The following is a 57,671-nucleotide window of genomic DNA, read 5'->3' as shown; positions in this document are numbered from 1 at the left end:
ATACCTGGTCCATCGAGCAGGACGGGCAACGGATAGGGTTTTACGCGCTGATCCCGGATGGCGACGGCCTGCGCCTGGACCATCTGTACATCCGCCCCGCCGCACAGGGCGCGGGGCTGGGCGGACAGGTCATGCGCAAGATCCTGCGGGAGGCCGACAGCCTTGGACTGCCGGTAAGCCTGAGCGCGCTGCGCGGCAGCGACTCGAACCGCTACTACCGCCGGCACGGGTTCGTGCAGACCGGCGAAAGCGAGTGGGACATCGACTACCTGCGGCCGGCGCCGCAGCGCGCGGACTGAGACTTCAGGTGCGCGGCAGCGTCACGCCGCGCTGGCCCTGATATTTGCCGCCGCGGTCGCGATAGGAGGTCTCGCAGACTTCGTCGCTTTCCAGGAACAGCATCTGCGCGCAGCCTTCGCCGGCGTAGATCTTGGCCGGCAACGGCGTGGTGTTCGAGAACTCCAGCGTGACGTGGCCTTCCCATTCGGGTTCCAGCGGCGTGACGTTGACGATGATGCCGCAGCGCGCGTAGGTGCTCTTGCCCAGGCAGACCGTCAAGACGCTGCGCGGAATGCGGAAATACTCGACCGTGCGGGCCAGCGCGAAGGAATTGGGCGGGATGATGCAGACGTCGCCCTTGAAATCCACGAACGAACCTTCGTCGAAGTTCTTGGGATCGACGATGGTGGAATTGATGTTCGTGAAGATCTTGAACTCATCGGCGCAGCGCACGTCGTAGCCGTAGCTGCTGGTGCCGTAGCTGACGATACGCCCGCCATTGGCCGTGCGGACCTGCCCTGCTTCGAAGGGTTCGATCATGCCGGCTTCGGCCTGGCGGCGGATCCAGCGGTCGCTTTTGATGCTCATGGTGGGAATGGTGCTAGGGAATGGAATGGACGCCATTTTATCCCGAGCGCGGATGCGCCGCCGGCGAGGGGCCGGGCGGGCCGATGCCGCCCCGCCCGTTCGCCTCAGTTCCCCCAGAAGGTCCGGTAGACCAGCGCGATGCCGTTGACCGCCCCGCCCTTCAGGTCCACCGACAGGCCGCGCGCCAGACGGTAGCTGGCCCGGCCCACGGTATCGGTGCCCGAGAGCGCCTGCTCGACGCTCAGGGTGATGCCGTTGGCGAAGGTCTTGCTGGCCACCAGGAATTGCGTGGCCAGCTGGCTGTCGCTGTCCCGGTTGACGTCGCCGGCCACCGTGCGGTCCGGCAGGATGCTGCCCGAGCTGCCGATGTTGCCGGTCTTGATGCTGACGTCGTCCAGGCCGAACTGCTTGTAGAACGGCTGCCCGCCGCCCAGCAGCGCCGTGCCCACCGACATCAGCAGCGCGGCGTCGCCGCCGCTTTCGTCGGGGCCGCGGCCCAGCAGCAGCCAGGAGAGCTTTTCCACGTCGCTGACATCCGGGTAGGACACCAGATCGATGCGCGGCCGCTGCGCGGTGCCGACCACCTTGACGCCCGCCTCGACCTGTTCGCCCGTGCGCAGCGCCTCGATGTCCAGCAGCGGGTTGTCCAGGCGGCCCTGGAAGGTCAGCGTGCCGCGGCTCAGGCGCAGCTTCTGGCCATAGGCCTCGATGCCGCCGCCGCGGGTGCGCAAGGCGCCCACGCCGGTCAGGCGCCCGTCGTTCAACATGATCTGGATGGAGCCCAGCAGGCCCGCGTCCAGTCCCATGCCGGTGATGTAGAAGCGCGGCCCCATGTCGAACTTCAGGTTCATGCTGGTCTGCAGCGGCGTGGAGACCGTTCCGGGGTCATCACCCGGGCGGCGCACCTTGACGTCATCGTCCAGCGAGGGCACGCCCTGCAGGATCTCCAGGCTGAACCAGCCCGCGTCCGCCTTCAGGTCGCCAACGATGTCGATGCGCGGCATGGCCGCCTTCAGGTCGATGACGCCGGACACCATGGCGTAGCGGTCCGAGCGCTGCAGCGCCGGGAAGCGGTACAGGGTCAGCCGGATGTCGCCGCCGCCGTCGATGAAGTTCCACTGTCCCTTGGCCTCGGCGTAGCCGCCCTTGGCCTCGGGATTGGTGGTGATCCACTCCTTGGTGCGCCATTCGGCCGGCATCACGCGCAGCGAAGCCGGGAAGCGCAGGCTCTCCAGCACCACCCGGTCGCCGTCCAGCCGCGCGGACAAGGTTCCGTCGATCAGCCGCACGCCGTCGTCGATGCGCACCACGCGCAGCTTGTCGCCCCGGATGTTGCCGCTGGCCGACCATTTGCCCGCCAGGGTACCCTGCGCTTCCAGATTGGCCTTGACCGAGCCGCCGACTTCCATCGAATCGCCCACGAACAGGCTGACCCAGGCCAGGTCGGCAATGTCTGCGTCCAGCTTGGCGCGCAGCGGCTGGCGCGGATCCAAGGCCATGCCGCCCTTGGCGTCCACCACCAGCACGGCGGTACCGGTGCCGTTGATGACGCCCATCTTGTCGGTGGCCAGATTGACCTTGGCGTCCAGGCGGCTGGCATTGGCGGAGGTCGGCGTGGCGGTCAGGTCCAGCACCAGCGCCCTCAAGCCCAGCGGAATGGGAGGATCGCCCGGTATCAGCAGGTCGCCCTCGCGGCGCGCAATGCGCGCCTTGCCGCCCAGCCGGCCATCGAACTTCAGGTCCCACAGCACGTCCAGCGAGATGCGGCGCTGGCCCTCCGGCACCATCGCGTTCACGCGGCTGGGCCGCTTGCCCAGCTTGGCCGCGGCCTCGGGATCGACCGCGCCGACCACCTGGCGCGCCATCGCGGCGGTGATCACCAGGTTGTCGGCCTGGCCAGCGGTTTCCCAGCGCTTGCCGCCGCCCCGCGATCCCCGATGCGTCAGGACCACGCGCTCCTTGCCGGGCAGGGTCAGGCTCAGCGCCGTCTGCCCCACCTGCCACTGCCATTGCGGCTCCACGGCGGACGGCAGGAAGGCCAGCGTGACCGGCCGGTCCACGGCCACGGTGAAGCCGGCGGTCTCTGCCGTCAGCCGCGAAAACGTGCCGCGCCATCCCGGCAGGGCGGCGTCCGGCGTGCCGGCCGGCCCCTTGCCCCAGGAACCGGCAAAGACGATGTTGGCCTTGGCGGGCGCCTCGCCCAGCACGCCCGGACGCGGCTTGGGCGGCGTGTAGCCGGCCGCCAGCTCGCCGCGGTGCGCGGCCAGCGTGCCCGCCAGCTTGCCCTTCAATTCCGCCCCACCGGGGATGCCGGGCCAGAATGCGTCCAACTGGGGCGCCTGAGCGTCCAGCGATAGCGCGCCATCCTTGGCGTCCAGCTCGCCCTTGGCCTGGATCCGGTTGCGGCCCAGTTTCAGGTCCACGTCCAGGCCGTGGATGCGCAGCCCGGCGAGGGGATCGGCATCGGGAGCGACATCGGTCGGCACGGCGGCGGAGGCCGGCGTACTAGCCGGGGTGTTCGCTGGCGCAGCAATATCCACCTGGGCCTTGAGCGCGCCGGTCAGGGGCTGCTTGTTCCAACGCGTGCCCTCTTCGAAGCGCAGGTCCACCGCGGCATGACGCAGCTGGCTCAGGTTCTCGATGTCGGCTTGCACGTCGCCGCGCACGGTCAGCAGCGCGGGCGGTATGTCCTTGCCCAGCCAGGGCGAGAGATCCAGGCGCTGGGCGCTGATCGTGCCCGCGATGCGCTCGCGGCCCGCGCCCTGAGCAGTATCGGATTGCAGGTCGAGCTGTGCGGCCAGAGTCGATTTGTCGGGCAATTGCGCCTGCGCCCGGGCGCTGCGCAGCACCAGCGCCGTGCGCGGCGCCAAGTCGGCGGTCAGGTCCAGCAGCAGGCCCGAGCCCTCGCCGTCCAGCTTGGCCTGGATACCATCCAGCGAACCGGCGGCATCGGCGCGCAGCACTACCTGGCAGGCAGGCCGGGGCGGTTCGGGCGGCATGGCGGGCGCCGCGTCCGCAGCCTTGGCGTCGCGCTTGGGATCGGCCTTGGCATCGGGCTTGGCGCCAGGCTTGGGCTCGGGTTTCCTGGCCGCGCCCGCAGGGCGGTCGTACACGCCGCTCAGCTTGTCGGCCTCGCACAGCGGAGAGTCGGGGCCGGTTCCGCGCGCGGTCACGTCCAGCCGCGCCGTGAACGGCCAGGGGTCGGCCATGCCTTGCAGCTCGGCCTGGCCGGAGACGTCCGCCTGACCAAGCTCCTGGCCCACGCGCAGGCTGGCGATGCGCAATTGCGCGCCCTGCTTGCCCGCGGCGAACGTGGCGTCGAGATTGCCCAGGGTCACGGGCAAGGGTACGCCGTCCTGTTCCAGCTGAAAGTCGCCCAGCGCCACCCGGTCCACGGCAATGTCCACCGGCAGTTCAGGCAGCGAGAACGGCTCGTCGCCATCTTCCGCCGGCGCCGTCTCGGGCGACGAAACCAGGCCGATGTACACCGAGCCCGCCGATACGTCGCGCACGTGCAGCAGACGGTCGCCCAGGGCGCGCCAGTTCACGTCCAGATGCAGGTCCGTGATGTCGACGCGGGTGCCGCCTACGTCAAGGTCCAGCTTGCCCACGGACACGCCGCGCAGCAACGATCCGTTCACGTCCAGCGCCTGGCCGTTCAATTGCTGGGCGGCCGTGGTCAGGAGCAGCCGCGTGCCGTTCTGCGAGCCGACCAGCCAGAACAGGAAGCCGCCTGCCAGCACAGCCAGCATGGCCAGGCCCGGCAACCACCACACCAGCACATGGCGCAGGAATTTGCGCAAGGCCTTCAAAACGCGATCCCCAAGGAAAAGTGCAGGCGCAGGTCGCGGTCGCGCTGGCCGTAGGCCACGTCCAGGAACAAGGGCCCGGCCGGCGTGCGCACGCGGGCGCCTACGCCGTAGCCCACCGCCAACGACATGTCGCCGAACGATTCCGCGGCGTCGCCGGCGTCCACGAACACGCCCATGCCCCAGCGTTCATTGAAATAGTGGTCGTACTCGATGCTGCCGACCAGCAGCGTGGGCGCGCCCACCACGGCATCATCTTGCTTCACGCCGATGCTCTGGTACTTGTAGCCCCGGATCGAGCGCGCGCCGCCCGTGCGAAAGCCAAAGTCGTCCGGCACCCGCACCTTGCTGTTGGACCACACCCGGCCGACTTCGCCGCGCACGGTCAGCACGTCCAGCTTGCCGATGGGCCACCATTTCTGGGCCCGCAGCCGGGCGCGGGTATAGGGTTCGCCGGTGTCCAGCGTCACGCCGACGCCGCCGCCGACCGCGATCAGGTTGCCTTCGCGCGGGTCGTACTTGTTGTCCACGTCGCGGCGCAGCCATTCGGCCGTCGCGGTCAGGGTCGGCAGCTTGTACTGGTCGCCGCCGTCGATCTTCACGTGGTCCTCCGCCAGCAGCAGGCCCCAGCGGGTTTCGTATTCGACCCGGCTGTCGCCCGCGCCCTTGCGCTCTTGCAGGCGCGTCGCGCCCAAGGCGTAACGCGTCACGTCCAGCCCCTGGATGTCGGAGTGGTCGTACAGGACGCCGAAGGAATCCTTGTAGCCGCGCTGGTTCGGCGGCAACAGGAAGTCCGCATAGGCGCGCTGCTGCAGACGGTCGACGCTGAAGCCCGTCTCCAGGGTGAGCGGTTGGCCGAACACCACGTTCTGCCGGTACAGCGACTCGACGCGCACCCCGGCCTCGTCATCCACGCCGATCGACCCGGTGAACCGTTTGGGCGGCGCTTCCACCACCCGCACCTGCACCGGCAGGGTCACCTCGCCGTTCGAGTCGTAAGCGGGCGGCGGCGGCGGCATGGCGCCGGACACGGAGGGATCACCTGCCGGCGTGGAGGCCGCCAGGTCGGTCGAACCCGGCGCGCGCGCGCGATCGGCGTTGGGCGCGGGAGTCTGCTGCGCCTTGCCCGGCTGCTCCAGCGACACGAACGCGCCGCGGAAGAACGCGGTGGATTGCAGGTCCTGCTGCCAGGTGTCCAGCTTGTTCTGGTCATAGGCGGCCCCGGGCGAATAGCGCACATAGCGCTCGACCAGCTTCTCGGGCACCCGTTTCAGGCCCTCGGTGGTCAGCTCGCCCATGCGGACCTGCGGGCCGCTGTCTATCGTGACGCGCAAGGCGGCCGACGCCGTATCGGCCTCGATCTCGGCCTGCGATGCGGTCATGCGCGCCAGCATGAAATCGCGCGAGGAGACTTCATCCAGCAGGGTCGACTTGGCCTTGTTCCAGTCGCTGTTGATGAAGGGCTGGCCCGCCTTCAACTGCCAGTCGTCGCGCAGTTTCTGCACCCGCGAGGCGAACTCGGGCCGGGTGATGCGGCCGGTGAAACTGAGGTCCACGGACGTGACGGTGGTGCGCTTGCCGGAGACGATGCTGATGTCCCAGGTTTCTCCGCCGATATCGGTGCCGGCCTCGAGCTTCACCGTGGGCGAGAAATAGCCTTGGGTGGCCAGGGCCGCCAGCGTCGCGTCGCGCGCACGGCGGCGCAGGCGGTTGATTTCACCGCCGTCCTGGTCCTCCGCCAGCCGCGCAATGGCGTCGACGGCCTCGGTGATCGCCTGCAGGGCCGCCGGCGGCACGCCGCCGGGATCCACGATGATTTCCGGGCGCTTGGCCAATGCCTCGCCCGTCACCATGAAAAGTCCTGCCAAGAAGGCGCGGGCTGCCCACCGCATGCGTCAGGTCGGTTGCTGCACGACGATGGACGGGAATTTTCCGGCCATGTCGCGGGGTAGCGCTGCCACGCCAGCCGCCAGCTTGCGGGCGATGCCGCGGTAAAGGGACGCGGCCTCGCTGCCCGGGTCGGACACCACGGTCGGCGAACCGGCGTCGGTCTGCTCGCGGATCGCCAGGGTCAGCGGCAGGCTGCCCAGCCAGGGCGTGTGGTATTGCTCGGCCATGCGCTGGCCGCCACCCTCGCCGAAGATGTGTTCGGCGTGCCCGCATTGCGAGCAGATGTGGATGGCCATGTTCTCGACCACGCCCAGGATCGGCACGTCGACCTTCTGGAACATGCGCAAGCCCTTGCGCGCGTCCAGCAGCGCCACGTCTTGCGGCGTGGTGACGATGACCGCGCCCACCACCGGCACCTTCTGCGCCAGGGTCAGGGCCACGTCGCCCGTGCCCGGGGGCATGTCGACGATCAGGTAGTCGAGGTCGCGCCAGTTGGTCTGGCGCAGCAACTGTTCCAGCGCCTGCGTCACCATCGGGCCGCGCCAGATGGCGGGCGAGTCGGCGTCGATCAGGAAACCGATGGAGTTGGCCTGCAGGCCATGGCCCGTGAGCGGCTCCATGCTCTTGTTGTCCAGGCTTTCGGGACGGCCCGAGATGCCCAGCATGGTCGGCACGCTGGGGCCGTAGATGTCGGCGTCCAGCACGCCCACCTTGGCCCCTTCGGCCGCCAGGGCCAGGGCCAGGTTCACCGCCGTGGTGCTCTTGCCCACGCCGCCCTTGCCGGAGGCCACCGCAATAATGTTGCGCACATTGGGCAAAGGTTTCAGGCCTTTCTGCACCGCATGGGCGGCGACCTTCCAGCTCACCTCGACCTGGGCGTCGGCCACGCCGGCCGCGGCCAGCGCCGCCACGGCGATCTCGCGCACCTGGGCGCGCGCGGCGTCGGCGGGATAACCCAACTCCAGCGCCAGCGAAACGCGTCCGCCTTCCAGCTTGATGTCACGATCTTTTACAGAAACACCCAAATCCATACCGGTATTCGGGTCCTGCGCGGCGCGCAGCGCGGCGCGAATTTGTTCTATCGTTATACTCATGTCACTATGGTTCCGTAGGCAGCGCGGCTTCTGCGGCCCGCCATCCCCTAAAGGATAGCGGATACCCGGGAACCTTTCCCTGCGTTTTGCATCCGATCTTCATGACCAACACACTTATCCGCTTCTTTCGTGCCGTCCTATTCGCCGCCCTGGCCTTGATCGGCATGGCGATGGCGCTGGTGTTCATGCTTTCCACGGCGATCGCCGTGGCGATCCTGTACGTGGTCGCCAAGGTGCGCGGCAAACCTTTTGGCGTACGCGCCTATTGGAGCCAGCGCCAGGGCGCCCGTCCGGGACCGTTCCAGTCCGCCACCGCCCCCTTCGCCACGCAGCCGCGCGGCGACGTGATCGACGTCGAAGCCCGCGAAATCCGCTGACGGCGGCTTTCCAGCATGCTTGCGCCGCCCGCGGCGCAAGCATGCCGTGGATTCATGCGCCCACGCGCTGAATTGCCGGCCGGCCGGCCCCCGGACGGCCGGCCCCCGCATCCACGCCGGTTCTCCCATTCTTTCACAACCCGCCTGATTCGTTTGCCGCGAAGGGCGGGTTGAGCCATATCCAGGCCGCCGCCGGGCAAGTCCCCGCCGTTGCCCTAAAATGGCCGGCCTACCCTTTTTTCCCTCAACCTACCAAGACAACCATGTCTCGCACCCTTTTTGTCACCACTGCGCTGCCCTACGCCAACGGATCTTTCCACATCGGCCACATCATGGAGTACATCCAGGCCGATATCTGGGTTCGTTCGATGCGAATGGCGGGCCACACGGTGCACTTCGTGGGTGCGGACGACGCGCACGGCGCGCCCATCATGCTGAAGGCGGAAAAGGAAGGCATCACGCCGCAGGCCCTGGTGGCGCGCTACGCCGCCGAGCGCCCGCAGTACCTGAACGGCTTCCACATCCGCTTCGACCACTGGCATTCGACCGACTCGGCCGAGAACGTCGCCCTGTCGCAAGACATCTACCGCGCGCTCAAGGCCCAGGACCTGATCGAAACCCGCTCCATCGAGCAGTTCTACGATCCGGTCAAGGGCATGTTCCTGGCCGACCGCTACATCAAGGGCGAATGCCCCAAGTGCCACGCCAAGGACCAGTACGGCGATTCCTGCGAGGTCTGCGGCGCGGTCTACGCGCCCACCGAGCTGATCAATCCGTACTCGGCCCTGACCGGCGCCACGCCGGTGCTGAAGTCCTCGGACCATTTCTTCTTCAAACTGTCCGATCCACGCTGCGTGGAATTCCTGCAGCAATGGACCACCGGCTCCAATGCCGCCGGCGGCAAGCACCTGCAGCCTGAAATGCTGGCCAAGACGCGCGAGTGGCTGGGCTCGGACGACGGCGAGGCCAAGCTGGGCGACTGGGACATTTCCCGCGACGCGCCCTATTTCGGCATCGAGATTCCGGACGCGCCGGGCAAGTACTTCTACGTCTGGCTAGACGCGCCCGTGGGCTACCTGGCCTCGCTGAAGTCGTATTGCGCGGTCAAGGGCCTGGATTTCGACGCGCTGCTCGATCCTGCCGGCCCCACCGAACAGGTCCACTTCATCGGCAAGGACATCGTGTACTTCCACGCGCTGTTCTGGCCCGCGATGCTGAAGTTCGCCGGCCGCAAGACGCCTGACGCCGTGAACGTGCACGGCTTCATCACGGTCAGCGGCGAAAAGATGTCCAAGAGCCGCGGCACGGGCATTTCGCCGCTGCGCTACCTGGAACTCGGCATGAACGCCGAATGGATGCGCTACTACATCGCCGCCAAGCTGAACGCCCGGGTCGAAGACATGGACTTCAACCCCGAGGACTTCATCGCCCGCGTCAACAGCGACCTGATCGGCAAGTACGTCAACATCGCCAGCCGCGCCGCCAGCTTCATCACCAAGCATTTCGATGGAGTCCTCGGCTATTCGGACGACACCTCGGTGCTGGCCGCGGAGTACGCCGAACAGGCGGAGTCCATCCGCGCCGCGTTCGAGGCGCGCGAGTACAACCGCGCCATCCGCGAAATCATGGCCCACGCCGATCGCATCAACCAGGCGTTCGACACGGCCCAGCCCTGGGTGCTGGCCAAGGGCATCGCCACCGCCGATGACGCGCAGAAGGCCGCCCTGCAGGACATCTGCTCGCGCTCGCTGGCGGGCTTCAAGGCGCTGTCCGTGATGCTGGCGCCGGTGCTGCCCGAACTGACCGAACGCGTGGCCCTGGAACTGTTCGGCGCGCAGGCGCCCTTCACCTGGGCCGACGCCGCGGTACTGCCGCAACGCGTGGCGCCCTTCAAGCACCTGATGCAGCGGGTCGAACCGCAAATGCTGGAAGACCTGTTCGAGCCGCCCGCCGCACCCGTGGTGGTGCCCGGTGGCGAGCCCATCGCCGAGACCATCTCCATCGACGACTTCGCGCGCGTCGACCTGCGCATCGCGCAGATCGTCAACTGCGAACACGTGGAAGGCTCGACCAAGCTGCTGCGCCTGACGCTGGACGCGGGCGAAGGCCGCCACCGCAACGTGTTCTCGGGCATCAAGTCGGCCTATAAGCCGGAAGACCTGATCGGCAAGCTGACCGTGCTGGTGGCCAACCTGGCGCCGCGCAAGATGAAGTTCGGCGTGTCCGAAGGCATGGTGCTGGCCGCCAGCCATGCGGATGAGTCCGTGGACGCCGGCATTTATGTGCTGGAACCGTTCCCCGGCGCCAAGCCCGGCATGCGCGTGCGCTGATCCCGCGCTCCCGCTGAATGCAAAAAAGCCCGCCAGTTCAAATCGGCGGGCTTTTTGTTATTGAACGCGGGGCATCACGCCTTGCTGGGCTCCAGGGCCGGATCCAGCGAAATGCGCTCGTCGAAGACGAAGCACTTGCCGTCATAGCCCGGCCCGCCGGTTTCCTCGAAGTACTTGAGGATGCCGCCGTCGAGCTGGTAGACGTTCTGAAGGCCGACTTCGTTCATGTAGATGGCGGCCTTCTCGCAGCGGATGCCGCCAGTGCAGAAGCTGACCACGGTCTTGCCTTCGAGCTCGGCCCGATGCGCCTGCACCGCCGCGGGAAACTGCGTGAAGCGTTCGATGCGCCAGTCGATGGCGTTCCTGAAGGTGCCCTCGTCGACTTCGAAGGCGTTGCGCGTGTCCAGCATGACCACCGGCCGCCCGGCGTCGTCCAAGCCGGCTTCCAGCCAGCGTGCCAAGGTGCGCGCGTCCACGCCGGGCGCGCGGCCCGCCTCCGGGCGGATCGTCGGATGATCCATGCGGATGATCTCGCGCTTGATCTTCACCAGCAGCTTGCGGAACGGCACCGTCGCGCTATGGCTGAACTTCACTTCCAGGTCGGTGAAACGTGGATCGGCGCGCAACGTGCGCAAAAAAGCGTCGATGCCCTCCGCCGCCCCCGCCAGGAACAGGTTGATGCCTTCTTCGGCCAACAGGATGGTGCCCTTGAGCGCGGCCAGGGCGGCCTGATCCAGAAGGCGGGCGCGCAACGCCGGCAGGGCATCCAGCGAAACGAATTTGTAAGCGGCGATATTGACGACGGAAGTCATGGAAAAGCGGAAAAAAGCGGACGGCGAAAGGCGTAATAGTAATCGCTGGGCGGTTTTTCCCGCCCGCCGCCCCGCTTGATCCTGCTCAACGATTGACGATTTCCTGCTCGACCACCGCGTCCAGCACCCAGCTCAGCGTCGAAGCATCGGCCGGCGGATTCGGGTTGCGGACCTCGACCACGCGCAAGCGGTAACGCACGCCCGGCTGGAAGTTGAAGCCGGTGATTTCGCCGTACCAGAGCTGCCAGGGCTGCCCCGCGCTGTCGCGCACCTGATAGCACATGGCGCGGCCCGCGCCGGCGCTGCAAGGCACGCGCTCCGAGTTCACGTAGACCAGCTTGGTCGGTCCCTGCTGGCCGCCCGCGATGGGATCGGCGCGACGTCCGAAGTCCAGCCTGTCGCCCGAGCTGAGCACCCAGGTCATGCGCTGCGGATTGTTGGCGTTGTCCACCGACGTGGCGGTGATGCTGGTCAGCGCCGCCAGGAAATCCTGCTCAAGCGTCATGTTCTGCGGCGCGCAGGCCATCCTGGTCGACACCGGGCGTCCCTGCACGATCAGCAGGCCGTTGGCGACGGTATAGGAACCGTTGTACTGATTGCAGCCGGCGAAACCGAAAATGCGCGGCGAGCCTTGATCATGGACGAAGCTGGCCGTAAGCGGACGCGAATTGGAGGATGGATGCGGAATCTGCCGCAAGCCGCCGCCGGGCAAGGTCCAGCGCGCCAGATCCCAGCTGGTCTGCGCCAGCATGTCGGAGGCCGAAGCAGGCTGGAAGCGGGGATCCTGCCCATCCGCGGCGCGCTTGGGCGGCGCGGAGCAGGCGGCCAGGCCGATGGACAACAGGCAAGGCGCCAGCCAGCGCAGGGACGCGGAAAAGAACATGAGAGTCTCCCGGAAAAACGAGGAATGCCGCGCCCGCGCAAGGCGGCGGGCCGGGGCACGCCATTGTAGGCCGGGCCCGGCATCGCTTTTCACGGCTTAACACTCTTTGATACGCGCCCTGCGCGCCACATCAAGGCGTGGGCGGATCCTGACGCCGCGCGAACTCCAGCACGTCGCCGCCGCGCAGGTTGAAGGTCAGGTGTCGCGGCGCGCCGCCGTTGTCCAGTGTGAAGGTGTCGATGGACGCCAGGCCGCGCAGATAGTCCGCTTCAAGGCGGGCGCGTTCCGGCGCGGGGCAGGCCATGCGCGTGGCGGCCGGCGCGTCGATGTAGAGCTTGCCGCCTTCGAGCTTGTAGGTGCCCATATAGCGGTTGCAGCCGGAAAATCCATTGACGCGGTATTGCTTGCCCTGCGCCAGGAACGTCAGGCGCACGGGTTCGCCGTTATCGCCGTGGGGAATATCGCGCAGCGCGCCGCCCGCCTGCGTCCAGCGCACCAGTTCCCAACTGGTCTGGGCCAGAGAATCCGCGCTGCTGGCGGCGTTGGCCGCGGCTGCGCCTTGCGGGCGCGCGCCGCCGGTGGACCCGGCGCAACCGGCCAGGGCCGCGGCCAGCAGAGCCGGGGCAATCAGACGGCTGCGCGTTGACAAGAGCTTGGACATGTACGGGACTCCATGAATTTCACATACCCCGACTGTAACCGCCCTTGCGGCACCGCACGCATGTCCTCAGCCCATCAGCGGTATCCAAAAGCAGCACGGCAACGCTGCCTCCACGCTCCAATTGCATGGCCTTGCTGCATCGAACGCCCCATGGCGGCGGCGCACATCGGCGCGCAGAATCAGTACAGATCACCATCCGGGCCAGGCCGGCACGCAAGGCACGGAAGCCGATCGCAACGACCGCAGGCGCAGGTGTCCGGCTCCTCACGGGAGCCAAAAATAAGATCAATCCGGGGGAGACACGGCGATGGGCTTTTTGAGAACCTTGTTGGCATTGTCAGTGGTGCTGGACCATCTGGGCGCAGGCGCCACCGACAATCTGGTGGGCGGCCGCCTCGCGGTGCAGCTGTTCTACGTGATTTCCGGCTTCCTGATTTCCTATGTGCTCACCGCCACCGACCATTATCAAGGCGCGGTGGGCAAGTTCTATGCAAACCGATTCCTGCGCCTGTTCCCGATCTACCTGGTGGTTGCGGCACTGACCTTGGCGGCGCACGTGATGAGCGGCGGCGCATTCTTCCGCATCTACGATGCCCTGCCCTTCAGCGCCGAGTTGTTCCTGGTGCTCTCCAACATTTTCATCATGGGCCAGGACTGGTTGATGTTCTTCGGCATCGAGCATTCCGCGCTGAAGTTCACCGGCAGCTTCGCGCATAGCGAAGTGCCGCTCTACGAAGGCCTGCTGGTGCCGCAGGCCTGGACGCTGGGCGTGGAGATGAGCTTCTACCTGGTGGCGCCCTTCATCCTGCATTCGCCGCGGCGGCTGCTGGCATTGCTGGCCGCATCGCTGGCGCTGCGCGGCGTGCTGATCGCCACCGGCATCGGTTTGAGCGATCCCTGGACCTACCGCTTCTTTCCGACGGAACTGGCGCTGTTCCTGCTCGGCTCGCTGTCGCACCAGGTGCTGTTGCCGCGCTACAAGGCCTGGACACAGCGGATCAAACGCCTGCCCGAAATCGGCACGGCCTTGCTGGCGATCTACTGTGTGCTGCATTTCTCGATCGCCATCAACCACAACGTGCGCGACGGCCTGGCGGTGCTGCTGTTCGCGGCGCTGCTGCCGCTGGCCTTTCTGTTTCAGTCGCGCCACAGGCTGGACAAGGCCATAGGCGAGTTGAGCTACCCGATCTACATCTGCCATTCATTGGTGATCTTGTTCTTCAAGTGGCTGCTTGAAGAAGCGCACCTGGATCAGCCCTTGCTGTTCTCGGCCCTGGTGATCACGAGCACCATTGCCTTCTCGGCCCTGCTCAACAGCGTGATTGCGGATCCCATCGAACGCCTGCGCAGCCGCCTGCGCACCGACGACGGCGAGCTGGCGCCCGCGGCCGACGCCCGGCGGCGTCCCGCCAACGCGCCCGCGCAGCCCCTCGGGTCTATTCGCCGCGTGCCTTGATGTAGGCGGCCAGCACCTGTTCGATCTGCCGCTTTTCCTGGGAACTCAGGCGCGCATAGGTGGCATAGGAGATGGTTTCGAATGGCCAGGCGGCAGGGAGCGCGGCGCGCTCCCCGTCCGCCTGGATCAAGCCGGGATCCGGATTCAGCATCGGTCCTTCGCCGGTGCTCAGCCACATGGGGCTGACGCACAGCGCGCGAGTCAGCTTGATGAGGGCGTCGCTCGACGGCTGCCGGCGCTGCCCGCTCTCGTAGTTGCCGATAGCGCTTTGCGACAGGTTGCTCGCGACTGCCAAGTCCTTTTGAGTCCATCCCTGTAGCATTCTTGCGTTGCGCAGACGATGGCTAAACGTGTCCAATCGATCAACCTGAGACATTAATAAGAATTTATTTATTTGATTTAAACATCTCAATACTGGCGTCAAATAAACGGATTACGCCCCAATTGCGGGGCTAATCCGCAAATCGCGTCAGCCGGCCGCTTGCGCGCCGGACCGGTCCTCGCGCGCAGCCTCGCGCAGCGCCAACGGCCCATCAAAAAAACCATATCTATCATGCGCTTGCGTTGCCACCCCGACGACGCTGCGCAACGCTCGCCGTTGGCATGCGGGCATGCCGCGCAGGGAGAAAAATCCTGCGCAAGTGTATGGCGTTTGGGGTATTCAAAATCGAAAATAATGTATCGGCGATACATAATGCAGTAACAGCGGGAATCTCAAAACAAACACTATTTCAAGCGTTTTCATAGCGCCGGAGCCTCGCTTTCTGTTACTGTCAGAAACTACAGAAACGTATCTTCACAAAAAAACACGCCCGTGTTTAAATGAAACACGGGCGTGACTTCCAAGCAGCATCGAAGCATGGGCGGCCATCGGCGAAAGCACGAATCCAGGGGTAAGCCCCCCCGGCCTCGCGCCCATCCGAACAACACCGCCCGGCGCTCCCGCGCCTCGGCGCGCAGCACATGGAGACGGGTATGACACGCAGCGCCACGCCTGGACATCAGGCACAGCAGCCACGCCCTGTCTCCTCATTGGAAGCATCAATGAACAACACGCTGGATGTCATATTTCTGGGCCACGACGACGCCACGCATGCCGGACTCATCGAAGCCCTTTCGCACCTGGGTTTCAACGTCCGCCGCTGCCACGACCTGGCTGACGTCTACGACAGATATTCGCGCCGCCCCAGCCCGCTGGTGGTGCTGAAGGCGCCGCTGCCCGACATCCACAATGCCGCGGTCCGGCTGCGCGCGGTCGACCGCGGCCTGGGCATCGTCGCCATCGCCACCTTCGCCGACGCTGAAAGCCGCATCCGCACCCTGCTCTGCGGTGCGGACGCCTGCCTGCCGCCGGACGTATCCGGCCTGGAACTGGCGGCGGCCCTGCAAGCGCTGGTGCGCCGCGCGGTCGGCCTGGACGGCGCGGACGCGGCGTCCGACGGACATGCGGCGGATGAGCCCATGCACGAGACCTGGCGCCTGGCGAACAAAGGCTGGACCCTGATCAGCCCTATGGGACGGACCCTGGGACTGACCACGGGAGAACGCGATTTCCTGTCGCGGCTGCTGAACGCCCCCGACCGCAAGGTCAGCCGCGACGCCTTCTACGCCGACGGCGCGGACGATGGCGACAGCGGCATCACGCGGCGCCGCTTCGTGGACGTCATGATCAGCCGCTTGCGGCGCAAGGCGACCGCCAACCAGATGACGCTGCCGATCCGCGCCGTGCACGGCTGGGGCTACATGTTCGCAGCGGACATCGCGCTGGACCTGGATTTTCGGGTGATGGGGGAAGAAAGCCGGCTGGAGGCCCAGGACGACTGGCGCCGCGAAACGGCTGACGCGAACGCGTCTACTTGAAGCCTGGCCCGCAACGGGCCGGGACGAAAAAAACGCGGCGCTGCCCCGAAAGGTTAAGACGCCGCGCTAAAACAACACGTGAACCTGGAGTCATCAGCCGGCACTGATGCCTACTACCTGGATCACGCGATTCCAACATTCGTGCCTCATACTGCTCACGTACGGTCAGACCGTGAACCCGAGCCGGGTCTCTAGTCCCTGCACAGGCTGCAACGTGATCAACGCCAGGCGATTCGTCCGCTTGCAAAAACAGCGGGCGTCCCGCCCTTATCAGCGGCGTTCCCCATGGATAACCGCTTGATGCACGAAGTTTAGGACCTCGGACCGCTTTCCAGTAATTCTTTGTTGATAGCCTTCCATACATATCTGATATAGGGCGGCATGCCCCCTACAATGCCGGCAAAGGACTTGGGATCCGTTCCCGCCAAACCCATGCCCACACTGCCCGTTCCCCTCAAGCACCGCCTGCGCAAGCTGCTTGCGCTGTTTCCGCCCAACTGGTGCCTGGCCATCCTGGTGGCGCTGGACGGCTATGCCTTCATGCATCCGGTGCTGCGCGAAGTGCGGGCGCGCGAATACGGATTCTGGCTCGCCATCGACAACTGGCATGAGGTCATGCGCGTGGTCGGCCTGCTGGAAATACCGCGCCTGGTGCTGGGCGTTGGGCTGCAGATCATTGCATTGGGGTTGATCCTCAAGGCCCGCATCGCCTGGGCGTTTTCGCTGGTGCTGCTGATCGGCGTCGGCACCTTCGCCATCATGGGAGACGGCGGCCGCGCCGGCCTGGGGATCTACACGCTGGTCCTCGTCATCGCGCTGATCGCCTATTGGCGCCGCTTCGATCGCGCCAGCGTCACGGCGGGTTCGCTGTTCGCCCTGGTCAGCATGCTGTCGCTGCTGATCTACGCGGTCTTCGGCACGCTCTACCTGGGCAACGAATTCAACCCGCCCATCACGGACGCCACCACCGCGCTCTATTTCTCCATCGTGTCCATGTCCACGGTGGGCTATGGCGACATCACGCCGCATACCGGGACCGCGCGGCTGTTCACCGCGTCGATTATCATCCTGGGCATCACCATCTTCGCCACCTCCATCAGCGCGATTGCCGGGCCGGTGATCGGCGGCAATCTGAAACGGCTGGTCAAAGGCAGGTTCTCCACCGCCATGCGCAAAAACCACATCATCATCGCGGGCGCAACGCCCCTGGCCATGAGCGTCTACGACGGCCTGCGCCGCCGCGGCGACGAAGTCACGGTCATCGTGCCTCCCGGCGTGCCGCAGGAGTACCCCGCCGCCACGGACCTCATCGAAGGCGATCCTTCCAGCGTGGACGTGCTGCACAGCGCGGGCGTATCGCGCGCCCGCTACGTGCTGGCGCTGCGCGACGACGACGCCGAGAACGCCTTTATCGTGCTGGCCGCGAAGGAAGCTTGCGGCGAGAACGGCGCCAAGACGGTCGCGCTCGTCAATACCAGCAAGCACCTGGAGAAGATCCGCCGCGTGAATCCCGATCTGGTGTTCTCCGTGCAACTGCTGGGCGCGGAGCTGCTGGCCCGCGCCATCAACGGCGAACCCATGGACAGCCAGAGCATCACCGACCTGTTCTTCGCCAAGGCCGCGCCCAACGGCAAAGCCGCCTGAGCGCTACGCCGCGCCGCCGGGCTGTTCATGCCCGGCATACCAGCGCGCGAACTCGGCCGATGGCATGGGCCGCGCGAACAGATAGCCTTGAATGAACGCCACGCCGCGCGCCGTCAGGTAATCGAACTGATGCGGCGTTTCCACGCCCTCCGCCACCACCGACAGCCCCAGGCGATGCGCCAGCGTGATGATGGCGTCCAGCACTGGCGCCTCTTCGTCCGCGGGTCCGATGGCCTGCACGAAGCCCTGGTCGATTTTCAGATAATCCACCGGAAACTTCTGCAGATACGACAGCGAACAGTGGCCAGTGCCGAAGTCGTCGATCGCCACGCGCACGCCCTGCGCGCGCAGGGCGTCGATGTTGCGCCGGGCCTGGCCGTCGTCCGCGATCAGGCTGCGCTCGGTGATCTCCAGCACCACCAGCGGATGCCGCGCCGCGACCTTGGCCGCGAAGGACTGCACGTCGGGCAGCAGTGCCGCGCTGGACAGGTGCTCGGCCGCGATGTTCACGCCGATGTGGAACTCCGCCGGCGTGGGCCAGGTCCGCATATCGCGCTCGATCAGCATGAGCAGGTGCTGGGTCAGCGGAATGATCGCGCCCTGCGCCTCGGCCTCGGCGATGAAGACGTCCGGACGCACCGGCCCGATGCCCGGCCGCTCCCAGCGCATCAGCGCCTCCACGCCCTCGCAGCGGCCCGTGGCATGGCCATACACGGGCTGGTAATGCACCAGGAACTCGCCCGCCCGCATGGCGCGGCGCAGGCGCTCCTTGAACGAGCGCCTGCTGACCTGCAGGCGATGCGTGGCCACGGCCAGGCCCAGTCCGAGCAGCAGCGCCACCGGCAGATACGTCGCCATGGACCGCGACCATGCGCGCACCAGGGTTTCGGGCGGCGCCAGGACATGAACCCTCAGGCCCGCGGCGGCGGCCTCGTCCGCGTCCTCCTGGCGCAGCGCCACCGCGCGCGCGGCGGCGCCGCCCCAGGAGTCGCTGCGGATCGGCGCGCCATTCTTGCCGACGACCAGTTCCAGCTGCAGGTCATCCATGGTGGCGACCGCGTTCACCAGGTCCTGCACGTAGCGGCCATCCACCACCACGATGCCGCCGGTGCCGTCCGCGCCGGACTTGCCTATCAGGATGGCCGGACGCTCCGGCGCCAAGGGCGTGCCGGCCACCGAGATCTGCCAGTGTTCCGACACAATGTTGATTTTCCATTTGCTGAAATCGTCGAGCGACGCGTCCACCGGGCCCACGGCCGATGAACAGTAGACGCGCCGCTCGCGGACCAGGACCAGGGAACGGAAATAGGGATTCAGCGTGCCCCAGCGCTGCAGCATGGGCAACACCTCGGCGCAGGGCTTGCCCGCCTGTTCCGCCACCCGCCCCAGCATGTCCCGGGATTGGGTGAGGATGCTTTCGGCCTGGGCGCGCACGATGCGCGCGGCGGTCTCGCCTTCGAGGCGTTGCGCGTCGTGCGCCTGCATCCAGGTCCAGCCCACGCAGGCCACGATGGGAAGCATCAATGCCAGAGCCACTGGCAGGTAACGCCAGGGCGGTGTGTCGCCGGTCACTCCCGATGTCGCCATGTCACCTCGCCGCGTAGGTCGTGCATGGCCGCCGCGCGACCACTCTGGATAGGACACCAAGGCGGGCACAGCGTCAAGAAACTCCGCGCCCGTCCATCATGCGGAGTCCTGCCGCAGAAGTTCGCAGATCAGCGCCACATGCGCCTGACGCCGCTCAGGCAGGTCGATGCGCTCGCCCGGCCCCATCAGCGCGGACGTGACCAGGGTATGAACGATGGGCGACAGCAGCAGCCAGGGATGCTTGAGCGCCACGCAATCGGCGCACAGGCCGCGGGTCCGCGCGCGCTCCAGCAGCCGTGCAATGTCGACCTGATGCGCCTGCGCGGTCTCCTGGCGCCAGCGCGCGGCCAGATGCGGCACGCGGCCGCTTTCGGCCAGCAGCAGCCGCATGGTGCTGATCATGGCCGGATTGCTCAGGCTGACGTAGAGATGATTGACGATGCGTTCGGCCAGATGGCGCGGCGACTCGGCGCCGTCCACCACGGCCTCGATGTCGAGCCGCGAGGGGCTGAGGTGGCGCGTCAGCAGGGCCTCGAAGACCGCCTCCTTGCTGTCGAAATGCGCGTAGAGCCCGCCCTTGGACAAGCCTGCCCGCAGCGCGATGTCATCCATCCTGGCGCCGGCATAGCCCGCCTGCGAGAACTCCTGGAGCGCGGCGTCGAGGATCTGCCCGACCCGCACCGCCGGAGGAAGACGACGGCGCTGCATGACCATCCCTCTGCTCCCTGTGCATGTGCGATCCATTAAAAACCGACCGGTCAGTCGCTACTTTGATTCTGATCAAGGAATGCCCAGCCGCCGCACTGCACAATAGCGACAAGCATGAACCCGGTATCGGGTCCGCCCCGAAGGCGGCGCCACAAGCCCGCCTTGCCCAGGGACGCGCCCGGCCCCCGCGCTGGAGAAACCCCGCATGACACGCCGCCCGTTTCCGGCCATGATCGCCACGCGCTTCGTTCCCGCAGCCCTGCTGACGCTGCTGGGCGGCTGCGTGTCCATGGCGCCCGACTACAACCGCCCCGCCCTGCCCGTGCCCGCCGCCTATACGGCCCCGGGGCCCGAAGCGACGGCGGCCAGCGCCGCGGCGGCGGCCGAAATCGGCTGGCGGACCTACTTTCCCGACCCGGCGTTGCAGACGCTGATCTCCACCGCCCTCGACAACAACCGCGACCTGCGCCGCGCCCTGCTGCGCGTGGAAGAGGCGCGCGCGCTGTACGGTATCCAGCGCGCCGACCAGTTCCCCACCCTGGGCGTGCAGGCGGACGGCTCCCGTTCCCGCGTGCCGGGCGACCTGAACCTCACGGGGCAGCCGCTGGTCTCCAGCCAGTACCAGGTGGGCCTGGGCATGGCCAGCTGGGAGCTGGATTTCTGGGGCCGTGTGCGCAGCCTGAAGGACGCCGCACTGCAGAACTACCTGGCCTCCGATGCGGCCGCGCGCGCCGCCACGCTGAGCCTGATCGCCGAAGTGGCGGACAGCTACCTGTCCCTGCGCGAACTCGATGAACGCCTGCAGCTGACGCGCGAGACCATCGCCTCGCGCGAAGAATCCCTGCGCATTTTCCGCCGCCGCTTCGAGGAAGGCGCGATCTCCAAGCTGGACCTGACTCAGGTCGAAACGCTGTGGCAGCAGGCCAAGGCCCTGGGCGCGGACCTGGAACAGACCCGCGCCGCCCAGGCCAACGCGCTGGAGCTGCTGGTGGGCGCCCCCCTGAACCTGCCCAAGCTGCCCACGCGCCTGGACGACAACGCCGTCATGCGCGAGCTGCCAGCGGGCCTGCCCTCGGACCTGCTGGTCAACCGCCCCGACATCGTTGCCGCCGAGCATCAGCTCCAGGCCGCCAACGCCAACATCGGCGCGGCCCGCGCCGCTTTCCTGCCGACCATTACCCTGACCGGCGCGTTCGGCACCGCCAGCAGCGAACTGGACGGCCTGTTCTCCGGCGGCAGCCGCGCCTGGAACTTCGCGCCCAGCATCAGCCTGCCGATCTTCGACGCCGGCCGCCGCTCGGCCAACCTGGACCTGACCGAAGCGCGACGCGACCAGGCCGTGGCTGCCTACGAACAAACCATACAGACCGCTTTCAAGGACGTGTCCGACGCGCTGTCCGCGCGTTACTGGCTGGCCGAGCAGGTGGACGTGCTGCGCGCCACCGTCGCGGCGCAGAGCGAGCGCGCCCGTCTCGCGCAACTGCGCTATGACCATGGCGCCTCGCCCTACCTGGAAGTGCTGGACGCGCAGCGCGATCTGCTGGCCGCGCAGCAGAAGCTCGCGCAGACGCGCCGCGCGCTGTTGTCCAGCCGCGTCCGGCTGTACGCGGCGCTGGGCGGCGGCACGCAAGCGCCCGCGGCGGCGCAAACCGCCTCTGCCCCCGCGCAAGACGCCAGCCCCCGATAAACCAAGAACCAAGGATCTCCGATGCGCCTGCCCACCCGAAAACTGGTCCCTGTCCTGATCGCCCTGGCGGTCGCCGCCGGCGGCTACTACGGCTGGCGGCTGCTGTCCGACACCGGCCCGGGCGAGGGATTCATCAGCGGCAACGGCCGCATCGAAGCCACCGAAATCGACGTGGCCGCCAAGCTGGCCGGCCGGGTGCAGGACGTGCTGGCGGTCGAAGGCGACTTCGTTTCCGCCGGCCAGCCGCTGGCGCGCATGCAGATCGACACCTTGCAGGCGCAGCGCGAGGAAGCCCGCGCCCAGCACCAGCAGGCCGTCAACGGCGCGGCCAGCGCCAGCGCGCAGGTCGCGCAACGCGAGAGCGACAAGCTGGCCGCCGAGGCCGTGGTGGTGCAGCGTGAAAGCGAACTGGACGCCGCGCGCCGCCGCCTGGCGCGCTCCGAGACGCTGTCCAAGGAAGGCGCCTCGTCCATCCAGGAACTGGACGATGACCGCGCCCGCGTGCGCAGCGCGCAGGCCTCGGTGCACGCCGCGCGTGCGCAGGTCAAGGCCGCGCAGGCCGCCATCGACGCCGCGCGCGCCGCCGAGATCGGCGCGCAATCCGCCGTCACCGCGGCGCTGGCCACCATCGCCCGCATCGAAGCCGACATCGCCGACAGCGAGCTGCGCGCCCCGCGCGACGGCCGCGTGCAGTACCGCGTGGCGCAGCCCGGCGAAGTGTTGGGCGCGGGCGGCAAGGTGCTGAACATGGTGGACCTGTCCGATGTCTACATGACGTTCTTCCTGCCCGAGCAGGCAGCCGGCCGCGTGGCGCTGGGCCAGGACGTGCGCATCATCCTGGACGCCGCGCCGCAATACGTCATTCCCGCCAAGGTGTCCTTCGTGGCCAGCACCGCGCAATTCACGCCGAAAACGGTGGAGACCGCCAGCGAACGGCAAAAGCTGATGTTCCGCGTCAAGGCCCAGATCAGCCCCGATTTGCTGCAGCGGCACCTGAAGCAGGTCAAGACCGGCCTGCCGGGCGTGGCCTGGCTGAAGCTCGACGCCGATGCGCAATGGCCTGCAAATCTTGAAGTCAAGGTGCCCTGATGGCCTACCCGGACACCGCGCCCGTCGTGACGCTGTCCGGCGTCAGCTTGCGCTACGGCAAGACGGTGGCGCTGGACGGCATCACGCTGGACATTCCCGCCGGCCGCATGGTCGGGCTGATCGGCCCGGACGGCGTGGGCAAGTCCAGCCTGCTGGCCCTTATCGCCGGCTCGCGCGCGGTGCAGGAAGGCAAGGTGGACGTGCTGGATGGCGACATGGCCAGCCGCCGCCACCGCGACGCCGTCTGCCCGCGCATTGCCTACATGCCGCAGGGGCTGGGCAAGAACCTGTACCCCACCCTGTCGGTCGAAGAGAACCTGCAGTTCTTTGGCCGCCTGTTCGGCCATGACGAAGCCGAACGCCGCCGCCGCATCGACAGCCTGACCCGCAGCACCGGCATGTCCTCGTTCCTGTCGCGTCCTGCCGGCAAGCTGTCCGGCGGCATGAAGCAGAAGCTGGGGCTGTGCTGCGCCCTGATCCACGATCCCGACCTGCTGATCCTGGACGAGCCCACCACCGGCGTGGATCCGCTGGCGCGCGCGCAGTTCTGGGACCTGATCAACGAGATCCGCCGCGAACGCAGCGGCATGAGCGTGATCGTGGCCACGGCCTACATGGACGAGGCGCAGCGCTTCGACTGGCTGATCGCCATGGACGAGGGCCGGGTGCTGGCCACCGGCACGCCCGCCGAACTGGAACAGCGCACCGGCGCGGATTCGCTGGAGGCCGCCTTCATCGCGTTGCTGCCGGAAGAAAAGAAGCGTGGCCACAAGCCGGTGGAGATCGTGCCGCTGGCGATCGACGAGAACGCCGAGATCGCCATCGAGGCGCGCGACCTGACCATGCGCTTCGGCGATTTCGTCGCGGTGGACCACGTCAACTTCCGCATCCGCAAGGGCGAGATCTTCGGCTTCCTGGGATCGAACGGCTGCGGCAAATCCACCACCATGAAGATGCTGACGGGCCTGCTGCCCGCCAGCGAGGGGCAGGCCTGGCTGTTCGGCGCCGAGGTAGATCCCCGCAACATCGATACGCGCCGCCGCGTGGGCTACATGTCGCAGGCGTTCTCGCTGTATGGCGAGCTGACCGTGAAGCAGAACCTGGTGCTGCATGCGCGCCTGTTCCACGTGCCGGAATCCGAGATCCCGGCGCGCGTGGACGAGATGACGCAGCGCTTCGACCTGGGTGAGGTACTGGACGCCCTGCCCGAGAACCTGCCCATGGGCGTGCGCCAGCGGCTGTCGCTGGCCGTGGCCATGGTGCACAAGCCCGAGCTGCTGATCCTGGACGAACCGACCTCGGGCGTGGACCCCGTCGCGCGCGACAATTTCTGGCGGCTGCTGATCGCGCTGGCCCGCCACGACCAGGTCACCATCTTCATTTCCACCCACTTCATGAACGAGGCGCAGCGCTGCGACCGCATGTCGCTGATGCATGCGGGCAAGGTGCTGGTCAGCGCATCGCCCGACGAGATCACGCGCATGCGCGGGGCGCAGACGCTGGAAGAAGCGTTCATCGCCTACCTGATCGACGCAGGCGCCGGCACCAAAGCGGAAGAATCCGCCACCAACGCCGCCCCCGTCGCCGCCACCCCGGCCGCCGAAACGCCAGAACACCGCGGCTTCAGCCTGCAGCGCATGCTGAGCTACATGTGGCGCGAATCGCTGGAGCTGCGCCGCGACCCGGTGCGCGCCACGCTGGCCCTGGCCGGCTCGCTCCTGCTGATGTTCGTGATGGGCTTTGGCATCAGCATGGACGTGGAAGACCTGCGCTATGCGGTCATGGACCGCGACCAGACCGGCCTGAGCCAGAACTACAGCCTGAACCTGGCGGGCTCGCGCTACTTCATCGAACACCCGCCGATATCCAGCTACGAGGAGATGGATGCGCGCATGCGCAGCGGCGAACTGTCACTGGCCATCGAGATCCCGCAAGGTTTCGCCCGCGACGCGGAGCGCGGCAACGGCGCGCAGATCGGCGTCTGGATCGACGGCGCCATGCCGCAGCGCGCCGAAACCATCCGCGGCTACGTTCTGGGCATGCACCAGGGCTGGCTGATGCAGCAGGCGCGCGAGCGCCTGGGCGCGGACGCAACCCTGCCGGTCAGCGTAGAAACGCGCTTTCGTTACAACCCGGACGTGCGCAGCCTGCCCGCCATGGTGCCCGCCGTGATTCCGCTGCTGCTCTTGATGATGCCAGCAATGCTGACGGCGCTGGCCGTGGTGCGCGAAAAGGAGCTGGGCTCCATCATCAATCTGTACGTCACGCCCGTGACACGGCTGGAATTCCTGCTGGGCAAGCAGGCACCCTATGTGGCGCTGGCCATGCTGAATTTCCTGCTGATGACGCTGCTGGCCGTGACGCTGTTCGGCGTGCCCATCACCGGCAGCTTCCTCACGCTGCTGGTGGCCGCGCTGATCTACAACGTGGTGGCGACCGCCATCGGCCTGCTTGCATCCACGTTCACGCGCAGCCAGATCGCGGCGCTGTTCTTCACCATGATAGGCACGCTGGTGCCCGCGGTGCAGTTCGCCGGCCTGCTCAACCCCGTGTCGTCGCTGGAAGGCGCCGGCCGCCTGATCGGACAGATCTACCCGGCGACGCACATGCTGACCATCAGCCGCGGCGTCTTCAGCAAGGCCCTGGACTTCTCCAACCTGCAAGCTTCGTTCTGGCCGCTGCTGATCGCCATTCCCGTCATCCTGGGCGCCTCGGCGCTGCTGCTGAAAAAACAGGAGACCTGAGATGCGGCACCTGGCCAATATCTACCGCCTGGGCGTAAAGGAGCTGTGGAGCCTGGCGCGCGACCCGATGATGCTGATCCTGATCCTCGTGTCGTTCACGCTGATGATCTACACCGCCGCCACGGCCGTGCCGGAAACGCTGCACAATGCCCCCATCGCCGTGGTCGACGAGGACGTTTCGCCCCTGTCCGCGCGCATCACGTCAGCCTTCTATCCGCCCCATTTCACGCCACCGGAAGTGACGACTTCGGCCGAGGCCGATGCCGGCATGGACGCGGGGCGCTACACCTTCTCGGTCAACATCCCGCCCAATTTCCAGCGCGACGTGCTGGCCGGCAGACCCGCGGAAATCCAGCTCAACGTGGATGCGACCCGCATGAGCCAGGCGTTCACGGGCAGCAGCTACATCCAGCAGATCATCAGCGACGAGATCAACGAATTCGTCAAACGCTACCGCGCGCCCACCGAGCTGCCAGTCGAACTGGCCGTGCGCATGCGCTTCAACCCCAATTTGACGCAGGCCTGGTTCGGCGCGCTGATGGAAATCATCAATAACGTCACCATGCTGTCCATCATCCTGACCGGCGCGGCGCTGATCCGCGAGCGCGAGCACGGCACCATCGAGCACCTGCTGGTCATGCCGGTGACGCCGACCGAAATCATGGTCGCCAAAGTATGGTCCATGGGGCTGGTAGTGTTGGCGTCCGCTGGGCTATCGTTGACGTTCGTGGTACGCGGCTTGCTGCAAGTGCCGATCGAAGGATCGGTGGCGCTGTTCCTGGTCGGGGCGGCGCTGCACCTGTTCGCGACAACCTCTATGGGCATATTCATGGCCACGCTTGCGCGCAGCATGCCGCAGTTCGGCATGTTGCTGGTACTAGTGCTGTTGCCCCTGCAAATGCTGTCGGGCGGTACCACGCCGCGCGAAAGCATGCCGGAATTCGTGCAGAACATCATGCTGGCCGCCCCCACCACCCATTTCGTGGAACTCGGCCAGGCCATTCTTTACCGCGGCGCGGGCTTGAGCGTCGTGTGGCAACCCTTCCTGGCGCTGGCGCTGATAGGCTCGGTCCTGTTCGCGTTCTCGCTGGCGCGTTTTCGCAAGACCCTCAGCCAGATGGCTTGAGGCCTGTGTGTTCGTTACCCCTTACCACTCTCTTAAAAGGACGGATGATGAAGAAAACCACTGCCTCCACGCCTCTGGGCCTCGCCAGCGCCAACGCCGCCTACTGCCAGCGCATGGCCCAGCTTGCCCAGGAAAGCCAGCAACGCTGGATCGAATTGGGCCGCCGCCTCGCCGGCGGCAGCGCCGAACAGTACCTGGCCACGCTGGCGCCCCTGCAACAGTCCGGCAACTGGCAGGAAATCGCGCCCGCGCTGGGCGAAATGACGCGCAAGCAATGGCAAAGCCAGCTGGAAGCCAGCCAGGCCATCACGCACGCGCTGCTGGAAGAACAGGCCACGCTGGCGGCCGGTATCAGTGAAGCCATGACCGGATGGCTGAAACAGGCCGCCGGCGGTGGCGTGGGCATGGACGCCACGCCCATGGCGCAGATCTGGACGACCCTGTCGAACCAGATGGCGTCCGCGTGCTCGGCCATGCGCGACGCGAGCAAGCCGGGAGCCCACCATGACGGCTGAACGCAAGGCGCTCGTCACCGGCGGGGCCGGCTGCCTCGGACAGGCCATCGCGCGGGCCCTGCACGATGCCGGCCACCAGGTCATCATCACCTATCACTCCAACGAAGACGCCGCGCGGGCCTGGGTCGACTCGGAGGCGGCCCAGGCCCGCCGCTACGCCATGTACAAGGTGGACGTGGCCGATTACGACTCATGCCAGGCGCTGGCGCGGCGCCTGGAGGAAGACGGCCATCAGATCGACATCCTGATCAACAACGCAGGCCTCACCCGCGATGCCAGCCTGCGCAAGATGAGTTACGAGAACTGGACGGACGTGCTGCGCGGCAACCTGGATTCCATGTTCAACATGACGCAGCCGCTGTGCGGCGCCATGGCCGACCGCGGCTGGGGCCGCATCGTCAACATCTCGTCCGTCAACGGCAGCAAGGGCGCGTTCGGCCAGACCAACTACGCGGCCTCCAAGGCCGGCATCCACGGCTTCACCAAGTCCCTGGCGCTGGAGCTGGCCAGGAAAGGCGTGACCGTGAACACCGTGTCGCCCGGCTACCTGGCGACGCCCATGGTGGAGGCCGTGCCCGAAGAGGTGCTGAAGGAGAAGATACTGCCGCAGATTCCGCTGGGCCGGCTGGGCCGACCGGAGGAGGTCGGCGCGCTGGTCGCCTTCATCTGCAGCGACGCCGCCGGCTTCATGACGGGCAGCAATGTCGCCATGAACGGCGGCCAGCATATGTACTGAGCGGCATCGGGCCGCCGCGGGTTCATTCCCGTGGCGCGCCCAGCTCTTCCAGCAGGAAGTCGACGAAGGCCCGCACCTTGGCCACCATGTGGCGGCGCGACGGATACACCGCGTAGACGTAGGTCTCGTCCGGCTTCCAGTCCTGGAGCACCGCCTGCAGCGCGCCGCTGTCCAGGTCCTGCTGCACATACACGCGCGGCACCAGGCTGACGCCAAAGCCCGCGCGCAGCGCATCGCGCACCGCCAGGCTGGAACTGACCTTGTAGCGCCCCCGGACCGGCACGCGCTCGGTCTGCTCCGCGCGCTTGAAGGTCCATTCGTCCGCGTGGCCGGACAGGGTGAACTGCACGCACTCCAGCCCGCGCACGGCCAGCGGCGAAGCCGGCACGCCGTGGCGCTCGAAGTAGGCCGGCGCGCCGCAAAGCACGTGGTCCAGCGTCATCAGCTTGCGCGCCACCAGGCTGGAATCCTCCAGCCTGTCGGTGCCGCGGATCGCCAGGTCGTAGCCTTCCTTGACGATGTCGATGCGCCGGTCCTCCAGGTTGAGGTCCAGCGATACCTGCGGATAGCGTTCCAGGAAGCGCGGCATGGCGGCGGACAGCCGGACCAGGCTCAGCGACATGGGCGCGCTGACCCGCAAGGTGCCCGACGGCGCCTGCTGCAAGGGCCCCAGCGATTGCTCGGCTTCGCTCAGGTCGTCCAGGATGCGGGCCACCTGGTCGTAATAGCGCGCGCCGGCTTCGGTCAGGCTCATGCGGCGGGTGGTGCGGTTGAGCAGCCGCGCCGCTAGATGGGCCTCCAGTTCGGCGATGTTCTTGCTGACCGCCGCGGGCGACAGGCCCATCTGCCGCGATGCGGCCGCAAAGCCGCCCCGCTCCACGACTTGCCTGAAAACCTTTAGCGCCGTCAGATGATCCATGGATTATTCACCATCAGTGAATGATATTGCCAATGAATTGGATATTATCGCTTGATGGCGATTCAATTAGCCTGTGGACATGGAGTCGGCGCGCATGTGGCGGGCCGACAAGCTCAGCAAAATCCACGGATCCCAGCCATGAACCACGCCCTGACCGACGCCATCGCGCAACGCAATTCCGCCAACTTCTTCGATCCCGCCCGCAGCGTGGACGACGACAACATCCGCAGCCTGATCGCCTGGGCGACGCGCGCCCCCACCGCCTTCAATCTGCAGAACTGGCGCTTCATCGCCGTGCGCAGCCAGGACGGCAAGCGCCGGCTGCGCAAGCTGGCCTGGAACCAGCCCAAGGTGAGCGAGGCTGCGGTGACCTTCATCGTGCTGGGCGTGCTGCCCCAGGCCGCCTGGATGGCGGACCGCCTGCAGCCGTCGGTCGAGGCGGGCTTCATGCCGGCGGCCATGGTGCCCTCGTGGGAGGCCGCCGCCAGCCGGCTCTATGCCGACTCGCCGCAGACCCGCCGCGACGAGGCGGTGCGCAGCGCCACCTTCGGCGCTTCCACCCTGATGCTGGCGGGCCAGGCCCAAGGCCTGGCGGCGAGTCCGATGACGGGCTTCGACGCCCCTGCCGTGGCCCAGTCCTTCGGCTTGCGCCAGGAGGAAGTGCCAGTCATGCTGGTCGCCATGGGCTACGCGCAGGACGGCAATTGGCCGCAGAAACCGCGCCGCCCGGTCAACGACGTACTCGAACTCGCCTGAGCCCCGCGGAGCACACCACCATGAGCCGCGGTTCCGATCTGCTTCTGACTGCCCTGGCGCCCGCCATCTGGGGCAGCACCTATGTCGTCACCACCCTGATGCTGCCGCAGGACTATCCGCTGACGGTCGCCATGCTGCGCGCCTTGCCCGCCGGTCTCTTGCTGCTGCTGGCCGTGCGCCAGTTGCCGCAAGGCATCTGGTGGCTGCGCACTTTCATCCTGGGCGCGCTGAACTTCTCGGTCTTCTGGGCCCTGCTGTTCGTGGCGGCCTATCGCCTGCCCGGCGGCGTGGCCGCCACGCTGGGCGCGATCCAGCCGCTGGTGGTGATCCTGCTGGCGCGCAGCCTGCTGGGCACGCCCGTGCGCGGCCTGTCGGTGCTGGCGGCGCTGGGCGGCCTGGGCGGCGTGGCGCTGCTGGTGCTGACGCCCAAGGCCGCGCTGGATCCAGTGGGCATTACTGCCGGCCTGATCAGCGCCGCCTCGATGGCGCTGGGCACGGTGCTAAGCCGCCGCTGGCAGCCGCCGGTGTCCGCGCTTACCTTCACGTCGTGGCAGCTGACGGCGGGCGGCATCCTGCTGGTGCCGCTGGCCTTCGCCGCGGAGCCCGCCCTGCCGGCGCTCACCACCCTGAACGTCGCCGGGATCGCCTACCTGGGCCTGATCGGCGCGGCGCTGACCTATGTGCTGTGGTTCCGGGGCGTGGCGCGGCTGGAACCCGCCGTGGTGTCCTCGCTGGGCTTTCTCAGCCCCATCACCGCCGTGTTGTTGGGCTGGGGCCTGCTGGGCCAGCAACTGAGCGCCGCGCAGATCGCCGGCATGGCGATCGTGGTCGCCAGCGTATGGCTGAGCCAGCGCGCCCAACGCCCCGCCACGGCCAGACCGGCGCCGCGACCGCTGTAACACACCGGCACGCAAAACAGATAGCAGCGCCAGCGTGGCACGCGCATGATCGTTGCTCCATCCCAAGGAAGGAGCCGCACCATGAGCAGCAAACCCAGCATCATTCTTGTACACGGTTTCTGGGGCGGCGCCGCCCACTGGACCCGCGTCATCCTGGAACTGGCGCGCAAGGGCTACCAAGACCTGCACGCCGTGGAAATGCCGTTGACGTCCCTGGCCGACGACGCCGAACGCACGCGCAAGATGATCGCGCAGCAAAAGGGCCCCGTGCTGCTGGTGGGCCATTCGTACGGCGGCGCCGTCATCAGCGAAGCCGGCAACCAGCCCAACGTGGCCGGCCTGGTGTACATCGCCGCCTTCGCGCCGGACGCGGGCGAAAGTCCCGGCGGGATCACGCAGGAACACCTGCCGGCCGCCGCGCCCAATCTGGCGCCCGACAGCGACGGTTACCTATGGCTGCGCCCGGACAAATTCCACGAGAGCTTCTGCCAGGACCTGTCCGCCGACGAGGGCCTGGTCATGGCGGTCACGCAGAAGGCGCCGCTGGCCAGTACTTTTGGCCAGACGGTATCCGTCCCCGCCTGGCGCAGCAAACCGTCCTGGTATCAGATCTCCAGCCAGGACCGGATGATCGCTCCCGAGAACCAGACGCGCATGGCCGCGCGCATGAATACGCGCAAGACCATCACCCTGGACGCCAGCCACGCATCGCTCGCGTCCCGCGCCGGCGAGGTAGCCGGCCTGATCGACGAAGCGGCGCGCGCCGCGTCTTGACCATGGCAGGGCCCGGCGGCCTGCGTCTCCAAACGAGCATATCAGGGGACGCAGCCGCCTTTTCTGTGCTGCTTTTTTTGTAACTCAACGACCTGAGCAAGAGTTGCAGCACAGATCATTTCCCTATGAAAAACCGGCTCCGCCCTGGCAATTCGCCCAAACTGATCCGCTTTTTTATTCTATTTCTGAATCTGTACTGATTCAGCCTGCGGCACTAACTTCACGGTGTAGCTCAAACACCCGTCAGCGCACGCCGTCTTGTGGCGGTTGAGGCGCGCTGGCGACGAAGTCAGGAATACCGCCATGGATAGCGACGCGCTATTGCTAGCCCGAATACAGTTCGGCTTCACCATCTCGTTTCACATCATCTTCCCCGCCATCACCATCGGCCTGGCCAGCTACCTCGCCGTGCTCGAAGGCCTGTGGCTGCGCACGCGCAACACCGTCTACCGCGACCTCTACCATTTCTGGACCAAGATCTTCGCCGTCAACTTCGGCATGGGCGTGGTGTCCGGCCTGGTGATGGCCTATCAGTTCGGCACCAACTGGAGCTTCTTCTCCGATTTCGCCGGCAGCGTGACCGGACCGCTGCTGGCCTATGAAGTGCTGACCGCCTTCTTCCTTGAGGCCGGATTCCTGGGCGTGATGCTGTTCGGCTGGTCGCGCGTGGGGCCGGGCCTGCACTTCTTCTCGACCGTCATGGTGGCGCTGGGCACGCTGGTGTCGGCCACCTGGATCCTGGCGTCCAACAGCTGGATGCAGACGCCCGCCGGCTACGAAATCCTGGACGGCCGCGTGGTGCCCACGGACTGGCTGGCCGTCATCTTCAATCCGTCCTTCCCCTACCGCCTGGCGCACATGGGCATCGCCGCGTTCCTGGCGACCGCGCTGATGGTGGGCGCTTCCGGCGCCTGGCACATGCTGCGCGGCGACCGCAGCCCCGCCGTGAAGAAGATGTTCGCGATGGCCATGGGCATGCTGCTGCTGGTGGCCCCGCTGCAAGCGGTGGTGGGCGACTTCCATGGCCTGAATACGTTGAAGCACCAGCCCGCCAAGATCGCCGCCATCGAAGGCCACTGGGAAAACGAGCCTGGCGCCGGCGTGCCGCTGACGCTGTTCGGCATCCCCGACATGGAACGCGAGGAAACCCGTTACGCGGTCAATATCCCGCGCCTGGGCAGCCTGATCCTCACGCACAGCTGGGACGGCCAGTTCCCCGGCCTGAAGTCGTATCCGCCCGAAGACCGCCCCAATGCCACGGCCGTGTTCTGGTCGTTCCGCGTGATGGCGGGCCTGGGCATGCTGATGATTGCCCTGGCCATCTGGGCGGCCTGGTCGCGCTGGCGCGGCCGGCTGTACGAATCGCGCTGGCTGCACCGCTTCGCGCTGTGGATGGGGCCGTCCGGGCTGATCGCCATCCTGGCGGGCTGGTACGTGACCGAGATCGGCCGCCAGCCCTGGGTGGTGTACGGCGTCATGCGCACCGCCGACGCGGCCACGCCGCACGGGCTGGGCGAACTGACGCTGACGCTGGCGCTGTTCGTGGTGGTGTACCTGCTGGTGTTCGGCGCCGGCGTGTCGTACATGCTGCGCCTGATCCGCATGGGCCCCAGCCCCGCCCCCGGCCACGCGCCGCTGTCGGGCGGCCCGGGCGAACCGCGCCAGCCGTCGCGGCCGCTGTCGGCCGCCTCCACCCTGGCGGGCATCGAGCCCGCGCAACGCAAGCATTCGGGAGTCTGAGGCCATGGGCATCGACCTTGCACTGGTATGGGCCGTCATCATCCTGTTCGGCGTGATGATGTACGTGATCATGGATGGCTTCGATCTGGGCATCGGCATCCTCTTTCCGCTGATCGCCGACCGCGAGGAACGCGACGTCATGGTCAACACCGTGGCGCCCGTGTGGGACGGCAACGAGACCTGGCTGGTGCTGGGCGGCGCCGGCCTGATGGCGGCGTTCCCACTGGCCTACTCGGTGATCCTGAGCGCGCTCCATCTGCCGCTGGTGTTCATGCTGCTGGGCCTGATCTTCCGCGGCGTGGCGTTCGAGTTCCGCTTCAAGGCCGACGAGCATCACCGCCCGCTGTGGGACCGCGCCTTCGTGCTCGGCTCGGTCTGCGCCACCTTCTTCCAGGGCGTGACGTTGGGCGCCTACATCGAAGGCATCCCGGTGGTGAACCGCGCCTATCAAGGCGGCGCCTGGGACTGGATCAGCCCCTTCTCGCTCTTCACCGGCGCGGGGCTGGTCGTGGCCTACGCGCTGCTCGGCTGCACCTGGCTCATCATGAAGACCGAAGGCCGCCTGCATCGCCACATGTGCGACATCGCCCGGCCCCTCACGCTGGCGCTGCTGGCCGTGATCGCGGCGCTCAGCATCTGGACGCCCCTGGCGCAGCCGCAGATCGCGCAGCGCTGGTTCAGCCTGCCCAATATGTTCTGGTTCCTGCCGGTGCCGCTGCTGGTCGCCGTGGCCGGCTTTGATCTCATCCGCCGCGTCAAGGGCATGCCCAACGCCGGCCCCTTCGTGCTGTCGCTGGCGCTGCTGTTCCTGGGCTACAGCGGCCTGGGCATCAGCATCTGGCCCGCCATCATCCCGCCGGACGTGTCCATCTGGACCGCATCCGCCCCGCCGCAAAGCCAGGGCTTCGCGCTGGTGGGAGCGCTGGTGATCATTCCGATTATCCTCATGTACACCGCCTGGTCGTACTACGTGTTCCGGGGCAAGGTGCGCCTCGGCGAGGAGTTCCACTGATGAACGGCTCCCAACCCTCCCTGCCCTCGTGGCGCAGCCGCCTGCTCTGGCTGGCGATGATCTGGGCATGCAGCGTCGCGGCCCTGGGCGTGGCAGCCTATGCGCTGCGCCTGGTGATGAAATCCATCGGCATGTCGACCTGATTACGACCCACGCAAACGGACCCGCCCATGAAGCGCTATGAACGGCTGACAGAAGAAATCACCGCCTCGATCCGATCGGGCCTGCTGCAGGCGGGCGACCGCCTGCCCTCGGTGCGGCAGACCAGCGCCAGCCGCGGCGTCAGCCCCTCGACGGTCTTCAAGGCCTATTACCTGCTGGAGGCGCGCGGCCTGATCCGCGCCCGCGACCGCTCCGGCTACTACGTGCTGCGCGCGCCGCATGCCACGCTGCCGGAGCTGGACGGCCTGTCCAGCGCCAGCGCCGGACGCCATCCAGTGGACGTCAGCGACAACGTGCTGCAAGTGCTCAACGCCACCTTGCGGCGCGACATGCTGCCCTTCGGCTCGGCCTTTCCCAGCCCCTCGCTGCTGCCCTACGGACGCCTGGCGAAGTTCATGGCGGCCACGGTGCAGCGCCTGGATCCCTGGGGCTCCATCGACGACCTCAGCCCGGGCGACGCCGCGCTGCGCCGCGCCATCGCGCTGCGTTACCTGGCCGACGGCATGTCCGTGCCGGTGGACGACATCATCATCACCAACGGCGCGCTGGACGCGCTGAACCTGAGCCTGGCGGCGGTCACCAATCCCGGCGACGCGGTCATCGTGGAGTCCCCCACCTTCTACGCCGCGCTGCAATCGCTGGAACGCAATCACCTACACGCCATCGAAGTCGCCACGCATCCGCGCGAAGGCATAGACCTGCAGGCGCTGGAGCAGGCCATCCTGCGCCATCGCCCCAAAGCCTGCTGGCTCATGACCACGTTCCAGAATCCGCTGGGCAGCCTGATGCCCGACGACAAGAAGGAAGCGCTGGTGCGGCTGCTGGCCAGCCACGACGTGGCCCTGATCGAGGACGACGTCTACGGCGAGCTGTATTTCGGTGAACAGCGGCCGCGCCCGGCCAAAGCCTTCGATCGCGACGGCATCGTGATGCACTGCTCGTCGTTCTCCAAGACCCTGGCGCCGGGCTATCGAGTGGGCTGGGTCGCCGCCGGCCGCTACACGCGGCGCATCATGCGCAACAAGCTCACCACCAGCCTGGCGACCGCCGCGCCCACCCAGGCCGCCATCGCCGCCTATCTGGAAAAAGGCGGTTTCGACCGCCATCTGAGGCAGTTCCGGCAGGCCCTGGCCTCGCAGCAAGGCGAGCTGCTGCAAGCCATCGCCCGCTACTTCCCCAGGGGCACGCGCGCCACGCGGCCGCTGGGCGGCTACTTCGTGTGGGTGGAGCTGCCGGCGCACATCGACACGCTCAAGGTCCACCGCGCCGCGCTCGGCCACGGCATCAGCATCGCGCCGGGCCCGCTGTTCTCGGCGTCCGGCGGCTTCGGCAACTTCCTGCGCCTGAACGGCGGACATCCCTGGAACCCGGAGATGGAGCAAGGCATGGCGACGCTGGGCAAGCTGCTGGCGGGCTAGCCCGTTGTCCTGGCGGGCGATTCACGCTATAAATGAGTGTTATTCTTATTAACACTCATTGCTGTCCCGCCATCCATGGATTCCCCCGCGTACACGAACGTCCACCGGCTTTACGCGGATCACCACGACTGGCTGCTCGGCTGGCTGAACCGGCGCGTCAGCAACCGCGCCGACGCCGCCGACCTCACGCAGGACACGTTTGTCCGCGTCCTCACCTCTCCCACCGCCGCCCCCCTGTCCGAACCGCGCGCCTACCTGCTGACCCTGGCACGCCGGCTGACCATCGACCTGTGGCGCGCGCGCGATGTCGAGGCGCGTTATCTGCAAGCGCTTGCGCTGGAGCCAGAACCGGTCGCCGCGTCGCCCGAAACCCTGATCATGCTGAAGCAGGCGGTCATGGAAATCGACCATCTGCTGGATGGCCTGCCCGTGCCGGTCAAACACGCCTTCCTGCTGAACCGGCTGGACGGCATGACCCATCCCGCCATTGCGCAAACCCTGGGCCTGTCGCTGGCGACCGTGGAACGCCATGTGAAGCGCGCCTTCCTGCATTGCATTGCGTCGCGCCGCGCAACCGACGCGGCATGAGCGGCGCCTCCATGGCTGGCGCCGCCCGCGACGCGCTGATGGAACGCGCGGTCGACTGGATCGTGCTGCTGACATCGGGCCAGGCCACCGACCAAGACCGCCAGCGCTTCGAGCGCTGGCTCGCCAGCCATCCGGAGCACGCGCGCGCCTGGGCCGAGGTGGACGGCATCATGCGCCAGCCGCTGGCCCAATTGCGCGGCGCGGCCGACGCGGCTCCCGGCCCCGCCCGCGCGGCACGGGCCGCCCTGCTGCAAGGCAGCGGCCTGGACCGGCGCCGCGTCCTGAAGCTGGCTATGCTGTTTTCCGGCGTGTCGGCCGGCGCCTTGATGGCCGACCGCTACATTCCGCTTGCCGGACTGTCAGCAACCTACTCCACTCACACAGGCGAACGCCAGACCTACACGCTGGAAGACGGTTCCATGCTGACGCTGAACGCGCGTTCGGCCGCCGATGTGCACTATGACGACATGCGGCGCACCGTCGTGCTGCGCCAGGGCGGGCTCTACGCCGAGACCCGCTCCGACAGCCGGCCCTTCGTGGTGCAAACGCGATATGGCGCCGTGACCGGCGGCGAATCGCATCTGGCTGTGATCCAGTTCGATGCCTACGCCGTGGCCAGCGCCCTGGAAAGCACGCTGGTCCTGCACCCCGAACACGGCAGCCCCCTGGCTCTGCCTCAAGCCGGCACGGCGGCCTTCGACCGCAACCGCGCGTGGCAACGGGAAGACGCCGCGCAAGCCAGCTGGCGCAGCGGCATCCTCAGCGTGCGCGATGCCCGCCTGGCCGAAGTCATAGCGCAGTTGCGCGCCTATCAACCCGGCGTGATCCGCCTGTCGCCAGAGGCCGCCACACTGCGCGTGTTCGGCGTATTCCCGCTGGACGACCCGCGCCAGACCCTGCTGGCCCTGGGCGAAACCCTGCCGATACAGGTCCGTCGCTACGGTCCGTGGCTGACGCTGGTGGACGCCGCATAACAAAAAAGCGCATACCCCGCGCGACGATGAGGGGATTGAGGTCGGGCATCCGTCATTACCTGTGACGCAACCGAAATCCCCCATTTTTGCCGGACATCTTGAATCATGAATTTCCCCTTGAGCCGCAGCGCGGCGCTTGTCGCCGGCGCCCTCAGCGCCTGCGCGCTGACGCCGTCCGCGCTTGCACAGGACACCGCCCCCACGCACCAGGCCGCACAGTCCTACGACCTGCCCGCAGCCCCCTTGGCCGACACGCTGAGCCGGATTTCGCTGCATAGCGGCCGCACCATCTCGGCCAATGCCGAACTCGTCGCAGGCAGGCAAGCCGCGCCGGTGCGCGGCGCGCTGAGCGCCGAAGCCGCGGCGCGGCAAGCCCTGGCGGGCACGGGCCTGGAACTCGTCGTCACCCCCGCGGGGGTATTGAGCGTGCGCCTGCAGCCCTCGGCCGGCGCCGTGACATCGCTGGAACCGGTCATGGTCACCGCCAGCAGCATCATCGCGCCCAGCGAAGGCACGGGCTCCTACACCGTGCCGGAGTCCAACTCCGCCACGCGCATGCGCCTGTCATTGCGCGAAACACCGCAGTCCGTGACGGTCATCACGCGCCAGCAGATGGAAGACCAGGGCATCGTCACCGTTGCCGGCGCGCTGGAACAAGCGCCTGGCGTCGTCGTCAGCCGCAGCAACTCCGAAGGCTACGCCTTCTATTCCCGCGGCTTCCAGCTGCAGAATTTCCAGTTCGACGGCCTGCCCAGCCTGTCCAGCGACGGCGGCAACGTGCGCGACAACTACAGCATCAGCAGCTCGGTCATATACGACCGCGTCGAGATCCTCAAGGGCGCCACGGGCCTGGTCAATGGCGCCGGCTATCCCTCGGGCGTCATCAACCTGATCCGCAAGCGGCCCACCCGCGAGTTCCAGGGCAGCGTCACCGCCGGCGCCGGATCCTGGGACCAGTACCGGGGCGAACTGGACTTGGGCGGCTCGCTGGCCGAGAACGGCAGAATCCGCGGCCGGATGATCGCCGCGGTGGACGACAGCGCCAGCTTCATCGACTACACAAAGACCCGCGAAGACGTGCTCTACGGCATTGTCGAAGCCGACATCACCGCGCGCACGACCGCAACGCTGGGTATCGAGTACCAAAAGAACAAGAACGACGCCTCTTCCAACATCCATCTGCCCGCGTTTTACTCGGACGGCCGGCAGGCGAGCTTCTCGCGCTCGACCAATCCCGCCGACAAGTGGACTTGGCGCAATCACGAGACCACCCGCTACTTCGCCGACGTCACGCATACCTTCGACAACGACTGGCAACTGAAGCTGGCCGCGGGGCATCGGAATTATTCCTCCAGCGAGTTGATCGCGGGGATGGGAGGTTCATTCATTGACGCGAAGACGCACAGCATCAGCCACAGCCTGGGCCAGGCCAGCCTGTTCGATACGGACTCTCGCGAGAACAGCGTGGACGTGCAGGCCTCCGGCATGTACTCGCTGCTGGGCCGCCGCCACGACCTGGTGTTCGGCTACAACGCCGCGCGCACGCACTCGACGTCGCGGCGCGACGACGGCCTGAGCGACACGATCGTCAAAGACGCCTTCAACTGGAACAACAACAGCTTCAAGCCCACGGTCTACAAGCGCCTGCTGGACCATGATATCGAGGTATCGCAGAAGATCCTCTATGGCGCCACCGTCCTGCACCCCACCGACCGGTTCGCGCTCATCCTGGGCGGACGGCTCACCGACTACCGCTGGGAGCAAAATTCCGTTTTCAGCAGCGGTTTTCGCGGCAATTACGGCACCGAGGTGAAGAACAAATTCATCCCGTATGCCGGCGTCACGTTCGATGTGGACGCCCATCACACCGTCTACGCCAGCTACACCGACGTGTTCAAGCCGCAGGCCTTCAACTTCGATGCCTCCAATCGTCAGCTGGATCCCATGACGGGCAAAAGCGTGGAAGTGGGCGCCAAGGGCGAATACCTGGACGGCCGATTGAACGCCAGCGTCGCGCTGTTCCAACTCAAGCAGGACAACGTCGCCGAACTGGATCCCAGCGGCGCCATGACGCCCACCGGTGGCACCGCCTACATTGCCGTGCCCGGCGTGACGACCAAGGGCATCGAACTGGAGGTATCCGGCGAATTGCTGCCCGGCTGGCAACTGCATGCCGGCTACACCTATAGCCGGTCGCGCGACCGGGCCGGCGAACGCGTCAGCACAACCCAGCCCGAGCAGTTGTTCAAGCTTGCCACCACCTACCGCCTGCCGGGAGACTGGCACCGCCTGACGGTGGGCGGCAACATGCACTGGCAAGGAGGCACTTATTTCTCGCAGTCCGTCAATGGCGCCAACCGCCGCTTCACGCAAGACAGCTATGGCGTGTTCGGCTTGATGGCCGCCTATGACTTCAACAAGGACCTGCGCGTGACGGTGAACCTGAACAACGTGCTGGACAAGACCTACTACTCCGGCATCGGCAACTACAACTCCGTGTACTACGGCGCGCCGCGCAACGTGTTGGCGCAGCTGCGGTACAAGTTCTAGTTCGCCGTGGCGCCCGAATCCTTGACCGCCTTGGCCCAGGCCGCGATCTCGCTCTGGATGAAGGCGCCGAATGCCGCGGTGTTCAGGCTGGAGGCCTGGGCGCCCTCCTCCATCAGGCGCTGCTTGACGGCCGGCGCCGCCAGCGCCGCGCTCAAGGCCTGGTTCAGCGTGGCGACCACCGCGTCCGGCGTGCCGGCCGGTGCGACGATGCCGTGCCAGGACACCGCCTGAAAGCCCGGCAGGCCCGATTGCGCCATGGTGGGGATATCCGGCATGGCGGGCGAACGCTGCGGCGAGGTGACCGCCAGCGCGCGCAGCGTGCCGGCCTTCACATGCGGCAGCACGCCGGGAATGGTGGTGAACATGAAGTCGATCTGGCCGCCGATCAGGTCGGTGATGGCCGGGCTGCCGCCCTTGTAGGGAATATGCGTGAACTGCAGCTTCGCGGCGCTCTTGAACATCTCGCCCGCCAGATGCCCCGGCGTGCCCGCGCCGGCCGATCCCATGTTGATCTTGTCGCCCTGCGAACGGATGTAGGCGACCAGTTCCTGCACGTTCGCGGCCTGCACCTGCTTGCCCACCACCAGCACATTGGGGACCGTGGCCAGCAGCGTGACGGGAGTGAAGTCCTTCACCGCATCGTAGGAAATCCGCGAGTACAAAGACGGATTGATGCCATGCGTGCTGGCGGTGGCCAACAGCAGCGTGTAGCCGTCCGGCGCGGACGTCGCCACCTGCTTGGCGGCAATGGTGCCGTTGGCGCCGCCCTTGTTGTCGATGACGATGGTCTGCCCCAAGGTCTTGGCAGCCTCGGCCGCGACGGTGCGCGCCAGGATGTCCGAAGTGCCGCCGGCGGAATGCGGCACCACCAGCGTGATCGGCTTCGAGGGGAAGGACTGGGCTTGCGCCGCCGGCAAGGCCGGCAGCAGACAGGCGGCCAGCGCGGCGCGCGCCAGCAAGGAAGTACGGAACATCAAGGTCTCCAGGTTTTTATCGCTTGCGGCGCCGTCGTCGGGCGCCGTCATGCGCGCACAGTGCGCGGTGGTTCAATCCGAGCCCAATTGCAGCTTGTTGGGCTGGCGTTTTTCGATGGCCCACTTCAACAGCGCGGCCGAGCGGTAGATGCCGTGGGCAAACTTGCCGTAAGGCAGCGTCAGGAACAGCGCCATCACCACGCCCAGGTGGATCGCCAGCAGCAGCGCCATCGCGCCGCCGTCGCGGCCGGCCAGCAGCGCCAGCCCCGTCGCGCTGGTGAGAAACAGCAAGGCGATGAATCCGCGGTCCATGGGCTTTTGCGCCGCGTCGCCCTGCTGCGGGTGGCGCTTGAGATTCAGCCACAGCAAGCCGGCCGGTCCGATCAGCAGGCCGATGCCGCCTGCCGTGCCCAACAGCACTGGCGCGCTCCAGAACGGATACGGCGCCTCTAGCCCGAGCGCGTAGTGGTACAGCGTGGCCACGCTGGTGGCGGCGAAACACAGCATGAAGCCGTAGAACGTGAAGTGATGGAAGCGCCGGCGCCACAGCGTGAAGGCGTCGTCGGCGTTGTTGCAGCCCTTGCCGTGCCCGCCGTCCAGATAGCGCAGACGCAGGGCGTCATGCGCGGCCTCGGCCACTGCGACGCCGGACGCCGCCCCCGGGCTGACGTCGCGCCAAAAGCGCGTCACGCCCACGCCCAAGGCCAGCAGGGCCAGGCCAAACACCGCGCCGAACATCAGCGCCAGCGTGTTGTGCGGGAATATGGCGTAGAAGTTGCCGGCCATGGGTTCGTGGAACAGTCCGCCCCCCATCAGCGCCGCCAGCGCCAGGAACAACGCCAGACCCGCGGCCGTGGCCAGCGACAAGGCCAGGCCATTGCGCTTGTACAGCTTGCCCAGCGCGGGTGGCCAGGCGTAATCGGTATAGGTCTGCATCCGCACACGCGCCATGGATTGCGGCACGTTCACCGCGAACTCGTGCGGCGGCGCGTACTGGCAGGCGTGCAGACAGGCGCCGCAGTTATGGCACAGATTCGCCAGGTAGTTGATGTCGGCCTTGCCGAATTCCAGGCGGCGGGTCATGGCGGGAAATACCGCGCAGAATCCTTCGCAGTACCTGCAGGCGTTGCAGATCTGCATGACGCGGGCGACCTCGGCCTCGTCATCCGTCAGCGCGGCGGACTGGGGCTTGGTGCCATGCCATTGAATGGCCTGTTCCGTCATCGCGGGGCCGGGACCGGAAAAAGACTGGGCCTCGCGGGCCAGGGCTTCAAGCTGCTTCATATCGTGCTTCCGCATTGTGCCGGCCGCGCGCGGCGGCGGCGGCCTGGGTACCGGCAATGCGGCCGAAGGCCGTGCCGATGGACATCCCCACTCCGGCCGTGTAGCCCTTGCCCAGCACATTGCCGGCCATCATTTCGCCCGCGACGAACAGGTTGTCGCTGGGCACATCGTTGAAACGGACCGCGGCGGTGTCGTCCACCTTCAGCCCCAGATAGGTGAACGTGATGCCGGGCCGCAAGGCATAGCCATAGAACGGCGCGCTATCGATGGGCCGCGCCCAGTGCGTCTTGGCGGGCGCCAGGTTCTCGGTATGGCAGTCATCCAGCGCGGTGTGGTCGAACTTGCCGACACGGCAGGCCGCGTTGTAGTCGTTCAGGGTCTGCTCGAAGATCGCCGAATCCAGGCCCAGCTTCACGGCCAGTTCCGGCAAGGTGTCCGCCTGCACGCCGGGGAATACCGGCGGCATGAAGCGGCCGACGGCCTTGGCGTCGATGATGGAATAGGCGATCTGGCCCGGCTGCATGGCCGTCAGGCGGCCCCAGATGGCGTAGCGCTTGGGCCAGAAGTCCTCGCCCTCGTCATAGAAGCGCCTGGCCTCCCGGTTGACCACCACCCCCAGCGACACGCAGTCGATACGCGTGCAGATGCCGCCGTCATACAGCGGCGCGCGCGCGTCGATGGCCACGCAATGCGACTGCGACGGATCGCCGATGCTGTCCGCCCCCGCGTCCAGCATGAACTTCAGCAGCACGCCCATGTTGTAGCGCGTACCGCGGATCAGGAAATTGTCGGCCGGCCATTCGCCGCGCTCGTTCTGGCCCCAGGCCTCGCGCAGCCACTCGCGGTTGGACTCGAAGCCGCCAGCCGCCAGCACGCAGGCGCGCGCCTCGATGCGTTCATCGCCGATGCGCGCCGCCACGAAGCGCCCGCCGTCCAGCTCCAGCGAGTCGACCGGCGCGTCGTAGCGGATCTGCACGCCCAGCGCCTCGGCGCTGCGGTAGTAGGCGTTGACCAGGGCCTTGCCGCCGCCCATGAAGAAGGCGTTGGTGCGCGCCACGTGCAGCGCGCCGGACAACGGCGGCTGGAAGTTCACGCCATGGCGGCGCATCCAGTCCCTACAGGTGGAGGACTCGCGGATGACCAGGCGCGCCAGATGCTCGTTGGTCAGCCCGCCCGTCACCTTGAGCAGATCCTGCCAGTATTCTTCCTCGGGATAGGCCTCGACCAGCACGTCCTGCGGCGCATCGTGCATGCAGCGCAGATTGCGCGTGTGCTGCGAATTGCCGCCGCGCCATTCACGCGGCGCCGCTTCCAGCAGCAGCACGCTGGCGCCGGCCTCGCGCGCCATCAGGGCCGCGCACAGCGCCGCGTTGCCCCCTCCCACCACCAAGACGTCGACCATGCCATCGTTCCTCTTCCAAGGAACCGACTGTAGCGAGCCGGAGCGGCCGCCGATATCAGCCAGGCGTCAACAGGTCTTCATGAATCGTGAAGGGCCACCACCGGCCATTTGCCCTCGCGCGCCAGGGTGCGCGAAACGTCCGCCAGCACCAGGCGGGCGGCCAGGGCTGCGGGCGACAGCTCGTCCTCGGACAGGCTGGCCAGCAGATTGCGGCGGTACAAATGCGCGTCGTCGATGCGCGCCATGTGCAACTGGCCCGGTGCGATCCGCGCCATGGCGGAACTGGGCTGGATGGTGGCCACGTGGCCCAGCTGCACCACGTCCATCAACACCGGCAGGCCGTCCACCTCCACCGCCACCAGCGGCGTGCGGCCAGACTGCTGGTACGCGTTGTTGACCAGCGCCCGCAGTCCGTGGCGTCCGCTGGGCAGGACCAGCGGCAAATGCGCGATGGCCTCGATGCGCGTGGTGTCGCCTGCCGGCAGCCCCGGCATGCCGGGCCGCGCCAGCAGGAACAGCGGCTCGTCCAGCAGGGGCATCACGCTCCAGCGGCGCGCGGATTCGGCCTGGAACACGATGGCCAGGTCCAGCATGCGGCCGTTGAGCATATCGCTCAGATGCCCCGACAGCGCCTCCACCAGATGCAGGCGGATGTCGGGATAGCGCTCGTTCATGGCCTGCACGAAAGGCGCGCCCAGAATGGCGGCGGTGGTGGAAGGCAGGCCCACGCTGACGTGGCCCGCCAGCCTGGCCTGCTGCGCCGCTTGCACCGCATCGTCAGCGTGGCGCAGCGCCAGTTGCGCCTGGCGGAAGAAGGCCAGGCCCGCATCGGTAGGCTCCACGCCGCTGGCGCTGCGCCGCAGCAGCCGCGTGGACAACTCGCCCTCCAGCCGGCTGATCTGCTGGCTGAGCGCGGACGTCACCATGCCGATGGACTGCGCGGCGCGGCCGATGCTGCCCGCCTCCACGACGCGGACGAAGTAACGCAGTTGGCGCAGTTCCATGGGCGGCCCTGGTTTTCCGTAAGGGATGACAGGGCCGATTGTAGAGGCCAGGTGCGCGCGGGGTTACCCGGGGATCGTCAGGCCCCTGGCCACCGCTGGACGCGCCACGAAGGCCTCCAGCACCCGGGCGACGTTCTTGAACCGCGAGAACTCCACCAGCTCGCCCGCCTCGTAAAAGCCCACCAGGTTGCGCACCCAGGGCAGGATGGCGATGTCGGCGATGGTGTATTCATCGCCCATGACCCAGTCGCGCCCCTCCAGACGCTGGTCCAGCACGGCCAGCAGGCGCTTGGATTCGTCCACGTAGCGGTCGCGCGGGCGCTTGTCCTCGTAGTTCTTGCCCGCGAACTTGTGGAAGAAGCCCAACTGGCCGAACATCGGGCCGATGCCGCCCATCTGGAACATGACCCACTGCAGCGTCTCGTAGCGCCCCGCCGTGTCCGCCGGCAGGAACTTGCCCGCCTTGCTGGCCAGATAGATCAGGATGGCGCCGGACTCGAACAGGCCCAGCGGCTTGCCCTCGGGACCGTTGGGGTCGACGATGGCCGGAATCTTGTTGTTCGGGCTGAGCGACAGGAATTCGGGGGAAAACTGGTCCCGGGCGTCAAAGCTGACACGGTGCGCCTCGTAGGGCAGCCCGGTTTCCTCCAGCAGGATCGACACCTTCACGCCGTTCGGCGTGGGCAGCGAATACAGCTGGATGCGGTCGGGGTGCCGGGCGGGCCACTTCTTGGTGATGGGGAAGGCGCTGAGATCGGTCATGCGAAGGGGCTCCAGGGGGAGGGGCGGAATGGTCGGGGTAATCCTAGCGCAAATCCAGGCCCCCGCGCCGCCGGATGAATTCCCCTAGCGCAAGTCTTCGGGATTCATCGAGGCGTCACGCACGTACTTGTCGCCCGGCTCCGGCTGCAACGTGGCCTCGATTTCGGGCGGAAACGCCGGGATCTTGCTGGTCTGCATCACTGCCCAGCGCATGATGGCATGCAGGTAGTTGAAGGGCGCCATGACCAAATACATGAGGCCAGGGCTCTGCGCGTCATTGGCGAAGATACGCTCCTTGCTGAAGGCGAAACTCTCGCGCTTGCCGTCGACGGGCATGCAGTACAGGACCGCATCCAGCACCGCCTGGGGCCCCTCTTCCATGTACCGGCGTAGGAACTCCCAGTGGGAATAGGCATTTTCGACGCGGCTGGTGGCGATGCAGAACGCGAAAGTCTCCTTCACGGTGACGCCGTCCTCGGCCAGGATCAGGCCGCGGATATCCCAGTTGAACCAGCCGAACGTCCCCTTGCCCCGGCCCAGCGTGAAGTAGATCTTGTCCCAGGGCGCCGTCAAGACGGTCCCATTCAGGCGGAACACGTGCACCAGCCGGTGCTTGCGGTCCAGCGCGATGGGATAGTAGGTCCAGCGGAACATCTCCTTGCACGCAACCCAGACGCCAGCCAAGCCCAGCATGGCGAACATCGCCATTCCGATGAAGATCGCTTCCCAGAGACCGTTCTCATTGGGCAGATCGCCCACTACCAGAATCCAGGCCAGCATCAGGATGCCACCCACACCAAAGGCAACGCCTATGCCGCCGATCAGTGCAATAAAGCCTCGCCAGCCATACCAGCGGTCCACCGACAGCAGGCTGTTGGAATTCATCTTCACGACGCAGAGCTGCGCCAGCAGCGGCACATCGAGACGCTTCTTTTGCAGCAAGCGATGCTCGCGGTCGAACTCCGAAAGCGGACGATCGTTAGGGAACCTGGACATCAGCCCCGTAAAGTCCATCACGACCCTCCCAAGGCCACGCGCAGGCTGTTCATTTCTTGCTGCACTCCATAGTAGTAATCGGCCCCGGCCTGTCCCTGCAGTTTCCCCCACAGGCAGCGCTTCAGCCATTCATCGATCTTGTTGCCCTTGAACTTCTCTATCAGTATCGCGACGATGATCAGGAGCACCGCCGCGATCAGGCCCACGACCGTGGCTGACAGGGCGAACGCGCCGATGACAACCAGGCTGAGGATACCCGACGCAAGGTAAAGTCCGCCCATCAAGCCGTTCTTCTCAATCGCGAATTGGTCCGTGGCGGATTTGAAATCGAACACGGCCATGATGACGCCTGTGACGACGCCTATGCGGCCGCCCCATCGCACCAACAGAGAACCGGTGGTTTCAAGCCCCACCCCAATCCCCAGCCGCATGCCGGCGGCCTGCCGGCTCTTGAGCGCCACGCCCAGCACGTCTGCCACCGAGCCGCCCGCCGATGCGATGCCGACCACGAACTTCCAGCTCGCGTCGCTGCGTTCGTGAGGCATGGCCGATTCCAGGTCGCTCCAGAGCTTGTACACCGCCACAGTCTGGAACAGGCAGCCGACGACGCCGACACGGACGTCCGTGTTGATCGCGGTGCGCCAGCGCGACAGTTCCCGGGCTTCGTATTCCTCGACCGTCATGGTGGCCTGGGCCAAGGCCCTGGCCCTATCGGCGGCCCGCAGGTCCGTTGACACATTGGCGGCAGCGTCCCTGTCCACCAGCATGAACCAGCGCTTCTTGTCCGTGCCCTCCAGCTGTTCGCCGCGCACCTCCAACCGCCGCAGCTCGTCCGCCACCGCCTGCTCCATCTGGCGCATGCTCACCTGGCTGCCATGCTGGCGCAGGACCTCGCGGATCAGCGCGGCGCGGAAAGCCTTCTTGCCGCCCTCGACTTCCACGATCGCCACGTTCTGCCGCGCCAGCAGGCCCACGTACATCGCCAGCTTGCGCGCGATGCCGCTATCCACGCCCAGCCTGAGCACATGCACAACCGGCCCCATGACCTGCTCCAGCAGGCGCGCGGTCTTGTCCATCTGCCCTTCGCTCAGCACCTTGAGCCCGGTCTTGTAGGCCTCATGCAGATTGCCCCAGGGGATGGCCTTCCAGTCGAGCGCCGCTTCGTGCGCCTCGACCACCTTCTTGACCACGAAATCCTGGTTGTGGAACATGGCGCGCAGCAACAGGTTGCGCGTGTCGTCCGGTTCCCCCTGTAGCCAGTCCGCATACTGTTTGAAGCAAATGCGCTTGTCCTGGGTTCCGTCGATGCACAACGCAAGAACCGTCTGGTAAACCGCACCGCTATCCGCGTTGTTGGAGTCGTAGTTGCACTCAAACGAATCGAGCGTTTTCTGGCAGGTAATCCACGCCACGTGCGCCTTCGCCAGGGGCACGATGGTCGCGGCGTCGAATTGCGCCAGGCGCTCGTCGAATCCTTTCTGCCACGCCCTGCGCGCGTTCTCGTCATAATTGTCGAAGTACTTCGACCAGGCTTCCCAACGAACCTTGCCGCGCTCGGCCTCGGTCGGATGGCGATAGTCTTCCGCCTCCGCCATGCGCTGCTTCTTGTTTTCCGGCATCAGCCAGTCCGCCAGCATCTGGCCCACCGCCAGCCCTCCGGCCCCCGCCCCTCCCGGGCCGGCTCCCATACTCGGGGTCGTGGTCCCATAGACCGTATGGTTGGTGGCATCCCGGCCTCTTTGCTCCAGGAACTCGCTCTCGGCCGACTGCATGATGATTTCGCTGAGCGACTCGATGGACTTCGACACGGTCAGGGGACGCAGGTCCTCCTTGTTCGACACGAATTCATCAAAACGTATGCGCATCAGCCGCGCGATATCCTGCAGGATTCCGGTGCTGTCCGGCAGCGCCAGCATCAGGCCCTTGCCGGGCAGGAACGCCTCTGCAGCGTTCTCGATCATTTCCCCCATCCAGCCCTTCACGTCGTAATAGCCGACGGTACTCCAACCCAGCAGCTGCTGCTTCTGATGTTGATCCAGGTCGCGCTTGCGATGCACCTGGTAGTCCGCGGCCGTATCCTTCAGGGTCTTGATGTTCTTGGCATTGGCGTGCTTGCCGCCGCTGAGCCAGGCCTGCACATCGAACTTGAACATGTGCCGCTCGCGCATGTCGGCGCCCTTCTTGCCCTTGTGCGCCTTGCACACATCCTTGGTCCACTGCACGTCCGAAAACGCCAACCAGACGAATGTCGCTTTTTTTGCGTTCGGAATGGTCAGCAGCGAAGCCTTGGCTTCGTGGTCCATCGTGCAAGTGAAGGTCCGGTCGCAGTCCTGCACCGGCTTGTCGAGATCAAAGTTGTACAGGGTGGCGTTTTCGTTGACGTAGTAGCCCTTCAGCTCCGAGCGCGCTTCGTCATAAACATACAGATATCCCGGACGCAGCAGGCGCACGCCATAGCGCGCGCTGTCGCCCAGGGGCCGCTCTGCCAGCTGCGGCATGTTCAGGTCGCCGTCCAGCACCGGAAAAGCGCCGTCGTTCTTCAGCACCGCGTAGCGCAGCGGCATGATGGGCAGGCCGATCCGGTGAAACGGGCAATCCTCGCCGCAATCCAGCGACGAGCGCTTCTTCCCGCAGTTCTTTGCATCATCGGCCATCGGGCTCTCCAGTTCGTTCCATATCCGCGCGCACGCTGGACCAGTCCTCATCCGACAGGTCCTGGACCGCAGCAAGGTAGGGGTAATCATCTTCGGGCCGCATTGCCGCCAGGCAGGCGCGGACTCGCTCATGCCGATGGAAGGCGGGGTGTATCTCCAGGGCGTGGCGCGCGAACGCCTTGCGTTCCTCCGCCGAGTCCAGGCCCAGGTCGCGGGCGGTGCGGAAATGCCCCATCACGGCTTGGCCCAGGGCGACGCGCCCCTGGGGCTCCAACGTCTCAAGGCCGGTCAGCACTTCATTCAAAGCCTGCACCTGAGTCAGCGCGAAGGATTGCTCCGCGCTCAGCCGCGGGCGCACCACCGCCTCGGCGTCGGGACGCGCCACGGCGCGCCATTCGCCATCCAGGTGGAACACGAAACGCTGCACCGGCCCGCAAAGCCAGGCCAGCTGCGCCGGGTCCAGCATCCACGGCAGCTGGACCAGCACGCGCGGGTCGAAAAAACGGAAGAAGCACGGCCCCTGGCCGGCGATGTCGACGATCATGCGCGACCGCAGATGCGCGGCCACGGCATCGGCAGGCTGATCGGACTGGAGCAGCAGCCCCAGCCAGAGATCCTCGCCATCGAGCAAGGCCTGGTTCAGGCTGGCCAGCGCCTGCGCCTTGTCCGCCGTTGGCATGACAGACAGATCCACCAACCGGGGCATGAGCCCCGGCATTTTCCGCAGTGCCGGCGGCACCAGGGCGTCGGCCTGGATGCAGGCCGGCACGCCGGCCGTCCGCTCGTCCTGGATGAGGCCAAAGGCATAGGCGCTGAAAGCCTGGTAATCGAGCATGCCGCTTTCCTCCCGTCTCAGCCCAGCGGCACCACGGCGCCGCCACGCTGGGCCGCGCCGCGCACGCGCGCTTCGCACAAGGGACTGGCTTCGTTGAAGGCCAGATTCGCCTGGCTGCTTTCCGGGCCGACCCAGTTATGCACGCCTGCCTTCAACTCGACCTTCCCCGGCGCATGCAGCTGAATTCCGCCGCCTTCGACCCGCACATAGGCGCCGCCGGCCGTCGCCAGCACGCGCTTGGCCGCCTGCACGGTCACGCCGGCCTGCGCCGAGGCGAAGGTCACCGCCTTTTCCGCCGACAAGGTCATCTTGGCATCCTGGCTGTGCAGGCGCAGCTTGCCGCCCGCCGCATGCAGCAGCAGCCCCTGGCCCTGCACCGGGCTGCCGCCGGACGCCTTGCGGCCGAGCGTGAACAGCACCGCGCCGCCAGCCACGCCCATCGCCAGGTTGGCGCTGCTGGCCCAGTTCACGTCCGGCGCCACCTGCGCCAACGTCGCCCCGGCCGCTAGAAACGCGTCCGCCGGGGTGTACTGGCCGATGCCGCTGGGCGCGCTCACCTGCAACTGCGGCTCGCTATAGGCGGCGACGGGCTCGCCCTCGGGCGCGTCCTGCTTCGCGTCGATCACCTCCAGGACGTGCTTCAACGCATCCTGCGCCGGCAGTGTTTCCGGATCGTCTTCCAGCACCGCCTTCTGGCGCGTTGCCGCCTGCGACAGCTCCTCGGCCGTGCGCATCGCGTTCTCGATCTGCAAGCCCGCTTCCTCGCTATCCAGCAGCGCACCCTTGGCGTTCTTGCGCAGGTCCGCGCTGATCAGCAGCCCGGCGCCGCCGCGCAGCGCCACCGCCTCGCGGGTCGACAGTTCCGCGCCGTGGCCCAGGTCCTGCAGTCTTTCGTTGTCGCGCTGCTGCTTGATGTGACCCAGGTTCAGGCGGCTCTCGGCCTGCGTGGTCGAAGCCGTCAGGCGGGATTGCCCCGGCGTGTCGTCGTGCACCAGTTGGTTGTAGCCACCCGTGCCCTGCCCGCTGCTGGCGAGCGCCTGCGTCTTGAAGCCGGACATCACCACGTTGTGCGCATGGCCGTCGGCGCCGCCCGCGAACCAGGCGGGCGCGTTGCCAGTGGCATTGGCCGCGCCGCCCTGCACCTGATTGTGCGAAGCATCCTCGGCGCCTGCGCCGTTGTAGAGCGCGCCAACCACCACGGGCCGATCGATGTCGCCGTGCAGAAACTCGACCAGCACTTCCTGGCCGACGCGCGGCACGAAGTTGCCGCCCCAGTCCCCGCCCGCCACGGATTCCGCCACCCGCACCCACGTGCCCAGTTCGTCCTTGGCGGGCGCGTTCTCGTCGCCCGAGGGATGTTCCAGGCGGCTGCTGGAAGCCTTGCCGCGCTGCCAATGGAACTGCACCTTGACGCGATGGTCGCGGTCGGTATGCACCGGCGCCTCCGCGCCCACCACCAGCGCGGTTTGCGCGCCGATCACGGTAGGTCGAGGATGCAGGCGTTCGCCGTGCCCGTCGCGCGTGGCCTTGCGGAATTCCGTGCCGATGCCTATGCAGGTAAAGGTGTTGCGGTAGAACTCGGCCTCGGCGGCTTGCGGACCGCTCTCGCCCAGCGCCTCCCTCACGGCGCGGCCCAGGTCCTCGTCGAAGTTGTTGCGGGCCTCGTGCCGCACGGCGATCGCCACATAGTCGGTCCCGCCCTGCTGATAGTGCCCGGTCAGCTCGAAACGCTGGCCCGGCGCCAGCGTACGCACGGTGCCCGCGCCCTCGCAGCTCTCCTGGCCCACGCGCAGCGCGGCCAGCGCGATGTGCGCCAGGCGCTCGCCCTGCGCGCTGTCCTCGTAGGCGTACTGGCCGGGATAGTCGTTGACGACCAGATCCATCGCACCCTTCGCGCCGCCGCCTTCGACCTGCGCCGCCACCGGCCTGGCCTGGGCGCTGCGGTAATCCCAACTGGCCATGCGCACCGCATTGGTCTGCCAGCGCGCGCGCCGGCTCCATTGCTGGATGCTGTCCTCGGTCTCCGTGACGTCGGCGCGGGCAAAGCGCACGCTGGCCTGCGGGCCGGGCTGGAAGGCGCCGTTATGGTCGGCGATGATCAAGGTGTGGCTGCCTTGGCCTTCACCCGCCTCGTGCTCCACCCAGTAGAACAAGCCCTCTTCCGCCAACAGGCGCTCGACGAAGGCATGGTCGGTTTCGCGGTACTGCACGGTCAGGCTGCGCTTGGCGTACGCGGCGCGGTCCTTCACCACCCAGCGCCATTGCGGCGCGAGCCCCCCCTGATCCTTATAGTCGCCGAAGATGCTGTCGACGATGTCGAAGACGGTCTTGTCCTGATAGGCAAAGCTGTCGCGGCGCGCGCGCAGAAACGCGAGCCAGGGTTCCAGCGTCAGTCGGTAGCGCGCCAGGCCGCCGTTGGCGCCCAGAAACTCCGCTGTCGTGATGTAGCCGTTCCAGACCCGGGGCTGTTCGCGGCCCAGCGCGGTCTGCAGGCGCAGGGTCGCCGGCTTGCCCAGCAGTTCGGACAAGGGAATGCCTGCATCGTCGGACAGGGCGGTCAATTCCAGCCGAAACGCGCCGTCCGACAAGGTTTCCGTGGCGGATAGCATTTCCGCGACGAGCCGGTTCGCGCCCAGCGGCGTGCGCAGGTCCAGCAGGCGGTTGGCCTGGTCGACCGACGCGATCGACAGTCGGGAAAGGCCGGCATTATCCATGGGCATGTCAGGCTCCGGCGTCAGGCAAGGCGGTAGCGGAATTCGCCGTTCTTGCCGGCGGTCACGCGTATGCGGGCGATGGCCTCGCCCTGCGCCATGCGGCCCAGCACCTGTTCCGCGATCTGCGGCAACAGCGTGCCGTTCAGGATGTGGTCGACGTTGCGCGCGCCGGTATCCACCTCGGTGCAGCGCGCCAGCACGGCCTCCACCAGCGCCTCGTCCCACTCGAACACGGCGCGATGGTTGGCCTGGACCCGCTGGGCGATTCGCCCGAGCTTCAGCCCGATGATGCGGGCCAGCGCGTCGTCGTCCACCGGGTAGTAGGCGATGGTCTTCATGCGGCCCAGGAAGGCGGGCTTGAAGGCCTTGTACAGCTGCGGCGCCAACAGTTCCTGCAAGGCCTCGGGATCGGGCCGTTCCTCGGCGCTCTTGTTCAGGCAGGCCTGCATGATGGCCGAGGATCCGACGTTGGAGGTCAGGATGATGAGCGTGTTGCGGAAATCGATCTCGCGGCCTTCGGCGTCGTCCATCACGCCCTTGTCGAACACCTGGAAGAACAGCTCCAGCACGTCCGGATGGGCCTTTTCGATCTCGTCCAGCAGCACCACGCTGTAGGGTTGGCGGCGCACCGCCTCGGTCAGCACGCCGCCCTCGCCGTAGCCCACGTAGCCCGGCGGCGAGCCCTTCAGGCCCGATACGCTGTGGGCTTCCTGGTACTCGCTCATGTTGATGGTGACCAGCTTGCGTTCGCCGCCATACAGCACGTCGGCCACGGCTAGCGCGGTTTCGGTCTTGCCCACGCCCGAGGGGCCGATGAAGAGGAACACGCCCTTGGGCTTGTTGGGGTCCTCAAGGCCGGCGCGCGCGGTGCGCACGCGCTGCGCGATGGCATGCAAGGCATGGTCCTGGCCGATGACGCGTTCGGCCAGCAGGGGCTGTAGCTCCAGCACCGTGCGGATTTCGTCGTTGACCATGCGGCCCAGCGGAATGCCGGTCCAGGCAGACACGATCTCGGCGATGACCTGCGCGTCCACGAAGGCCGGCACCAGCGGCGCCTCGCCCTGCAAGGCGCGCAGCTGCTGCTGCAATTCGGCCAGTTGAGCCTGCCCGGGCGTGGCGGCGGATTCGGCCGCCTTGCCCGAGCGGCGCTTGGCAGCGGGCTCCGGCGTGGCTTCCGCACCCGCCGCCTCCAGTTCCTCGCGCAGCGCGTGGATCTGCCTGACCAGTTCGCTTTCCCGCGCCAGCCGCGCTTCCGCATCCGTCAATGCGGCGCGCGTGGCGTCCATTTCCTGGTCCAGCTCGCGCAGGCGCGCGGATTGCGCCGCGCCGGCCGCGGCCTCGCGGCGCAGGGCGGCGCGCTCGGTCTCCAGGCGCGCCAGGCGATGGCGCGCGTCGTCGATCAGCGCCGGCGTGGCGCTGCGGCCCAGGGCCACGCGCGCGCAAGCCGTGTCCAGCACGCTGACGGCCTTGTCCGGCAACTGGCGACCGCTGATGTAGCGGTGCGACAGGCGCGCCGCGGCCACGATGGCCTCGTCCAGCACGCGCACGCCGAAGTGCTGTTCCATCAGCGGCGCCATGCCGCGCAGCATGCTCGCGGCCAGCTCCTCGCTGGGCTCTTCCACCTTCACGACCTGGAAGCGGCGCGCCAGCGCGGCATCCTTTTCAAAGTACTTCTTGTATTCGCTCCAGGTGGTGGCGGCGATGGTGCGCAGCTCGCCGCGCGCCAGCGCCGGCTTGAGCAGGTTGGCCGCATCGTTCTGCCCGGCCTGCCCACCCGCGCCTATCATGGTGTGGGCTTCGTCGATGAACAGGATGATGGGCGTGGAGCTCTGCTTGACCTCGTCGATCACGTTCTTCAGGCGGTTCTCGAACTCACCCTTGACGCTGGCGCCGGCCTGCAGCAAGCCCATATCCAGCGTGCGCAGCGCCACGCCCGCCAGCGCCGGCGGCACGTCGCCCGCCACGATGCGCAGGGCCAGCCCCTCGACCACCGCGGTCTTGCCCACGCCGGCCTCGCCGGTCAGGATGGGATTGTTCTGGCGGCGGCGCGTCAGGATGTCGATCATCTGGCGGATCTCGGCATCGCGGCCGATCACCGGATCGATCTTGCCCTCGCGCGCCCGTTCGGTCAGGTTGGCGGTGTACTGGTCCAGCGCAGGCGTCTTGGACAGGCCGGCAGCCGGGGCCGCGCCATCCTGCCCGGCGTCGCCCGCCGGACTGTCGCCCAGCGCCACCGACTGGCCCGCCTCTTCGGAACCGGCCGTCAACGCGGTGAAATCATGCTTCAGCTCGTCCAGCCGGAACGATTCGAACAGGCGCGATCCGCGCCGCGCCAGCTGGGCCAGGTCGGGCTCGGTCAGCAAGGCCAGCAGCAGATGGCCCGAACGGATGCGGGTGGTCTGCGTGTCCAGCGAGGCGATCAGCCAGGCGTGTTCGAACAGCCGCGGCAGATGTGGCGAGAACACCGGCGTACGCGTGTTGCCGTTCTTGAAGCCGCGTATCTCGGCATTCAGGTCCGCTTCCAGCACTGACGCCTCGATGCCGCTGCGCCGCGCCACCATGCTGAAATCACTGGCCGGCTTTTCCAGCAAGGCCAGGAACAGATGCTCCAGGTCCACCTCATAGTGCCCCTGGGCCATGCACAGGCTGGCGGCGCGCTCGGCCGCCTGGCGGCAGGTCTGGTTGAGCTTTCCAATCAGGGTCTTCAAGGGTGTGGCCATGTTCTAGGTCGTCTAGTCTCAATGAATGGTGTGCAATTCGTAGCTGGCGTCATCGCGGTCCGATGCCACTGGTTCCGTGCAAAGAAAGGAATTCCAGCCCAGGCGCGCGCCGCCGTCTTCACCCAGCACGCTGCCGCCGACGTCCTTCTTGGCCATCACCAGCCGCACCTCGTATTCGAAGCTCATGCCGCCGAACATGGTCAAGAGCTTCTCCAGCGCCTGCGCGCGCGCGCCACCGGGCAGGAAGTCGGTGAACGCATCCTTGGACAGCGGACCGATCCACAAACGGATGCGCATGTCGCGTTGCCAGATGCGGTCGCCGGCCATGGCCGACACGCCCAGCACCGCGCCGGGCATGCCCAGCCGAGTACGGTTCTGCGGCGGCACGTGATACCAGCGGCCGACGAACTGTTCCACCCGCAGCGCCACCTGGAAATAGTCGGCCAGCACGCGTTGCAGGTAGGCCGCCGATACCGGCCGCTGGCGAGCGGCCGCGGCGTAGTGCGCCAGCGATTCGTCGAACACCCGGCCCTGGCCCGATTGCAGGCGGTCGCGCAGCGCCGGATGGCCGATGCCGCCCAGCGCCAGCAGCAGTGGCAGGTAATGATGGTCCTGCTCGGTCTCATGCCGCACAGGCATGCGGTATTTCTTCCAGGCCGCATAGAACAGCGCCGCGGCCCGGTTGGAGAAAATATCGAAGAAGGCGCGCGCGCCGCGGTCTCGCCGCGAGCTCTCGCGCGTGCTCAGGATCTCGGTGTAGTGCAGTGGCATGGCGCCCTGCGCGCCCAACAGGCCGAAGAAGGCCGGTTCGATCTCCACCCGCCCCAGGTTGCCCGCGGCCAGCGCCGCCAGCCGCGCCTCGGCGTCTTCCAGTGCCTGGCCCTGCTTGTCATAGGCCGTCAGCGCGGCGATCTCGCTGGCCGGAAATCCCAGCGACGACGAATTCAGGAAGCGCAGGTGCGTGGACACGGCGTTGCGCGCGCGGCTGCCTTCCTGCCGCGCAAACCACGACTCCAGCACCCGCACGGCCTGAAAGAACTTGAATCGCTGCGGCTCGGCCAGCAGCGATTCGATTACGCTAGGATCGCGTCGCCGTTGCATGGGGGGCACCGTAGGATTTCTTCCGCGCCGCGGCGCGACAGCACGACCAGCTGCACGAAGCTGTTGGCATGCACGTAAAGTCCGAAGAAGCGGTTGATCACCGCCACGAAGGCATGCAGGCTGGTGCCGACGAAGTTGTCTTCGTTGATCGTCAGCCGGATCTCGATGCCGCGCACGAAGGTCGCGAACGGCTCGCCGGGCATCCAGTGCGTGGCAGGCTTGTAGTCCAACCCGATCAGTCCTTCTATCTGGCGCGCCGCCACCGCGGAATGCGACAGGTCATACAGCCGCAGCGTCTCCTTCAGCGCGGGCAGGCCGCTATGCACCAGCGACAGGTGGTTCAACGCCAGATGCGATATTAGGCGCCAGTGCGCCGCCCGCCCCTGCTGGAAGCGATGCGTGTGGGTCGGCCGGCGCAGCATGCGGATCTCGCGCGCGATGGAGCCGCCCTCCAGGAACAGATCCCCGCCCGGCTGCCCCACCGCCAGATGCGCGGGCAGGTCGCGGTTGGTGCAGGTCAGCTCCAGGCTCAGGGTCTCGGTCTGCGGCAGCGAGGGATCGAAATCGATGTCGACGATGGACATCTCCATTTCGTAGCCCGGGCTGCGCTCGGCCACCATGGAATTGCGCCGCGCCGTCCAGTAGTGCCCGGCGCCCTCGGGCGTTTCGCCATGATGCAGCGAATAGAAGGGCCGGAACTCCACCACCGAATCGCCCTGCGCGTTCTGCCGCACCTGGCGCACGCGGTCGATCGAATAGATCTCGTAGCCATAGGCGCGGCGCGCGTCCGCCACCACCGGATAGGACGCCTGCGCATGGGTGACGCGGATGGGATCGGCGCGTTGCGCGAACAGGTTGACGACGGGCGTGCAGCCCAGCCGGAAGTTGTCGGCAGTTGCGGATTCCAACAGACGCGCCGTATTCGAGTCCGCGCGCACGCCCTTCAATGCGAGATGCAGGGTGATTTCACGCACCGGACCCGCCGCACGCCTGAGCGCCGCGAGATCGATGTCGACGAAATTGAACTTCTCGGAGAACGCGAAGTACTCGGCCAGCAACCGGTAGGCGGGATGCGAGCTGGCCGGGAAGTCGATCAGCGCTTCGTCCTCGGACAGCCCGACCTCGGCCAGCGGCACGTCCTGCATGCGGTTCCAGCGGCCTGGCTGCGTTTCAAGATAGGCCGCGGCGGTGCGCAGGAACAGGCAGTCCCGCAGCGCGGCGACGAACGACGGTTCGCCGTGCAGATAGACGCGCAGGCGGTCCACCGCCAGGCTGGAAAAATTCTGTGTTTCGGCCAGGCAGGCCAGCGTCAGCGACAGCCGGCCCGTCACGCCGGCCGGCAGGCTGGCCGCCGACGGGGCGTTGGCCGTCGCGGCGAACACTGCCTGGCGGATACTTACTGGCGCCAGGGTCACCTCATAGGCGGTGCGGAAGCGGCACGCCACGCCGCGCACGGGATGCGATTTCAGTTCCGTGCCGCGCGCCATGCGTACCGGCGCCGTCAGCTGCGAGGCCATGCCGCCCATGTCGAACTGCGCCACCGAGCACGACGGAAACG

45 protein-coding genes (2 of these 45 cut by a window edge) are annotated in these 57,671 nt (G+C 67.0%); 22 read left to right on the top strand and 23 right to left on the bottom strand.

Features of this window, described 5'->3' with window-relative positions; all coding sequences use genetic code 11:
- A protein-coding gene (locus FOC84_RS17570; protein ID WP_173145556.1) for a GNAT family N-acetyltransferase crosses the window boundary here: on the top strand, positions 1 to 299 show its 3' portion. The gene continues 553 nt to the left of window position 1, outside the view; 299 of the gene's 852 nt are visible here — the last part of the coding sequence; its start codon lies beyond the left edge, outside the window; its stop codon occupies positions 297 to 299.
- Positions 300 to 303: 4 nt separating this feature from the next.
- Here the strand turns inward: FOC84_RS17570 and dcd are convergent, their stop codons facing one another.
- The 4 genes from dcd to apbC form a co-directional block, all read right to left on the bottom strand.
- Positions 304 to 867: a dCTP deaminase gene (gene dcd / locus FOC84_RS17565; protein ID WP_041654363.1), complete on the bottom strand. Its 564-nt coding sequence runs from the start codon at positions 865 to 867 to the stop codon at positions 304 to 306.
- Between the two features lie 104 nt (positions 868 to 971).
- Positions 972 to 4,679 carry a translocation/assembly module TamB domain-containing protein gene (locus FOC84_RS17560; protein WP_438800838.1) on the bottom strand — a complete coding sequence of 1,236 codons (3,708 nt, stop codon included), beginning with the start codon at positions 4,677 to 4,679 and terminating at the stop codon, positions 972 to 974.
- Positions 4,676 to 6,568, bottom strand: coding sequence for an autotransporter assembly complex protein TamA (locus tag FOC84_RS17555; protein WP_173145555.1), 1,893 nt, complete (start codon positions 6,566 to 6,568; stop codon positions 4,676 to 4,678). Before FOC84_RS17555 ends, FOC84_RS17560 begins: the two co-directional genes overlap by 4 nt.
- Before the next feature lie 3 nt (positions 6,569 to 6,571).
- Positions 6,572 to 7,660 (bottom strand): iron-sulfur cluster carrier protein ApbC, encoded by a 1,089-nt coding sequence (apbC, locus tag FOC84_RS17550; RefSeq protein WP_173145554.1) that lies wholly within the window; start codon positions 7,658 to 7,660, stop codon positions 6,572 to 6,574.
- A 101-nt stretch (positions 7,661 to 7,761) separates the two neighbouring features.
- On the opposite strand from apbC, the gene FOC84_RS17545 reads away from it, so the two are divergent.
- Together FOC84_RS17545 and metG are read left to right on the top strand one after the other, a co-directional pair.
- Positions 7,762 to 8,037 (top strand): hypothetical protein, encoded by a 276-nt coding sequence (locus FOC84_RS17545; RefSeq protein WP_006226181.1) that lies wholly within the window; start codon positions 7,762 to 7,764, stop codon positions 8,035 to 8,037.
- Between the two features lie 263 nt (positions 8,038 to 8,300).
- Positions 8,301 to 10,367: a methionine--tRNA ligase gene (metG, locus tag FOC84_RS17540; protein WP_173145553.1), complete on the top strand. Its 2,067-nt coding sequence runs from the start codon at positions 8,301 to 8,303 to the stop codon at positions 10,365 to 10,367.
- A 74-nt stretch (positions 10,368 to 10,441) separates the two neighbouring features.
- Here the strand turns inward: metG and FOC84_RS17535 are convergent, their stop codons facing one another.
- From FOC84_RS17535 to FOC84_RS17525, 3 genes are all read right to left on the bottom strand, one after another.
- Entirely contained in the window at positions 10,442 to 11,179 is a 738-nt protein-coding gene (locus FOC84_RS17535) for a sulfurtransferase (RefSeq protein ID WP_173145552.1), read from the bottom strand.
- Between the two features lie 85 nt (positions 11,180 to 11,264).
- Positions 11,265 to 12,062: an META and DUF4377 domain-containing protein gene (locus FOC84_RS17530; RefSeq protein WP_173145551.1), complete on the bottom strand. Its 798-nt coding sequence runs from the start codon at positions 12,060 to 12,062 to the stop codon at positions 11,265 to 11,267.
- Between the two features lie 130 nt (positions 12,063 to 12,192).
- Positions 12,193 to 12,723, bottom strand: coding sequence for an META domain-containing protein (locus FOC84_RS17525; RefSeq protein WP_173145550.1), 531 nt, complete (start codon positions 12,721 to 12,723; stop codon positions 12,193 to 12,195).
- A 325-nt stretch (positions 12,724 to 13,048) separates the two neighbouring features.
- On the opposite strand from FOC84_RS17525, the gene FOC84_RS17520 reads away from it, so the two are divergent.
- Positions 13,049 to 14,179, top strand: a complete 1,131-nt coding sequence (locus tag FOC84_RS17520) for an acyltransferase family protein (protein ID WP_367949472.1) — start codon at positions 13,049 to 13,051, stop codon at positions 14,177 to 14,179.
- Here the strand turns inward: FOC84_RS17520 and FOC84_RS17515 are convergent.
- Positions 14,160 to 14,501: a helix-turn-helix domain-containing protein gene (locus FOC84_RS17515; RefSeq protein WP_254241694.1), complete on the bottom strand. Its 342-nt coding sequence runs from the start codon at positions 14,499 to 14,501 to the stop codon at positions 14,160 to 14,162. The genes FOC84_RS17520 and FOC84_RS17515 overlap by 20 nt on opposite strands.
- Before the next feature lie 722 nt (positions 14,502 to 15,223).
- Between FOC84_RS17515 and FOC84_RS17510 the strand changes: the two genes are divergently transcribed.
- Together FOC84_RS17510 and kch are read left to right on the top strand one after the other, a co-directional pair.
- The gene (locus FOC84_RS17510; RefSeq protein ID WP_173145547.1) at positions 15,224 to 16,039 is read left to right on the top strand and encodes a winged helix-turn-helix domain-containing protein; all 816 of its coding nucleotides are present in this window, start codon (positions 15,224 to 15,226) and stop codon (positions 16,037 to 16,039) included.
- A 432-nt stretch (positions 16,040 to 16,471) separates the two neighbouring features.
- The gene (gene kch, locus FOC84_RS17505) at positions 16,472 to 17,683 is read left to right on the top strand and encodes a voltage-gated potassium channel protein (protein ID WP_173145546.1); all 1,212 of its coding nucleotides are present in this window, start codon (positions 16,472 to 16,474) and stop codon (positions 17,681 to 17,683) included.
- A 3-nt stretch (positions 17,684 to 17,686) separates the two neighbouring features.
- On the opposite strand, the gene FOC84_RS17500 is transcribed toward kch, so the two are convergent.
- Together FOC84_RS17500 and FOC84_RS17495 are read right to left on the bottom strand one after the other, a co-directional pair.
- On the bottom strand, positions 17,687 to 19,270 hold the full coding sequence (locus FOC84_RS17500) for an EAL domain-containing protein (RefSeq protein ID WP_173145545.1): 1,584 nt from the start codon (positions 19,268 to 19,270) through the stop codon (positions 17,687 to 17,689).
- A 96-nt stretch (positions 19,271 to 19,366) separates the two neighbouring features.
- On the bottom strand, positions 19,367 to 19,984 hold the full coding sequence (locus tag FOC84_RS17495; protein ID WP_173145544.1) for a TetR/AcrR family transcriptional regulator: 618 nt from the start codon (positions 19,982 to 19,984) through the stop codon (positions 19,367 to 19,369).
- 199 nt (positions 19,985 to 20,183) lie between these two features.
- Here FOC84_RS17495 and adeC point away from each other — a divergent pair, with 199 nt between their 5' ends.
- Genes adeC through phbB form a run of 6 tightly spaced genes read left to right on the top strand, consistent with a single transcriptional unit; the run spans position 20,184 to position 27,875 of the window.
- Positions 20,184 to 21,665 (top strand): AdeC/AdeK/OprM family multidrug efflux complex outer membrane factor, encoded by a 1,482-nt coding sequence (adeC, locus tag FOC84_RS17490; RefSeq protein WP_302053151.1) that lies wholly within the window; start codon positions 20,184 to 20,186, stop codon positions 21,663 to 21,665.
- Positions 21,666 to 21,686: 21 nt separating this feature from the next.
- Positions 21,687 to 22,754 (top strand): HlyD family secretion protein, encoded by a 1,068-nt coding sequence (locus tag FOC84_RS17485; protein ID WP_173145543.1) that lies wholly within the window; start codon positions 21,687 to 21,689, stop codon positions 22,752 to 22,754.
- A complete protein-coding gene (rbbA, locus tag FOC84_RS17480) occupies positions 22,754 to 25,498 on the top strand; it encodes a ribosome-associated ATPase/putative transporter RbbA (RefSeq protein ID WP_173145542.1) in 2,745 nt (914 codons plus the stop codon). The genes FOC84_RS17485 and rbbA overlap by 1 nt, the downstream gene beginning before the upstream one ends.
- A gap of 1 nt (position 25,499) precedes the next feature.
- Positions 25,500 to 26,624, top strand: coding sequence for an ABC transporter permease (locus FOC84_RS17475; protein ID WP_173145541.1), 1,125 nt, complete (start codon positions 25,500 to 25,502; stop codon positions 26,622 to 26,624).
- 47 nt (positions 26,625 to 26,671) lie between these two features.
- A complete protein-coding gene (locus tag FOC84_RS17470; RefSeq protein ID WP_367949471.1) occupies positions 26,672 to 27,139 on the top strand; it encodes a hypothetical protein in 468 nt (155 codons plus the stop codon).
- Complete coding sequence (gene phbB / locus FOC84_RS17465; protein WP_173145539.1) at positions 27,129 to 27,875, top strand: acetoacetyl-CoA reductase; 747 nt, start codon at positions 27,129 to 27,131, stop codon at positions 27,873 to 27,875. Before FOC84_RS17470 ends, phbB begins: the two co-directional genes overlap by 11 nt.
- Before the next feature lie 22 nt (positions 27,876 to 27,897).
- Here the strand turns inward: phbB and FOC84_RS17460 are convergent, their stop codons facing one another.
- On the bottom strand, positions 27,898 to 28,794 hold the full coding sequence (locus FOC84_RS17460) for a LysR family transcriptional regulator (protein WP_173145538.1): 897 nt from the start codon (positions 28,792 to 28,794) through the stop codon (positions 27,898 to 27,900).
- Positions 28,795 to 28,932: 138 nt separating this feature from the next.
- Here FOC84_RS17460 and FOC84_RS17455 point away from each other — a divergent pair, with 138 nt between their 5' ends.
- From FOC84_RS17455 to FOC84_RS17410, 10 genes are all read left to right on the top strand, one after another.
- Positions 28,933 to 29,550, top strand: a complete 618-nt coding sequence (locus FOC84_RS17455) for a nitroreductase family protein (protein WP_173145537.1) — start codon at positions 28,933 to 28,935, stop codon at positions 29,548 to 29,550.
- Positions 29,551 to 29,570: 20 nt separating this feature from the next.
- Positions 29,571 to 30,449, top strand: a complete 879-nt coding sequence (locus FOC84_RS17450; protein ID WP_173145536.1) for an EamA family transporter — start codon at positions 29,571 to 29,573, stop codon at positions 30,447 to 30,449.
- A gap of 81 nt (positions 30,450 to 30,530) precedes the next feature.
- Positions 30,531 to 31,223, top strand: a complete 693-nt coding sequence (locus FOC84_RS17445) for an alpha/beta hydrolase (RefSeq protein WP_173145535.1) — start codon at positions 30,531 to 30,533, stop codon at positions 31,221 to 31,223.
- Positions 31,224 to 31,526: 303 nt separating this feature from the next.
- Positions 31,527 to 32,963 carry a cytochrome ubiquinol oxidase subunit I gene (locus FOC84_RS17440; RefSeq protein ID WP_173145534.1) on the top strand — a complete coding sequence of 479 codons (1,437 nt, stop codon included), beginning with the start codon at positions 31,527 to 31,529 and terminating at the stop codon, positions 32,961 to 32,963.
- Between the two features lie 4 nt (positions 32,964 to 32,967).
- Positions 32,968 to 33,975 (top strand): cytochrome d ubiquinol oxidase subunit II, encoded by a 1,008-nt coding sequence (gene cydB / locus FOC84_RS17435; protein ID WP_173145533.1) that lies wholly within the window; start codon positions 32,968 to 32,970, stop codon positions 33,973 to 33,975.
- The gene (locus FOC84_RS17430) at positions 33,975 to 34,118 is read left to right on the top strand and encodes a DUF2474 domain-containing protein (RefSeq protein WP_088142546.1); all 144 of its coding nucleotides are present in this window, start codon (positions 33,975 to 33,977) and stop codon (positions 34,116 to 34,118) included. Before cydB ends, FOC84_RS17430 begins: the two co-directional genes overlap by 1 nt.
- A 27-nt stretch (positions 34,119 to 34,145) precedes the next feature.
- Positions 34,146 to 35,555 (top strand): PLP-dependent aminotransferase family protein, encoded by a 1,410-nt coding sequence (locus tag FOC84_RS17425; RefSeq protein WP_173145532.1) that lies wholly within the window; start codon positions 34,146 to 34,148, stop codon positions 35,553 to 35,555.
- Between the two features lie 75 nt (positions 35,556 to 35,630).
- Positions 35,631 to 36,143 (top strand): sigma-70 family RNA polymerase sigma factor, encoded by a 513-nt coding sequence (locus FOC84_RS17420; protein ID WP_173145531.1) that lies wholly within the window; start codon positions 35,631 to 35,633, stop codon positions 36,141 to 36,143.
- Positions 36,140 to 37,117, top strand: a complete 978-nt coding sequence (locus FOC84_RS17415; protein ID WP_173145530.1) for a DUF4880 domain-containing protein — start codon at positions 36,140 to 36,142, stop codon at positions 37,115 to 37,117. The genes FOC84_RS17420 and FOC84_RS17415 overlap by 4 nt, the downstream gene beginning before the upstream one ends.
- Before the next feature lie 105 nt (positions 37,118 to 37,222).
- Entirely contained in the window at positions 37,223 to 39,667 is a 2,445-nt protein-coding gene (locus FOC84_RS17410; protein ID WP_173145529.1) for a TonB-dependent siderophore receptor, read from the top strand.
- Here the strand turns inward: FOC84_RS17410 and FOC84_RS17405 are convergent.
- From FOC84_RS17405 to tssF, 12 genes are all read right to left on the bottom strand, one after another.
- Complete coding sequence (locus tag FOC84_RS17405; RefSeq protein WP_173145528.1) at positions 39,664 to 40,641, bottom strand: Bug family tripartite tricarboxylate transporter substrate binding protein; 978 nt, start codon at positions 40,639 to 40,641, stop codon at positions 39,664 to 39,666. The two genes, FOC84_RS17410 and FOC84_RS17405, sit on opposite strands and share 4 nt — an antisense overlap.
- 72 nt (positions 40,642 to 40,713) lie before the next feature.
- Entirely contained in the window at positions 40,714 to 41,925 is a 1,212-nt protein-coding gene (tcuB, locus tag FOC84_RS17400) for a tricarballylate utilization 4Fe-4S protein TcuB (RefSeq protein ID WP_173145527.1), read from the bottom strand.
- Entirely contained in the window at positions 41,912 to 43,327 is a 1,416-nt protein-coding gene (gene tcuA / locus FOC84_RS17395) for an FAD-dependent tricarballylate dehydrogenase TcuA (RefSeq protein WP_173145526.1), read from the bottom strand. The genes tcuB and tcuA overlap by 14 nt, the downstream gene beginning before the upstream one ends.
- Positions 43,328 to 43,404: 77 nt before the next feature.
- The gene (locus FOC84_RS17390; RefSeq protein WP_173145525.1) at positions 43,405 to 44,331 is read right to left on the bottom strand and encodes a LysR family transcriptional regulator; all 927 of its coding nucleotides are present in this window, start codon (positions 44,329 to 44,331) and stop codon (positions 43,405 to 43,407) included.
- A 63-nt stretch (positions 44,332 to 44,394) separates the two neighbouring features.
- Positions 44,395 to 45,093, bottom strand: coding sequence for a glutathione S-transferase N-terminal domain-containing protein (locus FOC84_RS17385; RefSeq protein ID WP_173145524.1), 699 nt, complete (start codon positions 45,091 to 45,093; stop codon positions 44,395 to 44,397).
- A gap of 84 nt (positions 45,094 to 45,177) precedes the next feature.
- Complete coding sequence (locus FOC84_RS17380; protein WP_254241692.1) at positions 45,178 to 46,089, bottom strand: DUF6708 domain-containing protein; 912 nt, start codon at positions 46,087 to 46,089, stop codon at positions 45,178 to 45,180.
- 17 nt (positions 46,090 to 46,106) lie between these two features.
- Positions 46,107 to 48,743 (bottom strand): DUF4064 domain-containing protein, encoded by a 2,637-nt coding sequence (locus FOC84_RS17375; RefSeq protein WP_173145522.1) that lies wholly within the window; start codon positions 48,741 to 48,743, stop codon positions 46,107 to 46,109.
- Entirely contained in the window at positions 48,733 to 49,578 is an 846-nt protein-coding gene (locus FOC84_RS17370; RefSeq protein ID WP_173145521.1) for a DUF4123 domain-containing protein, read from the bottom strand. The genes FOC84_RS17375 and FOC84_RS17370 overlap by 11 nt, the downstream gene beginning before the upstream one ends.
- 17 nt (positions 49,579 to 49,595) lie before the next feature.
- Entirely contained in the window at positions 49,596 to 52,298 is a 2,703-nt protein-coding gene (locus tag FOC84_RS17365; RefSeq protein ID WP_173145520.1) for a type VI secretion system Vgr family protein, read from the bottom strand.
- A 14-nt stretch (positions 52,299 to 52,312) separates the two neighbouring features.
- Positions 52,313 to 55,012: a type VI secretion system ATPase TssH gene (gene tssH / locus FOC84_RS17360; protein ID WP_173145519.1), complete on the bottom strand. Its 2,700-nt coding sequence runs from the start codon at positions 55,010 to 55,012 to the stop codon at positions 52,313 to 52,315.
- 18 nt (positions 55,013 to 55,030) lie between these two features.
- A complete protein-coding gene (tssG, locus tag FOC84_RS17355) occupies positions 55,031 to 56,122 on the bottom strand; it encodes a type VI secretion system baseplate subunit TssG (RefSeq protein ID WP_173145518.1) in 1,092 nt (363 codons plus the stop codon).
- Positions 56,086 to 57,671 carry the 3' portion of a type VI secretion system baseplate subunit TssF gene (tssF, locus tag FOC84_RS17350; protein ID WP_173150207.1) on the bottom strand. The gene runs 253 nt beyond the window's last position, so 1,586 of the gene's 1,839 nt are visible here — the last part of the coding sequence; the start codon falls outside the window, past its right edge — the gene reads right to left on this strand; its stop codon occupies positions 56,086 to 56,088. The genes tssG and tssF overlap by 37 nt, the downstream gene beginning before the upstream one ends.

This window comes from Achromobacter pestifer (assembly GCF_013267355.1).
Lineage (GTDB): Bacteria > Pseudomonadota > Gammaproteobacteria > Burkholderiales > Burkholderiaceae_B > Achromobacter > Achromobacter pestifer_A.
Note: the sequence above shows the minus strand (reverse complement) of the source record. Positions and strands in the feature narration are given on the sequence as shown.

Bases quoted from the DNA above. Each gene is read 5' to 3' on its own strand.
- dcd (WP_041654363.1), bottom strand. From the start codon at position 867: ATGAGCATCAAAAGCGACCGCTGGATCCGCCGCCAGGCCGAAGCCGGC.
- FOC84_RS17555 (WP_173145555.1), bottom strand. From the start codon at position 6,568: ATGCGGTGGGCAGCCCGCGCCTTCTTGGCAGGACTTTTCATGGTGACG.
- apbC (WP_173145554.1), bottom strand. From the start codon at position 7,660: ATGAGTATAACGATAGAACAAATTCGCGCCGCGCTGCGCGCCGCGCAG.
- FOC84_RS17545 (WP_006226181.1), top strand. From the start codon at position 7,762: ATGACCAACACACTTATCCGCTTCTTTCGTGCCGTCCTATTCGCCGCC.
- metG (WP_173145553.1), top strand. From the start codon at position 8,301: ATGTCTCGCACCCTTTTTGTCACCACTGCGCTGCCCTACGCCAACGGA.
- FOC84_RS17535 (WP_173145552.1), bottom strand. From the start codon at position 11,179: ATGACTTCCGTCGTCAATATCGCCGCTTACAAATTCGTTTCGCTGGAT.
- FOC84_RS17530 (WP_173145551.1), bottom strand. From the start codon at position 12,062: ATGTTCTTTTCCGCGTCCCTGCGCTGGCTGGCGCCTTGCCTGTTGTCC.
- FOC84_RS17525 (WP_173145550.1), bottom strand. From the start codon at position 12,723: ATGTCCAAGCTCTTGTCAACGCGCAGCCGTCTGATTGCCCCGGCTCTG.
- FOC84_RS17515 (WP_254241694.1), bottom strand. From the start codon at position 14,501: ATGCTACAGGGATGGACTCAAAAGGACTTGGCAGTCGCGAGCAACCTG.
- FOC84_RS17510 (WP_173145547.1), top strand. From the start codon at position 15,224: ATGAACAACACGCTGGATGTCATATTTCTGGGCCACGACGACGCCACG.
- kch (WP_173145546.1), top strand. From the start codon at position 16,472: ATGCCCACACTGCCCGTTCCCCTCAAGCACCGCCTGCGCAAGCTGCTT.
- FOC84_RS17500 (WP_173145545.1), bottom strand. From the start codon at position 19,270: ATGGCGACATCGGGAGTGACCGGCGACACACCGCCCTGGCGTTACCTG.
- FOC84_RS17495 (WP_173145544.1), bottom strand. From the start codon at position 19,984: ATGGTCATGCAGCGCCGTCGTCTTCCTCCGGCGGTGCGGGTCGGGCAG.
- adeC (WP_302053151.1), top strand. From the start codon at position 20,184: ATGACACGCCGCCCGTTTCCGGCCATGATCGCCACGCGCTTCGTTCCC.
- FOC84_RS17485 (WP_173145543.1), top strand. From the start codon at position 21,687: ATGCGCCTGCCCACCCGAAAACTGGTCCCTGTCCTGATCGCCCTGGCG.
- rbbA (WP_173145542.1), top strand. From the start codon at position 22,754: ATGGCCTACCCGGACACCGCGCCCGTCGTGACGCTGTCCGGCGTCAGC.
- FOC84_RS17475 (WP_173145541.1), top strand. From the start codon at position 25,500: ATGCGGCACCTGGCCAATATCTACCGCCTGGGCGTAAAGGAGCTGTGG.
- FOC84_RS17470 (WP_367949471.1), top strand. From the start codon at position 26,672: ATGAAGAAAACCACTGCCTCCACGCCTCTGGGCCTCGCCAGCGCCAAC.
- phbB (WP_173145539.1), top strand. From the start codon at position 27,129: ATGACGGCTGAACGCAAGGCGCTCGTCACCGGCGGGGCCGGCTGCCTC.
- FOC84_RS17460 (WP_173145538.1), bottom strand. From the start codon at position 28,794: ATGGATCATCTGACGGCGCTAAAGGTTTTCAGGCAAGTCGTGGAGCGG.
- FOC84_RS17455 (WP_173145537.1), top strand. From the start codon at position 28,933: ATGAACCACGCCCTGACCGACGCCATCGCGCAACGCAATTCCGCCAAC.
- FOC84_RS17450 (WP_173145536.1), top strand. From the start codon at position 29,571: ATGAGCCGCGGTTCCGATCTGCTTCTGACTGCCCTGGCGCCCGCCATC.
- FOC84_RS17445 (WP_173145535.1), top strand. From the start codon at position 30,531: ATGAGCAGCAAACCCAGCATCATTCTTGTACACGGTTTCTGGGGCGGC.
- FOC84_RS17440 (WP_173145534.1), top strand. From the start codon at position 31,527: ATGGATAGCGACGCGCTATTGCTAGCCCGAATACAGTTCGGCTTCACC.
- cydB (WP_173145533.1), top strand. From the start codon at position 32,968: ATGGGCATCGACCTTGCACTGGTATGGGCCGTCATCATCCTGTTCGGC.
- FOC84_RS17430 (WP_088142546.1), top strand. From the start codon at position 33,975: ATGAACGGCTCCCAACCCTCCCTGCCCTCGTGGCGCAGCCGCCTGCTC.
- FOC84_RS17425 (WP_173145532.1), top strand. From the start codon at position 34,146: ATGAAGCGCTATGAACGGCTGACAGAAGAAATCACCGCCTCGATCCGA.
- FOC84_RS17420 (WP_173145531.1), top strand. From the start codon at position 35,631: ATGGATTCCCCCGCGTACACGAACGTCCACCGGCTTTACGCGGATCAC.
- FOC84_RS17415 (WP_173145530.1), top strand. From the start codon at position 36,140: ATGAGCGGCGCCTCCATGGCTGGCGCCGCCCGCGACGCGCTGATGGAA.
- FOC84_RS17410 (WP_173145529.1), top strand. From the start codon at position 37,223: ATGAATTTCCCCTTGAGCCGCAGCGCGGCGCTTGTCGCCGGCGCCCTC.
- FOC84_RS17405 (WP_173145528.1), bottom strand. From the start codon at position 40,641: ATGTTCCGTACTTCCTTGCTGGCGCGCGCCGCGCTGGCCGCCTGTCTG.
- tcuB (WP_173145527.1), bottom strand. From the start codon at position 41,925: ATGAAGCAGCTTGAAGCCCTGGCCCGCGAGGCCCAGTCTTTTTCCGGT.
- tcuA (WP_173145526.1), bottom strand. From the start codon at position 43,327: ATGGTCGACGTCTTGGTGGTGGGAGGGGGCAACGCGGCGCTGTGCGCG.
- FOC84_RS17390 (WP_173145525.1), bottom strand. From the start codon at position 44,331: ATGGAACTGCGCCAACTGCGTTACTTCGTCCGCGTCGTGGAGGCGGGC.
- FOC84_RS17385 (WP_173145524.1), bottom strand. From the start codon at position 45,093: ATGACCGATCTCAGCGCCTTCCCCATCACCAAGAAGTGGCCCGCCCGG.
- FOC84_RS17380 (WP_254241692.1), bottom strand. From the start codon at position 46,089: ATGTCCAGGTTCCCTAACGATCGTCCGCTTTCGGAGTTCGACCGCGAG.
- FOC84_RS17375 (WP_173145522.1), bottom strand. From the start codon at position 48,743: ATGGCCGATGATGCAAAGAACTGCGGGAAGAAGCGCTCGTCGCTGGAT.
- FOC84_RS17370 (WP_173145521.1), bottom strand. From the start codon at position 49,578: ATGCTCGATTACCAGGCTTTCAGCGCCTATGCCTTTGGCCTCATCCAG.
- FOC84_RS17365 (WP_173145520.1), bottom strand. From the start codon at position 52,298: ATGCCCATGGATAATGCCGGCCTTTCCCGACTGTCGATCGCGTCGGTC.
- tssH (WP_173145519.1), bottom strand. From the start codon at position 55,012: ATGGCCACACCCTTGAAGACCCTGATTGGAAAGCTCAACCAGACCTGC.